At 47.4% G+C, this 42,067-nt stretch carries 35 protein-coding genes and 2 pseudogenes; 8 read left to right on the top strand and 29 right to left on the bottom strand.

The features are described 5' to 3' along the window. From T260_RS131155 to T260_RS131260, 22 genes are all read right to left on the bottom strand, one after another. Positions 1-1,023, bottom strand: a 1,023-nt coding sequence (locus tag T260_RS131155; RefSeq protein ID WP_173400013.1) for a glycoside hydrolase family 127 protein, incomplete at its 3' end; no start/stop codon positions are given. Then, positions 1,020-2,234 carry a sn-glycerol-1-phosphate dehydrogenase gene (locus T260_RS131160; RefSeq protein ID WP_023633864.1) on the bottom strand — a complete coding sequence of 405 codons (1,215 nt, stop codon included), beginning with the start codon at positions 2,232-2,234 and terminating at the stop codon, positions 1,020-1,022. The genes T260_RS131155 and T260_RS131160, both read right to left, overlap by 4 nt. Next, entirely contained in the window at positions 2,231-3,052 is an 822-nt protein-coding gene (locus T260_RS131165; RefSeq protein ID WP_050582929.1) for an HAD-IIA family hydrolase, read from the bottom strand. The genes T260_RS131160 and T260_RS131165 overlap by 4 nt, the downstream gene beginning before the upstream one ends. A 4-nt stretch (positions 3,053-3,056) precedes the next feature. Continuing rightward, positions 3,057-4,109: an aldose epimerase family protein gene (locus T260_RS131170; protein WP_023633862.1), complete on the bottom strand. Its 1,053-nt coding sequence runs from the start codon at positions 4,107-4,109 to the stop codon at positions 3,057-3,059. 16 nt (positions 4,110-4,125) lie between these two features. Next, positions 4,126-5,121 carry a Gfo/Idh/MocA family protein gene (locus tag T260_RS131175; RefSeq protein ID WP_023633861.1) on the bottom strand — a complete coding sequence of 332 codons (996 nt, stop codon included), beginning with the start codon at positions 5,119-5,121 and terminating at the stop codon, positions 4,126-4,128. 62 nt (positions 5,122-5,183) lie between these two features. Continuing rightward, positions 5,184-6,692, bottom strand: a complete 1,509-nt coding sequence (arfA, locus tag T260_RS131180; RefSeq protein WP_023633860.1) for an arabinosylfuranosidase ArfA — start codon at positions 6,690-6,692, stop codon at positions 5,184-5,186. 26 nt (positions 6,693-6,718) lie between these two features. Next, entirely contained in the window at positions 6,719-7,564 is an 846-nt protein-coding gene (locus T260_RS131185) for a carbohydrate ABC transporter permease (protein WP_020279025.1), read from the bottom strand. Positions 7,565-7,567: 3 nt separating this feature from the next. After that, complete coding sequence (locus T260_RS131190; protein ID WP_031212609.1) at positions 7,568-8,476, bottom strand: carbohydrate ABC transporter permease; 909 nt, start codon at positions 8,474-8,476, stop codon at positions 7,568-7,570. 147 nt (positions 8,477-8,623) lie between these two features. Then, complete coding sequence (locus tag T260_RS131195) at positions 8,624-9,934, bottom strand: ABC transporter substrate-binding protein (RefSeq protein WP_020279027.1); 1,311 nt, start codon at positions 9,932-9,934, stop codon at positions 8,624-8,626. Positions 9,935-10,396: 462 nt separating this feature from the next. Beyond that, complete coding sequence (gene araA, locus T260_RS131200) at positions 10,397-11,887, bottom strand: L-arabinose isomerase (RefSeq protein ID WP_023633859.1); 1,491 nt, start codon at positions 11,885-11,887, stop codon at positions 10,397-10,399. 16 nt (positions 11,888-11,903) lie between these two features. Continuing rightward, the gene (locus T260_RS131205) at positions 11,904-13,598 is read right to left on the bottom strand and encodes a ribulokinase (RefSeq protein WP_023633858.1); all 1,695 of its coding nucleotides are present in this window, start codon (positions 13,596-13,598) and stop codon (positions 11,904-11,906) included. A gap of 16 nt (positions 13,599-13,614) precedes the next feature. Next, on the bottom strand, positions 13,615-14,301 hold the full coding sequence (gene araD, locus T260_RS131210) for an L-ribulose-5-phosphate 4-epimerase (protein WP_020279030.1): 687 nt from the start codon (positions 14,299-14,301) through the stop codon (positions 13,615-13,617). 93 nt (positions 14,302-14,394) lie between these two features. Next, positions 14,395-15,489 carry a GntR family transcriptional regulator gene (locus tag T260_RS131215; RefSeq protein WP_011231396.1) on the bottom strand — a complete coding sequence of 365 codons (1,095 nt, stop codon included), beginning with the start codon at positions 15,487-15,489 and terminating at the stop codon, positions 14,395-14,397. Positions 15,490-15,822: 333 nt separating this feature from the next. Further along, positions 15,823-16,425 (bottom strand): pyroglutamyl-peptidase I, encoded by a 603-nt coding sequence (gene pcp / locus T260_RS131220; protein ID WP_023633857.1) that lies wholly within the window; start codon positions 16,423-16,425, stop codon positions 15,823-15,825. Between the two features lie 34 nt (positions 16,426-16,459). Continuing rightward, positions 16,460-16,831: a DUF3899 domain-containing protein gene (locus T260_RS131225; RefSeq protein WP_023633856.1), complete on the bottom strand. Its 372-nt coding sequence runs from the start codon at positions 16,829-16,831 to the stop codon at positions 16,460-16,462. 70 nt (positions 16,832-16,901) lie between these two features. Beyond that, a complete protein-coding gene (locus T260_RS131230) occupies positions 16,902-18,527 on the bottom strand; it encodes a peptide ABC transporter substrate-binding protein (RefSeq protein ID WP_023633855.1) in 1,626 nt (541 codons plus the stop codon). Positions 18,528-18,554: 27 nt separating this feature from the next. Next, on the bottom strand, positions 18,555-19,517 hold the full coding sequence (locus T260_RS131235; RefSeq protein ID WP_013523920.1) for an ABC transporter ATP-binding protein: 963 nt from the start codon (positions 19,515-19,517) through the stop codon (positions 18,555-18,557). Next, positions 19,518-20,528 carry an ABC transporter ATP-binding protein gene (locus tag T260_RS131240; protein ID WP_023633854.1) on the bottom strand — a complete coding sequence of 337 codons (1,011 nt, stop codon included), beginning with the start codon at positions 20,526-20,528 and terminating at the stop codon, positions 19,518-19,520. Between the two features lie 15 nt (positions 20,529-20,543). Then, positions 20,544-21,485 carry an ABC transporter permease gene (locus tag T260_RS131245; protein ID WP_033011492.1) on the bottom strand — a complete coding sequence of 314 codons (942 nt, stop codon included), beginning with the start codon at positions 21,483-21,485 and terminating at the stop codon, positions 20,544-20,546. A gap of 2 nt (positions 21,486-21,487) precedes the next feature. Then, on the bottom strand, positions 21,488-22,414 hold the full coding sequence (locus T260_RS131250) for an ABC transporter permease (RefSeq protein ID WP_031212605.1): 927 nt from the start codon (positions 22,412-22,414) through the stop codon (positions 21,488-21,490). Between the two features lie 20 nt (positions 22,415-22,434). Continuing rightward, positions 22,435-23,283, bottom strand: coding sequence for a M55 family metallopeptidase (locus T260_RS131255; protein ID WP_023633851.1), 849 nt, complete (start codon positions 23,281-23,283; stop codon positions 22,435-22,437). A 45-nt stretch (positions 23,284-23,328) separates the two neighbouring features. Next, positions 23,329-23,775 (bottom strand): Lrp/AsnC family transcriptional regulator, encoded by a 447-nt coding sequence (locus tag T260_RS131260; protein WP_023633850.1) that lies wholly within the window; start codon positions 23,773-23,775, stop codon positions 23,329-23,331. Positions 23,776-23,995: 220 nt separating this feature from the next. Between T260_RS131260 and T260_RS131265 the strand changes: the two genes are divergently transcribed. Beyond that, a complete protein-coding gene (locus T260_RS131265; RefSeq protein WP_013523926.1) occupies positions 23,996-25,150 on the top strand; it encodes an amidohydrolase in 1,155 nt (384 codons plus the stop codon). A 68-nt stretch (positions 25,151-25,218) separates the two neighbouring features. Here the strand turns inward: T260_RS131265 and T260_RS131270 are convergent, their stop codons facing one another. Next, the gene (locus tag T260_RS131270; protein ID WP_011231403.1) at positions 25,219-25,983 is read right to left on the bottom strand and encodes an enoyl-CoA hydratase; all 765 of its coding nucleotides are present in this window, start codon (positions 25,981-25,983) and stop codon (positions 25,219-25,221) included. 188 nt (positions 25,984-26,171) lie between these two features. On the opposite strand from T260_RS131270, the gene T260_RS131275 reads away from it, so the two are divergent. Beyond that, the gene (locus tag T260_RS131275) at positions 26,172-27,629 is read left to right on the top strand and encodes an ArnT family glycosyltransferase (RefSeq protein ID WP_023633848.1); all 1,458 of its coding nucleotides are present in this window, start codon (positions 26,172-26,174) and stop codon (positions 27,627-27,629) included. Positions 27,630-27,724: 95 nt separating this feature from the next. On the opposite strand, the pseudogene T260_RS0120060 reads toward T260_RS131275, so the two are convergent. The 5 genes and pseudogenes from T260_RS0120060 to gabT all read right to left on the bottom strand — a co-directional run. Beyond that, positions 27,725-28,486 (bottom strand): annotated as a pseudogene (locus T260_RS0120060) (aldehyde dehydrogenase family protein); the annotation flags it as partial. A 41-nt stretch (positions 28,487-28,527) separates the two neighbouring features. Then, positions 28,528-29,319: pseudogene (locus T260_RS0120055) on the bottom strand (aldehyde dehydrogenase family protein); the annotation flags it as partial. Positions 29,320-29,423: 104 nt separating this feature from the next. Further along, a complete protein-coding gene (locus T260_RS131280; RefSeq protein WP_023633847.1) occupies positions 29,424-30,842 on the bottom strand; it encodes a sodium:solute symporter family protein in 1,419 nt (472 codons plus the stop codon). Between the two features lie 146 nt (positions 30,843-30,988). Further along, a complete protein-coding gene (locus T260_RS131285; protein WP_128082646.1) occupies positions 30,989-32,308 on the bottom strand; it encodes an aspartate aminotransferase family protein in 1,320 nt (439 codons plus the stop codon). Positions 32,309-32,703: 395 nt separating this feature from the next. Next, positions 32,704-34,050, bottom strand: coding sequence for a 4-aminobutyrate--2-oxoglutarate transaminase (gene gabT, locus T260_RS131290; protein WP_023633845.1), 1,347 nt, complete (start codon positions 34,048-34,050; stop codon positions 32,704-32,706). A gap of 166 nt (positions 34,051-34,216) precedes the next feature. On the opposite strand from gabT, the gene T260_RS131295 reads away from it, so the two are divergent. The 6 genes from T260_RS131295 (at position 34,217) to T260_RS131320 (ending at position 41,223) form a co-directional block, all read left to right on the top strand. Next, positions 34,217-35,611: a sigma-54 interaction domain-containing protein gene (locus T260_RS131295; protein ID WP_023633844.1), complete on the top strand. Its 1,395-nt coding sequence runs from the start codon at positions 34,217-34,219 to the stop codon at positions 35,609-35,611. Positions 35,612-35,821: 210 nt separating this feature from the next. Then, complete coding sequence (gene speB / locus T260_RS131300) at positions 35,822-36,796, top strand: agmatinase (protein ID WP_023633843.1); 975 nt, start codon at positions 35,822-35,824, stop codon at positions 36,794-36,796. Positions 36,797-36,828: 32 nt separating this feature from the next. Continuing rightward, complete coding sequence (locus T260_RS131305) at positions 36,829-38,289, top strand: aldehyde dehydrogenase family protein (RefSeq protein WP_023633842.1); 1,461 nt, start codon at positions 36,829-36,831, stop codon at positions 38,287-38,289. Between the two features lie 78 nt (positions 38,290-38,367). Next, positions 38,368-39,741 (top strand): purine-cytosine permease family protein, encoded by a 1,374-nt coding sequence (locus T260_RS131310; protein ID WP_023633841.1) that lies wholly within the window; start codon positions 38,368-38,370, stop codon positions 39,739-39,741. Position 39,742: 1 nt separating this feature from the next. Then, positions 39,743-40,564, top strand: a complete 822-nt coding sequence (locus T260_RS131315) for a carbon-nitrogen hydrolase family protein (RefSeq protein ID WP_023633840.1) — start codon at positions 39,743-39,745, stop codon at positions 40,562-40,564. Between the two features lie 38 nt (positions 40,565-40,602). After that, positions 40,603-41,223 (top strand): cyclase family protein, encoded by a 621-nt coding sequence (locus tag T260_RS131320; protein ID WP_023633839.1) that lies wholly within the window; start codon positions 40,603-40,605, stop codon positions 41,221-41,223. Positions 41,224-41,648: 425 nt separating this feature from the next. Here T260_RS131320 and T260_RS131325 read toward each other — a convergent pair. Then, positions 41,649-42,067 (bottom strand): UPF0236 family transposase-like protein (locus T260_RS131325; protein WP_031212595.1); only part of this gene is annotated, 419 nt, incomplete at its 5' end.

Raw genomic sequence — 42,067 nt, 5'->3', positions numbered from 1 at the left:
CCAAAACACTAACGCAATTGACGCGCACGTCTCGGCATAGACCGTATCATTCGGCAAATCAAAATCAAACGTAAACGATTCGCCAAAAGCGCTCGAGCCGACGCCGCCCGTGATATACATTTGCCGTTTCGTCACGTTTTCCCATAACGTTTGGCATGCTTGTTTCAACGATTCGTCTCCCGTTTTCGCCGCCAGTCCAGCCATGGCGGTATACATATAGAGCGCCCGCACCGCATGCCCAACAGCTTGTTTTTGTTCCCTGACCGGAATGTGCGCCTGATGGTAACGATACCCGCCGTCATACCAAAATGGCTTCGTTTCCCCTCTTGCTTCTTTTTCCTGATCAAAGTAATGAGGTTGCTGCCCGCGCTGATCAATAAAATATTGGCTCAGTTTTAAATAGTTCTCGTTTCCAGTCGCCTCATACAATTTCAACAGCGCCAACTCAATTTCCTGATGTCCGTCGTATCCAGGAATTTGGCCTTCCCCGCGGCCGAATACCGTACCGATATAGTCGGCATATTTGCACATAATGTCTAAAAAGCGCCGTTTGCCTGTAGCCTGGAAATAAGCAACTGCCGCTTCGATCAAATGGCCGGCGCAATACAGTTCATGATTGTCCCGTAAGTTTGTCCATCGTTTTCCAGGCTCCTTGACCGTATAATACGTGTTGAGATAGCCGTCCGGCTGCTGAGCGCGGCCAAGCAGCTCAATCACGTCATCCGCGAGTGCTTCCAATTCCGAGTCGCGCTTTTCCTCGAGTAAATACGCCACCGCTTCGAGCCATTTCGCCACATCACTGTCTTGAAAGACCATCCCGTAAAATTCTCCATCTGATTCGCCAGCGGCGATGCGGAAATTTTCGATTGCATGGCTTGGTTCAGCATCAGGAATGCGGTCATTAAGCGCTTCCCACTGGTAAGGAACGACTTCGTTCCGGACGACATCGATATATCGTTTCCAAAACCGATCCTTGACATTTGCCCTTATTGTAGCTTTTTCCACTTTGATTCCCCCTATCATGTTCCTAAAACCCATTCATTTAAAAAGTAGAGAATCGTAAAGCGGTTCGGACGCAATCGATGAGCCTCCCGCAGACTCCGTTCAACCAACGGAAGATCGATGCCGAGTTGTTCCGGGAGAGCGGCCCCTCCTACTTTCTCTAACATAGTTCGAACGCGCCCTGGAGAGGGCAAGGATTCAAGCAGTTTCTGAATAGAAGCCGCATTGGCTTTGAGTCGTTTCCTTGCAGTTTCGTCTATTGATTTCGGTCGTTCTTCTAGTTTGTTCCATAACGGCCAAAAGACGCGTTGATAGTGTTCAATGATCATCGGAGTCGCTACGCCAACCTTCGCCCCGTGCAGCACTTGCCGTTTGTTCCGACGCAAAAATTCCATTTCCCAGTAGTGGGACAGATGATGTTCCGCCCCCGATGCCGAGTACGATTGCCCCATGAGCAACATCGCAATGCCCGACTGCAGCAGCGCATTCATTAATACACGAATCCCTTGTTCACCGCCATCGGCAATGTCATCAATATGGTCGACACATGCTTTGAGAGATTGTTCGGTAAGCTGGTGAACAAATGGACAATAGGGCTCATCGGCCATCCAGTGGGCAAACTGCCAGTCGACCAATGACGTATACTTCGCCACCATATCGCCAAATCCAGCGGCGATCATCTCTTTTGGAGCTTGGGACAACACACCTGTATGAGCAAATACAGCGACCGGCGCCTGTGCTTGAATGGTTTTTTTCACCCCACGAATGATGAGCGGAGCTCCCATTGACGTAAATCCGTCCACCGATGGAGCAGTAGGAACCGAAATAAACGGAACCTTCATTTTATGACTGCTAAAACGAGTAATGTCGTGAATCGTCCCCGCCCCTACGGCAACGAAAACATCAACATCGTTCGGCGTTTCCAACAGCACTTGCACAATCGAGCGCTCATCGGCAATGACATCTCCATTTTCGTCCGGTTGCACGAGGCATATTGTATAGCGGATTGATTGGTTTTCCAGTTCATCACACAATGACTTCCCTGCTGCCGCAAACGTCCGATCATCGGCCACCACGGCCACCTTCTCATATCGCTTATGGCGCAAATAAGCAACGAGCTGCTCAAACGCGTCGCATCCCACCGTCATCTGTTCAATTGGAATATCATAATGAAGATGGCCACAATCGCATTGCTTCACCAATGGCACGATCTCTTCTGTTATTGGGCTCACTGCACGATCTCCTTTCCAAGCCCCACGATGTCATAAATGGAATCCATCACATAATCCGGCCGTTCTTTTTCCCTCAATGCCTTCAATTCGTTGCGCTTCGTATTTCCCGTCAGCACAAGAGCGGTTTTCATGCCGTACATTCTCCCCATGCGAATATCGGATTCCACGCTGTCACCAATGACGAGACAGCGGTTAGGGGGCACCTTCAGCTGGCGCAAAGCCGCTTCGACCATAAAACAAGAAGGCTTCCCTAACACAAGTTCCACTTTTCGGCTCGCCGCCGCTTCAATCGCTCCTACCATCCCGGCGACATCAATGGCATTCCCATGTTCACTCGGAAACGTTTTATCGATGTTGGTCGCGATCATTCGCGCTCCATGATGGACCGCACGAAATGCCAAATCCAAATCGCGGTACGTCATCGTTTCATGCAGCGTGATGATGAGAAAATCCGCGTCTTCCGGAGCTGGCGCCAACGGCACCTGGTGATGCCGCAGCTCCTCACGCAATCCTTCGTCGCCTAACGTCCAAACTTGGCATAGCGGATAATGTTTCCGCAAAAATTGGGCTGTTACCGTCGAGGATAAAATAATGTCTTCCTCCTCCGCCGCAATTCCAAACCGTCCAAGCCGTTCATGGCACATGCGCCGCGACCAATTGCCGCGGTTGCTGACGAACACGATTCGTTTTCCAAGCGAACGGAGGTAGGCAACCGCCTTATCTGCATGCGAAATGAGTTCATTTCCCTTCCATATCGTCCCATCAAGATCAATCAACACCCCTTCAATTTCCTCTATCAAGAGCCATCCCCCTCCCATCCGCCTATGATGTCCGCCCGCCAAACCGATAGACCGTCGTTGATACTCGCTCCTTGTCAGCTGGCAATATGATCGACGGAAACTGCGGATGATGAATCGCATCCGGCAGCCCTTGCGTTTCGAGGCAAACACCGAGATATTTCCGCGACGGCACGCCGCCTAAATCCATTCCTTCCGGCAGCTGGTTCGATGTGTACACGACCACGCCGACTTCGTCCGTCTCCACCGTCAACGTTCGTCCGCTCTCTTGGTCGGAAAGAACAATTTCCTTGTCATGATGCCGATCAAGCCAAAACGGATGGTCATAGCCCCCGCCGACGAGTTCAATTTGCGGATGCCCCAATTCGACCGCCTCCCGGATCGTCTTTCCTTGCCGCAAGTCAAACGGCGTGCCAGCGACATCCAAGACGCGGCCCGTCGGAATCAGCTCCTCATTCAACTCGAGCACACGCGAGCTTTGGATTGTCAGCGTGTGATCCAATATATCGCGCTTGCCGTTGCCGCTTAGGTTGAAATACGTATGGTTCGTTAAATTGACGAGCGTCGTTTTGTCCGAACGAGCCCGGTGTGTGACGATCCATTCGTTGTCATTGTTCAGCCAATATTTCACTTGAACATGAACCGTTCCCGGGTACCCTTCCTCCCCGTCCGGACTCGTGTACGAAAAGACGACCCCCACCGCATCGTCGCGTTGAACGGGCTCGGCCTGCCACAGCACACGATGGAATCCGTTCGGTCCGCCGTGCAAGTGGTTGTTGTGTTCGTTTTTCGCCAACCGGTACGTGACGCCCTCAAGCTCAAAGCTCGCCCCGCGAATGCGCCCCGCCACCCGGCCGATCACCGCGCCAAAGTAAGGGGCGTTGGTCAAATACGGTTCAAATCGTCCAAACCCGAGCACGACATTTTCGATCTTGCCGTTCCGGTCGGGAACGCGGATGTCCGTCACGATGCATCCGTAGTTTGTCGCCGACAGTCCCATGCCGCGGTCGTTTGTCAAGGTGAATAAGAACACGTCGTTTCCATTCCATTCGGACCACTTTTCGTATGTAATGTTCATCTCGATTCTCCTTCCTTTATAACCGCACGATCGCTCCCGTTTTCATCGATGTGCGGCAAGCATCAAGCGTCCGTGCTTGTTGGATCATGCACTCCGGGGAATACAACAGCGGCGTTCCTTCGAGAACGGCGCGTGAAAAGTGCTCGATTTGCAGCGCGTATTGATCGCCTGACACTGTTTCCTCGCGCTCGCTTCCATCAGCTGTTACGATCGTAATCCGTCCCTCACCGCCATCGACATCCGGACGGTACGCCCGCGAGACAACGATTTTTCCCTTCGTGCCAACCACTTCATATTTATTTTGTGGAAACATATCAAAACTGCATGTGAACTGCGCAAGAATACCATTTTCCATCCTCATCCAACCATTCGTCGTTAAATCGACCGAACGGTGCGGATCAAAATGGGATTGAACGAATAGTTCAATTGGTTCGACGTCAAGGATGTGTCGCGCCGAGTGCACACAATAGCAGCCGACATCGAACAAGCTTCCTCCGCCAAGCTCAGGGTTCATGCGGATATTCGTTGCCCGGTCTTGCAGATAAAAAGAGAAATGAGTACGCATGTACTTGATGTCACCTATCTCACCGGCAGCCAGAAGCTGTTTGACCCGTTCATGCTGCGGATGAAACTGGTACATAAACGCTTCCATGAATAAAACACCGTTTTCCTCGCACGCCTCGATCATGCGCCGGACGTCCTCTTCACATAAGGCAGCCGGTTTTTCACAAAGCACATGTTTTTTCTTCTTTGCCGCTTTGATCGTCCATTCCGCGTGCAAGCTGTTCGGAAGCGGAATGTACACCGCGTCGATGTCCGGGTCATCAAGCAGCTGTCCGTAGTGGTCATATGCCTTCGGAATGCCGAGCTCCCGCGCTGCTTCGCTGGCTTTCCTGCTTTCACTGACGATCGCCACGACTTCGGCGTGATCCGTCCGGCGAATGGCGGGAATCATCACGTATTTGGCAATGGCCGCTGTACTCATAATACCAAAACGGACTTTACGCCCCACGTTTCGTCTCTCCTTTCCGTTTGCAAAGGGAGAGGCTGGCCATCAGACCAGCCTTCATTTCCTTATCGTTTTCCTAAACGAATAACGTTCCACGATAACTTCGGCAGCGTCGCCGACACTTTTCCAGCGGACAGCTGAGCATCGCCGTTGCGGTGCGGAACCACCGGGGAAGATTGCGCGGAATTCGTTTGTTTCACGTTTTCATGTTCCAATACGATATGTTCAATAACGCGATAATCCTCAAAATTGCGGACATCGCACTCAAGCAGTAACGAATCGTCCATATCACGGTTGACGGCGAAAATCGTTACTTCTTCTTTTTCTTCATTGTACACCGCGATCGCCTCTAAGTACGGCACGTCCGTAAAGTCTTTGCTGTCGTATTTCGGACTTGAAATGACTGGGTGCAGCGCCACCCCTCTGCCATAAACAGAAGCATGCATAAACGGATAGTAAATCGTTTGCTTCCATGCCGGACCGTTCTTTTCCGTCATGATCGGTGCAATGACATTCACTAATTGAGCCAAGCAGGCAATTTTCACCCGATCGGCATGTTTCATGAGCGTAATAAGCATGCAGCCGACAAGAAGCGCATCTTCAAAGTTATAAATATCCTCCAACAGAGGCGGCGCGACGGTCCATGGTTCAATTAACTTATCTGCCTCATTCGAGTGGTACCATACATTCCATTCGTCAAACGAAAGGTGGATCGTTTTTTTGCTTCGTTTTTTCGCCTTCACATAATCGGCGATGGCGACAACCGAACGGATAAAATCATCCATTTCCAGCGACAACGCCAAATAATTGGCCGTATCATTGTCCCGGTTTCCATAGTATTGATGGAGAGAAATATAGTCGACATGGTCATACGTATGGTCAAGAACCGTCGCTTCCCATTCCGCAAACGTTGGCATATTTCGGTTTGAGCTTCCACACACAACAAGTTCAATCGTCGGGTCGACCCACTTCATCACTTTGGCCGCTTCACAAGCGATTCGTCCGTACTCAACCGCCGTCTTATGGCCGATTTGCCACGGGCCATCCATTTCATTGCCTAAGCACCACGTTTTAATTTTATGGGGCTCTTTATAGCCGTGGGAAATACGCAAATCGCTGTAATACGAGCCCGATGGGTGGTTGCAGTATTCGACTAAGTTGCGTGCCGCATCAATGCCGCGCGTCCCTAAGTTGACAGCCATATTCACTTCAGCCCCGACCATATTGGCCCAGTCCATAAATTCATTGAGTCCGATTTCATTCGTTTCCACCGATCTCCACGCCAAGTCAAGCCGCCGTGGCCGCTTTTCTTTTGGCCCGACTCCGTCCTCCCAGTTGTAACCGGACACAAAATTCCCGCCCGGATAACGGATAATGGGCACTTGCAGTTCTTTGACCAGCTCGATGACATCTTGCCGGAACCCATTTTCGTCGGCTTGCGGATGGCCGGGCTCATAAATCCCTCCGTATACCGCGCGGCCGAGATGTTCGATAAACGAGCCATAGATGCGTTTGTCGATTTCGGCGATTTTGAAGTCTTTTTCGATGATCATGGTTGCTTTTTTCATACTCATATCACTCAACCCCCTTCTATAGTCGATTACCCTTTCACTCCTCCAACCGTTAAACCAGAAATAAAGTAACGTTGGAAGAACATGAATAATACAATAATCGGAAGAATCGTTAACAGAGATCCCGCAATTAAAATATCATAGTTATTGCCATAAGGAGTTAACAACCCAGATAAACCGATTGGCAAGGTGAACATATCCTCCGTTCGCAGAATAATTGTTGGCCATAGAAAGCTATTCCAGTAACCCATTGCCTGTAAAATAGCCATCGCTCCAAACGCGGGCTTCATCAACGGAACCATAATGCTGAAAAAAATTCTAAATTCCGAACACCCATCTATTCTAGCTGCATCAAGCAATTCCTTTGGCAAACCTAACGCGTATTGTCTAAAAAAGAAAATAGCGATAGGGGCTACCATGGTAGGAACAATAACTCCCCAGTATGTGTTAATCATTTTGAAGGACACCATCAACTTGTATAAAGGTAACATCAAAATTTCAGTCGGAATCATCATGACAGTCAAAACAAGAATAAAAATTACATTTCTGCCCTTGAAATTGTATACTGCCAACGCATACCCAACCATAGAGGAAAATAGTAAAGATAACACAGTTCCGACAGCAGTAATAATCAAACTATTTTTATACCAAGTCAGATATTTTGCCCCTTCTTGGAAGAGGTAAATGTAGTTCTTGAATGACAACAAATGTGCCTGTAATTTTAAATTTAACCCATATCTAAGCAGCTCCGTAGACGGCTTAAAGGATGCCAGTAATAACGCAAAAAACGGGAAGAGTGCGACAACAGCAAAAAGCGACAACATTAATACGACTACCGCCTTTGCAACTGGGTGAATTTTTGCTGTCTCTGTCATTCTCTATCCCTCCTTCCTGAAGGCTCCGGTAACCTTCAACTGAATAATATTAATAACAAATACGATGATTAGCAGCACAATCCCGACAGCAGAACCGAATCCCATATCATTGTTCATAAAGCCTTCTTGGTAAATATAACCTACTAAAGTAAGTCCAATATCACCAGGAGACTGATTTTGCCAAAACACAAAACTCTCCTCGTACATTCTAAAACCGCCAAAAATACTAATCGTTAACACATAAATTACCACTGGCTTTAAAAGTGGAAGTGTAATATAAAAAAACTTCCTAAATGCCCCAGCTCCGTCCATTTCTGCCGACTCATAAAGTTCCTTCGGGATATTTTGCAACCCCGAGAGAAAATACAAAATATTCACCCCTAGCCACTTCCAAGACGCTAAAAATACCATTAAAAACATTCCCGTTCCCCAATGCATTGTCCACTGCTGGGCTGGCAGCCCTAGCCATTTCAAGAGCGTATTCGCAGGAGCTGATTCCAACTCCCCGAAGATTAAGCGGAACACTACACCAACTACGATGGTAGAAGTTAAAGCCGGTATAAAATAGGCAGAGCGAAAAAAATTACGTCCCGGTATAGCCTTAGAATTCAAGATGACCGCTAGCACTAAAGGAAGCGGGATCAGAATAATTAGTGTCCAAATAGTGTAAATTGTTGTATTACGCAAGGCTGCATAAAAATGCGGATTGAGTAATTTTTTGTAATTTTCTACCCCAATAAATTTTGTTTCTCCAGGTAATACTTCTTGAAAACTCATTATGATCGTCGAAATGGAAGGATAAAGGAAAAATAGTAAAAAGGACAGGATAAACGGTGATACAAAAATATACGGAGCAGCCTTTTGAGAAAAAATAATCCCGTTTCCTGTTCGTTTCCGGGGTACTGTTTGCATTGAGCAGCCTGGTTTATTTTCCACCGCGATACCCCTCCTGATTTAATCGTTGTATCATCCCCGAGCCAAAAAACATAGAGTGGTGAGGGGAGACGTCGTGCCACGGCATCAATCAAATCTCCCCTCTATCATTCAAGCCACTCCTGTTTATTGTTTTCTCATTTCATCTGCCACTTTTTTCAGAGCTTGCTCTGGGGACATGCTCTTTTCTTTTAAAACCTTGTACAAAACCGTTTGGACCACTAACTCATTCATTTTTGGAGTGTTTTCAGTCACTGTCGGCGAATTGATTTCGTCTTTCACACTCATAAGAACATCGAAAATATAATCACCAAAGTATTCTGTATATTTATTCGGCTCTTTCAGCGCAGGATCACTCCAAACATCCCAACGAATCGGATCAAATCCAAGTTGTTTCCAAATTTGGATGTTAGCTTCCTTAGATAATTTAGCAAACGCTAAAAACTCCTTCGCCAGCTCTACATTCTTACATTGGTTAGTGATAGCGGTTCCAGTGCCGCCCATGCCTGCTGACCGCTTTCCATCTGCCGTCCATTTTGGCATCGGTTTAATGATTATTTTCCCTTTTAAATCTGGCATGTAGTCGGTAAACCGCACCATGTACCACATCGGCATCACAACAGATGCAGCCCCGCCTTTATTCATAAACCCATAATATTCTTCTGCATGATGGTTCCCACCCGGAGCAGCTATAGCAATTTTTTCATCTAACAGTTGTTTCAAAAATGTTAATGTTTTTATGTTGATATCGTTATCTAAAATTACCTTTCCGTCCTTATCGTAAAAATCAGATCCTTGTTGTACAACTAGGGGCCAGTAAGTCCATGGACCGTCTGTTTCAATTGTCATCATCGGCTTTCCTGTAGCGCTAACTACCTTCTTACCTGCCTCTCTAAAATCATCCCATGTAACGATTTCGTCAGGGTTTACCCCTGCTTTATCCAATAATTCTTTATTATAGTAAATGACGGTCGCACCGACGTGAAAATCAATTCCATAGTACTTTCCATCTTTAGAGTAGATATCGAATCTTGATTGAATAGCTTTGTCTTTTACGGGGTCTATAATGTCATTTAACTCTACTAACTGCGGTTTTCCTTTTAAATAGTTGGAGAAACGAGAAATCTCAATATCTACAATGTCCGGCGCTCCTACTCCGGATTGCAAAGATAAAAGCAGTTTGTTATGCATGTCATCATACGGATAAGTGGTAGTTTCTAGCTGAATCTTTTTGTCAGGGTGTGTTTTATTCCACTCATCAGCCATAAACTCGAAAAACTTTGCATGTTGCTCTCCAAATGTCCATAATGTCAGTTTAGTGGCACCATTTGCGCCTTTGCTCGATTGACCAGAATTGCTTGAGTCACCTGAACAACCAGCTAAAAACGTTGATACAGCCATAAATAAGACTAGTAGCAATAAAGACCACTTTTTCATCGGTTTACCTCCCCCCTGATTTCAAGCGCGGGTCAACTACTGTTTACGCCATGTTGCTACTATCGTTGAAAACGCTTTTAAAACTAACCACCTCTCCCCCTTTGTTTATTTCAAATCCTTTTTATAAGGATCTGAAAACAATTTGACCTTACAAATAGTATGTTTTATCCTAATACCGTTTTATATTGTACGTATAACTTTTAACTTCATTGTACCATTGTATATATTTTTTTCAATACAAAATTTAAAAAAATCAAGAAATAATTTTTATCCACCTTAAAATTGATACCGAAAGTTGTCCATATAACTTCCGTTACGTTGATGACTTTGCTTACACATTCGAAATTACCTCTCTTCTGTTAATGGCCAACTTTTATGTATGATAAAAACGAAGGACATGAGCCCTCCTTCCAGCCCATGTCCTTGGTGTTGTGCCGTATGGATTTGCACGCTGGCTTCACCTTACCGTCCCCGCCAGAATACTTCATTCCATCTTAGTTCGTTCTTGAATGAGGAGACGGACGTATGTTCATTGATCACGACGCATTCGATGCCGGCCATTTCCGCAAAATCCTGCAGTTGTTCTGTTGTAACTGCAAATGAGAAGCACGTATGGTGGGCGCCGCCAGCTAAAATCCATGCTTCAGCGGAGTCGCGGAGTGACGGGCGCGGTTTCCATAGAATGCGCGCAACAGGCAGTTTCGGCATCTCATGTTCTGGTTTCACTGCATCGACTTCATTGACAATGAGACGGAAACGGTGTCCTAAGTCAATCAACGAAGCATTGACCGCAGCACCCTCGCCGCCGTCAAACACGAGACGGGCTGGATCTTCTTTTCCACCGATCGAAAGCGGATGGACTTCGATGCGCGGCCGGGTTGCGGCAATCGTCGGGCATACTTCGAGCATATGCGCGCCAAGAATCAGTTCGTTGCCCGGCTCAAAGTGGTACGTGTAGTCTTCCATGAACGATGTTCCTTTGCCATCCGCCATGACTTTCATCAACCGAACGAGGGCGGCCGTTTTCCAGTCGCCTTCGCCGCCAAATCCATATCCCTCTGCCATAAGCCGTTGAACCGCTAGTCCTGGAAGTTGCTTCATGCCGTGCAAATCTTCAAACGTCGTCGTAAAGGCAGTGAAGTTCCCGTCTTGCAAAAAGGCTTTTAACCCAAGCTCAATCCGCGCCTGCTCACGGATCGACTCGCGAACCGGTCCATCTTGACGGCCAGCAGGTACAATGTCATACAGTTCGGCATATTCATCAAGCAGTTCGTTAACGCTTTGTTCAGAAACATCGCGAATAGATTGCACCAAATCCCCAATGCCATAACCGTTGATCGACCAGCCGAATTGAATTTGCGCTCCCACTTTGTCCCCTTCCGTTACCGCCACTTCACGCATGTTATCGCCGAAACGGGCAACTTTAAGATGTCGGCTTTCCGCAAAGGCGACGGCCGTCCGCATCCATTTCGCCAGCCGCTCGCGGACTTCTGGGTCTTCCCAATGACCAACGACCACTTTCCGGGCAACTCCCATTCTCGCACCGATAAATCCGTATTCTCGGTCACCGTGAGCTGATTGGTTTAAGTTCATAAAGTCCATATCGATGCTGTCCCACGGAATATCACGGTTAAACTGGGTGTGAAGATGCAATAACGGTTTTCTCAACTCCAAAAGGCCGCCAATCCACATTTTCGCTGGCGAGAACGTATGCATCCAAGTGATGACCCCAGCGCATTGTTCGCTCGCATTCGCCTCAAGGCAAACGCGCCGGATTTCCTCTGGCGTCGTCACGACTGATTTGAAAACGAATGGGAACGGAAACACCGAATCGCGATTCCATTCATTGACCATGATTCTTGAATGTTCTTCGACTTGTTTTAACGCTTCTTCTCCGTACAAGTGCTGACTTCCTGTCACAAACCAAAATTCATAAGGACGTAATGACAGCATCATTGCTCCTCCCCGTTCACGATAAAGTCACAGATTCTTTCGCCGCTCGTGCGGTTTCTTTCCAATGTTTAAGCCGTTTCATGACATCGTTTTCCCCACGGCCGAAGTAGTCATGCAACTTCGTATATTCTTGGTACAACTGCTCGTACATCGCGACATTCTCCGGAATCGGTTTGAACGTCTCTTCACGCACTTTTCCCATGTTTCGCGCCGCCTCAACGATTGATTCATAACCGCCGTTTTCTTTGCCGGCCGCAACCGCCGCAAACATGGCGGCTCCGACTGCAGGAGTTTGTTTAGATGCCGCAATTTTAATCTCGCGGTTGGTCACATCGGCATAAATTTGCATGAGCAGCTTATTTTTTTGCGGCAATCCGCCGCATGCGTACAATTCGTCAACCTTGACACCGTTTTCAACGAAAGCATCGATAATTTTGCGCGTGCCAAAGGCCGTTGCTTCAAGCAGCGCGCGGTAAATCTCCTCTGGTTTGGTCAGCAACGTATATCCAACGATGAGCCCGGTTAAATCGGTATCGACCAACACGGAGCGGTTGCCGTTCCACCAGTCCAACGCGAGCAGCCCGGTTTCCCCCGGCCGATAGGCAGCAGCGCGCTTTTCCAGCCACTCATGGACACTAACCCCTTCTTTTTCCGCCGCTTCTTTCACATAAGCCGGGACGCCTTGTTCAACATACCAAGCGAAAATGTCACCCACCGCTGACTGCCCGGCTTCATAGCCGAAATATCCTGGAATGATGCCATCCTCGACCACCCCGCACATTCCTTCCACATACTTTTCTTCCGTGCCAAGCAACATGTGGCAAATCGATGTTCCCATCGCCATCACCAGCTTGCCGGGCTCGACAACCCCGACGCCTGGTACGGCCGCATGGGCATCGACATTTCCGACGGCAACGGCTGTTCCCGGAAGGAGGCCCATCATAGCGGCCATTTCATTGGTCAGCACACCTGCTCTCGTACCAAGCGGAACGATCGGGCCGCGCAGTTTCGTTTCTGTTAAGTGTTCCAGCCGCGGGTCGAGCGCCCGGAAAAACTCCTTGCTTGGATAGCCGTCCTGTTTATGCCAAATGGACTTATAGCCCGCCGCACAGCTATTCCGGACGATATTGCCGGTCATTTTGAAAATGACCCAATCAGTCGCCTCGAGGAAAAGATCAGTTTGTTCGTAAATCTCCGAATCTTCGTTTAAAATCTGCCAAATTTTCGCAATCATCCATTCAGATGAAATTTTTCCGCCGTATCTCGGCAAAAACGCTTCGCCTCGTTTGGCCGCAATTTCATTGAGCAAGTTCGCCTCATCCTGGGCGGCATGGTGCTTCCACAATTTCACCCAGCTGTGCGGGTGATGCTTAAACTCCGGTTTCAAGCAAAGCGGCTCGCCAGAAGCATCGACCGGCAGCATCGTGCATGAAGTAAAATCAATGCCGACCCCGATCACATCAGCTGGGTTGACCCCAGACTTTTGCAATACCGTTGGAACAGCGGTCGCCAATACTTCAATATAATCAGCCGGGTGTTGCAGCGCCCAGTCTGGCTCGAGTTGTACGTTCGATTCCGGCAGCACTTCATCAATGACTCCATGAGGATACGGAGTGACATGGTCCGCAATTTCGTTTCCTTCTAGATCAACAAGAACCGCTCGCCCCGATTCGGTGCCATAGTCAATGCCAATGACATACTTTTTCCCCATCTCGATCTCCCTCCCTTTATTGCCCGTAGTAAGCGTTTGCGCCATGCTTGCGCAAATAGTGGCGGTCAAGTAGCGACTGGCTGATCGGTTGCACATTTGGATTGAGCATGAATGTTCTTGCCGCCATTTTCGCCACTTCTTCCAAGACAACGGCATTATGAACCGCGTTCGCTGGATCTTTCCCCCAAGCAAACGGTCCGTGGCCGTGCACCAAGACACCTGGCATTTGCAGCGGATCGAGAAAACGAAACGTTTCCGTAATGACCTTTCCGGTCTCTAGTTCATAAGCTCCTTGAATTTCTTCATTGGTCATCGGACGAGTGCATGGAATTTCCCCATAAAAATAGTCCGCGTGCGTCGTCCCTAATACTGGAATTCCTTTTCCAGCCTGCGCCCAAATCGTCGCCCAAGTCGAATGGGTGTGAACAACTCCACCGATACCAGAAAATTGTTTATACAACCAGAGGTGGGTCGGGGTGTCCGACGACGGTTTTAAGTCCCCTTCCACCACATTTCCAGTTAAATCCACGACCACCATATCATCAATGGTCAACTTGTCATACGCCACCCCGCTTGGTTTAATGACAACCAATCCGCGCTCCCGGTCAATCCCGCTCACGTTTCCCCAGGTAAATGTCACGAGGCGGTATTGCGGGAGCTGCAGGTTGGCCTCTAATACGGCTTGTTTCAACTCCTCAAGCATTGGCTCCCACTCCCTATGAAAAAACTCCTCACCTCCATTATACTATTGTACGTACAATTCTTCTATAACTTTTTTTGATCTCTCATACATTTTTTAAATTTCCTTTGTTGAGTTACGGACAATTAGCTCCGGTCGATAAATGATATCGCCAATTTTATCGACTGATCGTTGTTCGATCATTTGAATGAGCATCTCGGCCGCTTGGACGCCCATTTCTGTTTTCGGATGACGAATTGTCGTCAATTTCACCTCCGTCGCTGTCGCAAATGTAGAGTCATCAAAGCCAACGATCGAAATGTCATCGGGAACCGATAACCCTTGTTGGCGAATGACTTCAAGAAGCAAAATCGCCAGCTCATCGTTGTAGCAGACAAAGGCAGTCGGGCGCTCCTCTTTTGGCCGTTGCAAAAACTCTCGCGCCACCTCAAGCGGTTTTGTCCATTTCTCCTCTGTTGCGTAGGAAAGAAGATACTCCGTCGCCACAGGCACCTCGTGTTGCTGATGGGCGCGAATAAAGCCGCGCAAACGATCCACCCCTTGCAAATCGTCGGTTTTAAAGAAACCAGCAATCCGGCGGTGCCCTAAACGAATGAGATGGTCGGTCAATAAAAATCCTCCCTGCTCGTCGTCCATTTTGACGCATGGACAGCTCACTTCCAAATAGCGGGCATTGATCATCACGTACGGAATATGGAGGTTATTGAGCGACAAGTAGTAGCCCAGATTTGGATTTCCTTGCGCGCTTTTTGTCGGTTCGATGATCAGTCCGCTTAATGGCTCCCGAATCATCTCCTCAAGCTGCTCTTTCTCTCTCTGTTTATCATTATTCGTGCTGGCAAGCAAAAGACGGTATCCTTTCTCCCGCAGCGTCTCCTCCGCCCCTCGGACGATATGGGGAAAAATATAATCGGAAATATAGGTCGTCACGATCCCGATCGTTTTCGTATCCACCTGTTCTTTCGGCTTCGGCCGGGACACAAATGTGCCGCTCCCTTGGATTTTGTACAGCCATCCTTCCTTCTCGAGTTCCCCTAGCGCCTGCCGAACCGTATGTCGGCTTAGTTGAAACTGGTTGGCGATTTCGTGCTCGGTTGGAATTTTCTCATCCGGCTTCATTTGTCCGGAAATGATCCAAGATAAAATTTCTTGTTTTAATTGCAGATATTTAGGCAGCGTTTTCTCCTTCATAGTCCACCTCAACGATAAAATAATGAGATACAAATTAATTTTATTATAACAGTTTTTATTTGTCCGTATCTATTGTTATAATCTCAAGAAAGAAGCAAACATTTCATCCATTCCTTCTTCCATGGCCTTGCGGGGTCGTTTTCGTTAAGTTCATTGAATTGGATGGTAGAGTTCAACAATGCTCCCGTCTTTCTCTCAATCACGTCATAGGAGCACTTCGGAATTTGAAATGCAATGTTTTTCCAAATTTACGCACAAAAATCCCCTTTTCTCCACTAGGAATGAGAGAAAACCACCCAATGGAAAAAAGGGGATGAAAAACAAAATAACGAACTACTCCAACTCCTCAATCATCGACACAACCGCATTCCACAAATCCTTATGCGACCAACTCGGGAGAGTCGGACGCCGAACGGCAAGCTCGTGAGAGGCAGGGAGGTGGACAAAGCCAGCCTGCACGGACAAATTTTCACTGCTTATTTTATGCAAGACAGAATACATGACATGGTTGCACAAATACGTTCCTGCCGTATTAGAAATTTGCGCAGGGTATCCCCGCTCATTCAGGACATTGACAAACCGGCGGATCGGCAATGTAGAGAAATAAGCTGCTGGTCCGTCTTCGACAATGGGCTCATCTTGCACATGTATTCCACGGTTATCCGGCCCTCCGTCTTGACAATTGATTGCTACTCGTTCGGGGGTGATTTTTGTACGACCGGCAGCGAGACCGAGCGACATAACGACATCCGGTTGGATTTGTTCCAGGTGCTCTAAACAGCGCAAGGACGACTGCGAAAAGTCAACCGGAAGCACGCGGCCGTAAACCTGATACTTTCCAATCTCCATTCCGTCCAGTTCTGTCGCAATTCGTTCCGTTGGGTTAATAGGAAATTCCAAAAAAGGTTCAAACCCTGTTAATAACAGCTTTTTCATTAAGAATATCCCTCCCAACGCTAAACGTTTCAGTTTAATAGTAGAAAAATAAATAAGTCAGGGATATGAATAAACATCCTGTGCCCGTGCCAAGCAAAACAGTTTTGATGCGATCCGTCGTTCGATTTTTCCAATCCTTCAACCAAACATCATTTGCCCACTTTTCTTCTTCCCGAATCAACATCTTTGGTTTCGGCACTATCCATCGGTATAGTTGCTGAAAGCCTTGGAAAAAAGGGCGGAAAAAACCGGTTTGATGAACAAACAACGCCGCTCCCAGCGCCAATAACGTAAGGCCCAACAAAAAACACTCGTTAATGAAAACAAGTGCACTCATCTCATAAAATCGTTTTATGCATAACAAAACAGCGATCGTACAAAAACTAGCCACGAAGTACAGCGCCATGCTCCCCCTCCTTACGGAGAAAAAGAGGAAGAATTATCCATATTAGGAATAATTCTTCCCCTTATTTATCTTACTCCGCTACTTTTTTCGCCCAGCGCACATCCGGATAACGGTTGACAGGATAAACAATTCCTTTGAATTTGGACGACGTTAAATAATTTTGCGAATAGAAATAAACAGGGATAAACGGCAAATCCGTCATTAATACTTTTTCCGCTTCATGGAGGAGTTCATATCGTTTCTGGTCATCTTGTTCTACTTTCGCTTTGGCCATCAAATCATCAAATCGCTTGTTTACCCAGTTCGTGCGGTTGTTCGGGCTGTCACCTAAGTAGTAATCCAAAATCACTGTCGGGTCAACAAACACACCGACCCAACCCATGCGGGCCATTTGGAAATTGGACTGCTGTGTCGTTTCCAAGTATGTTTTCCATTCTTGGTTGGCCAGTTTCACTTTCACGCCAAGGTTCGTTTTCAACATTTCTTGAACAGCTTCAGCAATTTTTTTATGGTTCTCGGCGGTATTATACATTAGCGTGACTTCTGGAAGCTTTGTCCATCCTTCTTCCTTCATACCTTCTTCCAATAACTGTTTCGCTTCTTTGACGTTCTCTTCAAAATAAGAACCGCCCACTTCGCGGAAATCGCCTTTCGGAGTATTGACACCGTATGGTACGAAGGCATAAGCCGGTTTTTCACCAGATTTGGTAATATTTTTGACAATTGCCTCCCGATCAATGGCCATGGCAAAAGCGCGGCGAATTTTTGCGTTCGTAAACGGTGGTTTGTCTACATTCAGCATAAACATATACGTACCAAAGTATGGAGTGATTTTAAACTCCTTATTATTTTTTTCTTGGTCAATGACGTCAGTCGGCAAGGTGTCAATTAAGTCAAGCTCCCCTGTTTTATACATTTGATAGTATGTCGTCGCATCATTGACCATCTTCCATGTTACCTTTTGCATATTAATTTGATCTTTGTTCCAATAATGTTCATTCTTTTCGATGACAACTTCACTATTATGCTTCCATTCTGTCAAACGATAAGCCCCGTTGCTTACATATCCTTTTGCGTCCGCTGCCCATTTCGGGTTCGATTCAACGAGAGATTTTTTCACTGGATAAAATGTCCACATGGTCAGCAATTTATCAAAATATCCCAACGGTGCTTTTAATTCCACTTGGAATGTTTTGTCATCCAACGCCTTAATCCCTACCTGATCCGCGCTTCCCTTTCCTTTGTTATATTCTTCGGCCCCCTTGATGTAATACATATAAAAAGCGAACGGGCTCCCTGTCTTCGGATCAAGCACACGTTTCCAAGCGTATTCAAAGTCATAGGCCGTGACTGGATCACCGTCAGACCATTTTGCATCCTCACGAATCGTAAACGTATACGTTTTTCCATCTTCTGATATTTTTACATCACTTGCGGCTCCTAATACAGGCTCTCCTTTTTGATTTTTCGTATACAATCCTTCAAATAGGTGGTCGATCACCCATCCCGACGTCGTATCCGATGCGATAGCAGGGTCTAAGCTAGGCGGCTCGGTCTTTGCATTCAACGTAATTTCCTGCTTAATATTCTTGGTCGCCTCGCCTCCTTCATTTGACGGCGTTTCATTGCCGCAACCGGCGAGCGCCGTTGAAACGAATAGCAACAACACCAATACAGTTAGAAGACTTCTTTTCATCCTTGATTGATCCTCCCTTGAATATTTTTACTGATGATATAAATGACAAGCTGTCCAATGGTTTTTTCTGACTTCCTTCCAAGCTGGCTCCTCTTCCTTGCAAATATCCATGGCATATGGGCATCGCGTCCGAAATCTGCAGCCACTTGGCGGGTTGACGGGACTCGGCGGATCCCCGGATAGAACAATTCTTTCCCTTTTTCTCGCCAATCTTGGGCTAGGGATCGGTATAGCTGACAAAAGCGCCTGCGTGTAAGGATGCAACGGTTCTTCAAACAGCTCGGAACTCGTTGCAATTTCCATCATCTTGCCAAGGTACATCACCCCTATCCGATCGCTAATATGTTTGACCATCCCTAAATCATGGGCAATAAACAAATAGGTTAAATTTCCCTCTTGCTTTAAATCATCCAGCAAGTTCACGACTTGCGCTTGAATCGACACGTCCAAAGCCGAGATTGGCTCATCGGCAACAATAAATTTCGGTTTAACCGCCAACGCACGGGCAATGCCAATTCTTTGCCTCTGCCCCCCGCTAAACTCATGGGGGAACCGCTGTGCATGTTCCGGATGTAATCCTACTTTTTCAAGAAGAGCGTACACCATCTCCTGCCGTTCTTTTCCTTTCGCTAACTGATGGGCATCAATACCTTCCGCAATAATATCGCCAACCCTCATCCGCGGATTCAACGACGCATGAGGATCTTGGAAAATCATCTGCATTTCCCGGTTCAACCTTTTCCTTGTCGATCGGTCCAAATCACCCGCCAACTCATGGCCGTCAAAACGAATCGTGCCAGAAGTCGGAGCATGGAGGCCTACAATCATCTTCCCTAACGTCGATTTTCCACTTCCACTTTCTCCCACTAATCCAAATGTTTCCCCTTTGCGAATCGAAAACGAAATGTCATCGACCGATTTTACCGTTTGATTCGGGCCAATCCGAAAATATTTTTTTACGTTCTCCACCTGCAAAATCTCTTCGGACATTCACTGCTCCCTCCCCGTTGCAACCAGTGGTTCCACCTTTGGAGCTCTCGGATCATTCAGCCAGCATCTCGCTGTATGTCCTTCGGAAATAACGAACTCCTGAGGGCTTTTTTTAACACAAATTTCCATTGCATATTGGCAACGCGGAGCAAACGGACAGCCTTTTGGCGGTGAAAAAAGGTCGGGAGGTGCCCCTTCGATCGGCACTAAACGTCTTTTTTCCTTTTCGTGCAAATTCGGAATCGATTGCAACAGCCCCCATGTATACGGATGTTTGGAGTTTTCAAATATATCGAAAACATCCCCCGTTTCCACGACCGTCCCGCCATACATAACGATCACCCGTTGCGCCATTTCGGCCACTACTCCTAAATCATGGGTAATTAAAATGATCGACGTGCCCATCTTTTGCTGCAGCTCTTTCATTAAATGGAGAATTTGCGCTTGGATCGTTACGTCCAATGCCGTCGTCGGTTCATCAGCAATAAGTAGTTTGGGATTGCAGGCTAAAGCGATCGCAATCACTACTCTCTGCCTCATTCCGCCGCTGAACTCATGGGGATATTGGTGATATCTTTCTTCCGCGTTCGGAATCCCTACTAGCCTCAACAGATCGACTGCCTTTTGTTTCGCCTCGATCTTTGATAGTTTTTGATGCTTCCGCATCCCTTCTGCAATCTGTTTGCCGATCTTCATCGTTGGGTTTAATGAAGTCATTGGATCTTGGAAAACCATCCCAATTTCTGAACCTTTTAATTTTCGCATGTCTTTTTTGGATAAATGAGTGAGATCTCTTCCGTTGAAGAGAATTTTTCCTTCTTTAATATTTTTTCTTGGAATTAACCCCATAATAGTTTGCACGGTCACGGTCTTGCCGCTCCCGCTCTCCCCGACAATAGCAACCACTTCTCCTTGATCAATGTAAAACGAAACATCTCGAACCGCCTGCACTTCCCCACCGTAGATCGGGAATATCACTTTTAAATGTTCTACTTCCAATAGATGGCCCATTGAAATGATCACCCCCTACTTTCTTCTCGGATCTAATGCATCTTGCAAGCCATCTCCAAATACGTTAAAAGCGAACATGGTTAACGAGATCATGAGACCCGGAAAAAACAGTCTCCACCATTGGCCGCTTAAGATGACCCCCAAAGCATCATTCGCCATCGTCCCCCAGCTGGCAAATGGGGCTTGTACGCCTAATCCTAAAAAACTTAAAAATGATTCAGCAAAAATGGCCTGAGGAATCGTAAACGTTAAATTTACAATAATGATTCCTAACGTGTTGGGCAGCAAGTGTCGGAAAATAATTTTTGCATGAGACGTTCCCAGTTTCTGGGCCGCCATAACGTATTCTTGTTGCTTTAACTGAAGAATTTGGCCGCGAATAATTCGGGCCATCCCTACCCATCCAGTGATCGAGAGCGCGACAATGATCGTCCATAACCCCGGCTCCATCACAACCATGAGCAAGATCACAACTAATAGGTAAGGAATGCCATACAATACCTCGACAATTCTCATTAAAATGTTGTCGATTCGATCTCCTAGTTTTCCTCTTCCTGCCATATATCCTGAGACGCCGCCAATCAACACCCCGATAACCAAATCGATGAGAGCGGCCACAAAACCAACCGTCAACGATATGCGAGCGCCATACCATGTGCGCGACCACATATCTCGCCCTAAATCATCTGTTCCAAACCAATGTTTGCTGGAAGGCGGTTGATTTCCGTTCGTTAAACTTTGATCATCGTAACTATATGGAACTAAGTGAGGTCCAATAATGGCCATAATAACGATGCATAATAAGAGCAACGCCCCGAACATCGCCATTTTATTTTTGATGATTTTCAAACCGGCTTCCTTCCAAAAACTGAGACTCGGTCTTTGAATGGCATCTGACTGAAGCTTGCTACGGTCGATAGGACGAAATAAGTCGGCCTCTTCTTTCGCTGAAATCACGCTCATTCCCCCCTGCTCGTCAACTTAATTCTTGGGTCAATCAAGCGATATGACAGGTCGACAAGAAATAACGTAATGACAAGAATCGTGCTGAAGAAAACCGTCGTGCCTAAAATAACCGGATAGTCACGGTTAAAGATGCTGTCGACAAAATATTTTCCTAACCCTGGTATAGCGAAGATTTTCTCAATAACGAATGTTCCGGTAATTAAAACAGCAAATAACGGGCCGATAAATGTAATGACTGGTAAAATAGCATTTCGTATGCCATGCTTGATGACAATAGCGATCGGGGATAGCCCTTTTGCCTCTGCCATTTTGATATAGTTTTGTTGCATCACTTCCAACATGCTAGAACGCATAAAACGGGCGATCACTGCCATCGGGGTGGCAGCCAACGCGATCGACGGCAAGATGGAATGGGCCCATGTTCCCCAAGACGCTACAGGCAAAACTCCCCACTCAACAGCAAAATATTTGATTAACAATGGCGCTAAAATAAAACTTGGTACAGAAATGCCTACAATGGCAATAAACATCGCTATATGATCAAGCAGCTTATTATGGTTTAGCGCAGCGATAATGCCAAGCAACAATCCAAACACAACGGCAATCACCAACGCTTGCAATCCAAGAAGCGCGGAAACAGGGAATCCGTCTGCGATAAGGGTATTTACGTCCCTTGTTTCAGACTGAATCGATGGTCCTAAATCAAACGTTATTAAATTTTTCATATACAATGCATACTGGACTGGCAGTGGCTTGTCCAAGTTGTATTTCGCCCGAATGTTTTGCAATACTTCTTCAGGCAACACATTAGCGTCGGAAGCAAATGGATCACCGGGAATCGATTTCATGATGATAAAAGTTAATGTGGCGATGAGCCAAACGGTGACAACCATTGTCACCAGACGTTTCATGACGTACACGGTCATTCCCCTCCCTTGTTCTAAGCATTCACATGCCCTAGCACGCCGTTCGTCGCCGTCATGGCGATAATGACACATCCCCACATATGTTTATAGGCAGTGACGATATCATTGCATGTAAACGTGATCGTTTTCGGGCCGATTAATGTCACTGTCGGTAATGTCGTTGTCATCATCGCTTGGTTTGGTCCTTTAAATTCAATTTCAAAGGTAACCGGCCCTTCTAGTTTCAACGGAGGGCATTGTTTCGCTTTCTGTACGGCCTGTTTCGCTTTTTCTCTAATTAACTCATGCGCTTTTGTCGGGTGAAGCAACTCCGCCGCAAAGCGGTCAATCCCGCGCTTGACTACAGCCGCTTCAACGTGAGGCAACGTTTCAAGCACTTCTTTCACATAAGCATCATCACCCGAGATAAAAATGGCCGGTACGTTGTAATAACCTGCAACAAACGCATTCATCTCTGTTTCCCCAACAACACGGCCATTAATCTTGATCTCATTCACACAGATGCCGGCCAAACTATGACTGATTATGGTCCTTTCCGATCCACCTTCACGTCCATGATGGCCAACAAACATAATCCCGTCAAAGCTATCATCAAGCCCCTCGAGCTGACACATCACGCGATTGTTCCCAGAGACAAGGCGCGCCCGCGGATCCAATTCCTCGATCAGGATGTTGGACATATTGCCATGGCCATCAGCAACCACTACTTCCGTCGCTCCTCCTAAAAAAGCACCCTCAATCGCTGCATTGACGTCCTGAGTCATGAGCTTACGGAACCGCTGGTATTCACTGTTCGTTTTTAATTGTTGGTTGGTTGCCACACCAGAGATCCCTTCCATATCGGCTGAAATAAAAATTTTCATAGCAACAACACCCCTTCTTTTTCAATTTATAAACAGCTAACGATTTTAAATATAATCAAACGTGTTTTTATATACTTCGAGCTGTACGATCGTATCCATTTCAAGAATCCCGTGTACACCATTTAGCATTTTTACTACTTCAGTGATTTCATCTTGACTGGGCACTGCAATTTGGATTAAAAGTTGGTAGCTTCCAGAAGTTAACGTAATATAGCGAACTTCTTTTATTTTCTTCAGCTGTTCAATCACATCCATTAACTTGTTCGCTTCCGTTTTTAAACGAATGATCGCCCCTGCGCGAATCCCAAGAGCTATTGGATTCACGACTCCCACCACTTCGAGAATCCCATGATCGATTAAATTTTTGTACCTCATCCGCACTGTTTTTTCCGTAACATTCAAATGATTAGAAATTTCTGTAAAAGACATCCTACCATCCCGAGATAACAGTTTAATGATTTGTCGATCCAGATCATCGATTTCGTACTTCATAATTTCCCCTTTTCTATACCGTTATGGAATTTTAATAACGAAAATAGATACAAATAAGAAATAAAATTGGTTATTTACAGCACAAAAAACTTGTTTTAGTATCTTAATTAGGACTATTTGATTTTTTATTATAATCACAATTAACAAAATATTCAATAGCCCGTTTGTATTTTCCAAAATATTTTAAGAAGAAATATTTCCAGAGGGGGAGGAAATCCATATGGTGACTGTCATTTCCGGAGGAACAGTACTAGTAGGAAACGGACAAAGAATGGAATCGGCGCACATTGTCATTAAGAACGGAAAAATCAAAACTGTGGCAACCGAGCTGCCGGATGTCTCCTCCGATCAAGTGAACATGATCGATGCCTCAGGCAAATTCATTACACCTGGGTTGATTGACGTTCATACTCACCTTGGTATACACGAGGAAGGGATTGGTAAAGAGGGACACGATTTCAATGAAACGAGCAACCCAACGACCCCACACGTTCGGGCAATCGATGGAATTAACCCAAAAGATAAAGGATTTGAGGATGCGAGAAAAGCAGGAGTAACAACGGTGCAAGTCATGCCCGGAAGCGCCAACGTAATTGGCGGAGAAATGGCAGTCATCAAAACCGCTGGGCAAACCGTTGATGAAATGGTGGTCCGACATCCTTCAGGAATGAAAGCCGCTTTTGGAGAAAACCCGAAACGGGTGTATGGGGAAAAAGGAAAACTACCGACAACAAGAATGGGGATTGCCGCTTTATTCCGCGAGCAGTTCATTCAAGCGCAAACGTACTTGCAAAAAATCGAAAGCGGCAAAGAAGTCGAGCGGGATTTGAAACTGGAAAATTTAGCGAAAGTATTGAAAAGAGAAATTCCGCTGCGCGCTCATGCACATCGCGCCGATGACATCATGACAGTGATTCGCTTAGCGAAGGAGTTTGGTTTCCGCTATACGATCGAACATTGCACCGAGGGGCATCATATCGCCAATTATATTGCCGAGAATGGGGTCCGTGTCTCTGTCGGCCCAACCATGTCATCCCGATCAAAAGTGGAGCTCGCGGATAAAGGATGGCATACGCTCCTTGCTTTGCGGGACGCCGGCGTCTCTTTCTCGATTACGACCGACCACCCGGTTGTCGGCATTGAACATTTGATGACGAGCGCCATTCTCGCTGTGAAGCATGGGTTGGAGGAGTCTTTAGCTCTTCAAGCCATTACATTAAACGCGGCAAAACATTTAGGCATCGAAGACCGTGTAGGCTCGATCGAAGTTGGAAAAGACGCCGATATCGTCATTTGGAGCGGCGACCCCTTTGACTTGCGCGAAAGCGTGGAACTGACCATGATCAACGGGGAAATCGTATTTCAACGTAACTGACTCTTAAGTAACCATCAACCTTGCTTAAAACGGCTTCTACCCCCTATAGGCAGAAGCCGTTCTCTTCCCTACCTCCCCCGAAACACCGGCTTCCGCTTTTCTAAAAAGGCGCGGACGCCTTCGCGGTGGTCTTCGGTTTGCCGCATGCGCTGTTGGGCGTCGGTTTCGAGTTCGAGCACGCGAAGCAAATCTTCTTTTGTTTGTTCGACGTACAACATTTTCGTGGCGATCATGGCTTGAAGCGGTTTTTCTTGCAAGGAAGCGATTGCTTGTTCCGCCTGTTGTTCATCTTCGACGATGAAGTCAATCAGCCCGAGCTGCTGCGCTTCGTCCGCGCTCATCGGTTTTCCTTCCCAAATGATCTGTTTGGCTTTCGCCGTGCCGACCCGCTGGGCCAAGAAGAAATGCCCGCCGCCGTCTGGGATGAGGCCGATGCCAATGAAATTCATCGCCAAGCGCGCTTCTTTCGTGGCGATGAGGTAATCGCTCGCCAAGGCAAAGCTGAACCCAAGGCCGGCCGCTGGGCCATGGATGAGCGAAACGGTGATTTTCGGCATCGTATACAAGAGCATGATCATCTCCTGAATCGTTTTCATCACGGTTTGAAATTGGCTCGGGTCATCAACCGCCAGCATTGTCTTAATGTCGCCACCCGCAGAAAATCCTCTCCCTTTGCCGCGGATGACGACAACGGAAGCATCACTTTCCTTGATTTTCCGCAGCGCGTCGACGAGTTCCGTTAGCATTTGCACATCCATGGCATTTAACGCCTGCGGACGGTTCAGTTCCAATATCGCTTTGTTTTGGTCAAATGTCAGCACAACCGTTTCCATGGCTTTCCTCCTCTGAATGATGATCCATTTCTTTTCATTCGCCATGAAGATTGTTTTTTCCTTGTTGGCGGCAAAAATATCATGTTCTCCAACACATCCATGCTTGACATCTTCATCTACTTGTAATAGCTTCTATGTCGGTGTTGCTTTTTTTCGAAGCACAGCGTGCCGATAAAGGAGTGGATCGCATGAGAAATCCAAGTGTACGAAACATCTCGTTTTATCTAGCGGCGGCTTTGATCTTCTCGATGATGGTCTACAACGTCTTTTATCATCTAGGAACATTCCCGATTTCAAGCTGGGACGAAGCGCGTCATGGCGTCAATGCATACGAAATGCTGAGGCATGGAAACTTGATCGTCAACACATACCTTGGGCATCCTGATTACTGGAATTTAAAGCCTCCTGTTAGCTACTGGGCGATCATGATTGGCTATAAACTCGTTGGGATGAACGCGCTTGGTTTGCGGCTGATGTCTGGCATTTGCGCTACGCTCACGGCCGTTGCCATTGCGCTATTTGTGAAAAAACGGTTTGGAAGCATGGCCGCGATCGTCTCATTGCTTGCCTTGTCTACTAGCACCCAATATCTTCTCAACCATTGCGCTCGCACAGGAGATGCGGATTCGCTCTTTGTATTCTTCTTTACGTTATCCATCCTTTCTTTGCTGGCCGCCAGACGGCAGACGCGATGGTTGTATGCAGCGGGCCTTGCCTGTTCACTTGCTTTTTTAACGAAAAGTTGGCATGCGGGGAACATTCTGTTGATCATGGTCTTATATTTTCTCATCACTAGGCAGTGGGAGTCAGGACGCTGGCGCGCATGGTGGAGGGCAGCGCTCACCTTCGTTGTTCCTGTGCTCGCTTGGGCTTTTGCCCGCTATCACTATGATGGATTCAGTTTTTTTAAACAAATGATCGGATATGACTTGTTGTTGCGCTCCACTCGGCCCATTGAAGGTCATATCGGCGATGAAACCTACTACGGCATCATTCTTGTTCATTTTTTCTTTTGGTGGCTGGCGCTCTTGGTCGGAATCATGGTCATCAGTTACATGCAAGGCGTTCGTCTTTTAGCGTTTGAAGGAACAGACCATCGATTGAAAGAAGATGTGATCGGGATTTTGCTTTGGATTTGCGTCCCGCTTCTCATGTTTACCATAGCTAAGACGAAAATCAGATGGTACATCCTCCCTGTCTATCCGCCGCTTTGCCTATTGATTGGCATTTGCGCAAGTCAATTATGGAGAAAAGGAACGTGGGGAGCGCGGGGAGTGTTGCTGACTGGACTGTTGTTCGTCGCATCGTTTTACGAAACGAATATTCAACATTATATCCATCATCCCAAGCCAAATTTCGAACTGGCATTGCTTCAGCAGACCGCCCAAATGCCTGTTCATGGATACGAACTGTTTATGTACCATCCGTTGCACGAGAAAGGTCGCTGGCCGCAAAATGCGGTCTTGACAGCAGAGCTTGCGAATGACCTCAAACCTCGGCACGGAGGGCTGAAAACGTTCTTGCATACAAGCCGAAGCCTGCTTCTCGTGAAAAAAGCCTGGTTCAGCAAACAGCTCGAGCATCAATACCACCTGTCTGTTCTCGCCTCGAACCGTTGGGGATATATTCTGGAAAAGCACGCTTAAACATACAGCCTTGGAGTGCCACTCTCTCCAAGGCTGCGCAACTATTCTTCTAGAATTTTAGGAACAAACTTTACTCCAATCTCTTCTCATCCCGCTTAATTCTGGTTAAAAATAATCAATTTCAACTCCGTCATTTCCTCGATCGCATAGCGAATCCCTTCGCGGCCAAACCCGCTTTCTTTCACGCCGCCGTACGGCATATGGTCAACGCGGAACGTTGGGATGTCGTTAATCAACACGCCGCCAACGTGCAGTTGTTTCGCCGCTTTCCACGCGGTATGGACGTTGTCGGTGTAGATGCCCGCCTGCAAGCCGTAGCGCGAGTCATTGACAAGTTCAATGGCTTCATCGATCGAACGGACGCGGTTGATCAAGACGATCGGGGCGAACACTTCTTGGCAAGACACTTTCATCGTCGGTTCGGCGTCCACAATGACCGTCGGAAGCAAGATATTGCCGTCGCGCTCGCCGCCGAGGACGACGTTTGCGCCGCCTTGTTTTGCCTCTTCGATCCAAGAGAGCGCTCGGTCGACATCGTTTGGCGTAATCAAGGCGGATACATCGGTGGTTGGATCCAACGGGTCGCCTGTTTTCAACTGTTTCGCGGCGGCGACAAATTTTTCGACGAACTCGTCATAGCGCTTTTCATGGACATAGACGCGCTGGAGCGAAATACATACTTGTCCTTGGAACGTGAACGCGCCAAATACGCAGCGCGGGATGATGCGGTCAAGATCGACCTGCTCGTCGACGATCACGGCCGAGTTGGAGCCAAGCTCCAACGTCACCCGCTTTAAGCCTGCTTTATTGCGGATCGCGATGCCGACTTCCGGGCTGCCGGTGAAGGTGATCATGCTTTTCGGCAACGTTTTCTCTTTGCCTTNGGGATGATGCGGTCAAGATCGACCTGCTCGTCGACGATCACGGCCGAGTTGGAGCCAAGCTCCAACGTCACCCGCTTTAAGCCTGCTTTATTGCGGATCGCGATGCCGACTTCCGGGCTGCCGGTGAAGGTGATCATGCTGATGCGCGGGTCGGTGACGATTTTGTCGCCGACCGTGCGGCCGCTTCCCGTGACGACGTTGAGCGCCCCTTTCGGCAAACCGGCTTTTTCGAACAATTCGGCGATAAAATAGGCGGACAGCGGCGTTTGGCTGGCTGGTTTTAACACAACTGTGTTGCCCGAGGCGATGGCCGGGCCAAGTTTATGGGCGACCAAGTTCATCGGGAAGTTAAACGGCGTAATCGCCCCGATGACGCCGATCGGCTCGCGGACCGTCAAGGCGATGCGATTTTCCCCACCCGGCGCGGCGTCGAGCGGCAGTGTTTCCCCATGAATGCGTTTGGCTTCTTCGGCGGCGAATTTGTACGTTTGGATCGTGCGGGCGACTTCCCCTTTCGCCGTGGTGATCGGTTTGGCTGCTTCCAAGGCGATCAACTTCGCCGCTTCTTCCTGCCGCTCTTTCAGCTGCTCGACGACCCGCTCTAAAATGGCGGCTCGTTCATGCGCTGGCATGGCAGTCATCGTTTGCCGCGCGGCGTATGCCGCGGCAATGGCTTCATCGACTTCTTCTTCTGTCGCTGTCGGAATTTCGGCAATCGTCTCGCGTGAGTATGGCGATTTCAGCTCAGTGTACGACTTGGCTTCCCGCCATTCGCCGTTGATGTATAGTTTTTTTCTTTCCGCCATGTTCTCATCCTTTCCCTAACTAGTATTCGCAACCCAAACATTGCCTGTGTCAATACATTTTTTATTTCGCCACAAATTTGCTAGAATCCTCTTTTCTGATCCGTTTATAGGGCATGTTGCTGATCCTCTATCATTTTATTCCCCTCTTTCAAATTGGAGGATGGAAAGAGGTAAGAAAAAACCACAATAGAAACGATACTCACCCCAATTCCATACATAATCGGATTGGTCGAACTCAATCCCTCCACCGCTAAACCAGCCAGCACAACGACGGAACTAATCACGATGGAATAAAAACCAGCTTTCGCTGTTGCTCGCTTCCAAAAGAAACCGAGAACCACTGGTACGAAAATGGCGCCTGACAAAATGGCATAGGCTACATCCAATGCGACAAGAACATCCTGAATCCAAATAGCAAAGATAATGGCGACAATCCCAACCGCTAGCGTCATCATTCTGGACAAAAGGACAAACTGTCGATCGCTCATATTTTTGAGCCAATATTGCTTCAAAATATCATGCGATAACAGAGTAGACGAGGCAAGCAATGTTCCGGAGGCCGTTGACATGAGAGCAGAACATACGCTGGCCAAAATGAGCCCTAACAAGCCGTGTGGCAAAATCTCTAATGACATGTTGGCAAATACGTTTTGCGGATCGTTCATATTCGGAAAAACAATCACCCCGCACATGCCAATGACGCTTAACGCTACGGCATAAGCAACGCTGTAGAGACCAGCATATATTGCGCCGCCTCGGGCAATGTTCGGTGTTCTGGCCGTAAACACCCGTTGCCAAATATCTTGTGATACCACCATTCCTAACGTATAGAGCAAGAAGTATTGGAAAATATTTGCCCATCCCATGGACGTCAGATCAAAATGCGACGCTGGCAATCGCTCCAAAAGCGATGTCCATCCGCCGACATGGGACAAACTCATTGGCAACATTACGAAGAAAATGCCGACTGTCATGACGATAAACTGAATGATGTCCGTCATCGTAACGCTCCACATGCCCCCGAGAATCGTGTAAAACAGCACGATCCCCCCGCCGACTAACATCGAAACGGTCATGCTCCAACCTAAAACAGCATGAATGATTGTGCCCATCCCAATGACTTGTGTCACCGAAACCATCAGCGTATAAATCGCGGCAACCAACGCGCTGATCAAACGCGTTTTCTGATTGTAACGGCGGCCAAGCAGTTCGCTGATCGTGGTCACATGGGCGCCGTAAATTTGGTTTGTAAAAAACAGACCGAGCACAGCAATGCCCAAGCCAATCATAAAAACAAACCACATACCCGAAATCCCAAATTGATACCCTAACTTCGCCGTCCCAATCGTTGAAGCGCCGCCCAAAATCACAGCAGACAGACATCCAAGATAGACAAATAGTCCGAGATTTCGGCCTGCCAACGCAAAATCTTCGGCGGTTTTCGCCCGCTTCGCCCCCAAAATCCCTGCGACGATCAATACGAGAAAATAACATAAGAGAACCCCAGTATCCAGTGCGTTCATAACCATTCCCCCATCCTCTTATAATTCAGAAATCGATCTCCTTCGAGATCCTTTCATAAAGGCAGACATTCCTTCAACGAGACACGACATCGGTTCCTGAATACACCCAATTTCCAAATTGCAATCGACATGTGCCCCCTCTTTTTTCATTTTCCAGAAGCGAACGAATGCACACCGATTTCCGCTTCATATTCGGTCAACGCCTCGTCGAGCATGCTTAATCCTTCGTCAATCTGTTCTTTTGTCACGATCAGCGGTGGGATCATGCGAATCACTTCTCCTTGATTGCCGCATAGATAGAAAAGAACACCTTTTTGCAGGCAACGATTCAAAATATTCATCACTCCCTCCCCATTCGGTTCGCCAGTATGCGGATGGACGATCTCGATGCCGATCATCAGACCGATCGAACGCACGTCTCCAATGACGGGATGCTTCCTTTTTAAAACTTCCAGTTTTTTTCGCGCATATTCCCCAACTTCCCTGCAATTTTCCAACAATTTTTCTTCCCTAAATACTTCTAAAGTCGCCAGCGCCGCCTCGCATGCGATGGGGTTGCCGCCAAAGGTTGTCCCATGGCTGCCGAGCGGCCACTGTTTCATTAATTCTTTCGAAGCCACTGTTGCACTTAATGGAAGACCGGAAGCGATGCCCTTCGCAATTGCCATAATGTCTGGAGTGACACCGAATGTTTGAGCGGCAAACCACTCGCCAGTACGACCAAAACCTGTCTGTACTTCATCGAAAATAAGCAAAATTTCATAGCGATCACAAATTTCCCTCATCTTGTGAAGCCACCCTTTGGGAGGCACAATATATCCTCCTTCTCCCAACACCGGCTCTACAATCATGCATGCCACTTCTTCCGGAGTCACTTGATGGGCAAACAAAGAAGCCACGTCGTTTTCAAGCTTATTGGCAAAGTACACATCTGGATCCTCCTCAGCCGGACAATCCTTTGGATTGGCATATGGAAGTTGATACGTCAACCCGTTTGGCTGCAGGTACTTCCGATATTTGCTTTTCGATGTGCTGACACTAAGCGCCCCTAATGAACGGCCATGAAAGCATCCGGTAAATGAAATGACGTATGGCCTTCGCGTCACGTGTTTCGCTAATTTGATCGCACCTTCGATCGCTTCTGTTCCACTGTTGGCAAAAAAGAAGCAGTCAAGTCCTTCCGGCAAAATTTTCATCAGCTCTTCGGCCAAACGCAGAATTGATTCATACATGATGACGCCGCTCGGCCCGTGCATCAGGCGGTCTGCGGCCTCTTTGATGGCCTGCACGACTTTTGGATGGCGATGACCCGTATTGGCCACGGCAATACCGGAAGTAAAATCAAGGTATTTTTTTCCATCTAATCCGTAATAGTAGCATCCTTCTTCCTTGACAACCGGCAGATTCGGATGGTCTTTCGCCATCGTTGGCGCGAGCAGGTCGGGCATTTTGTGAAAGAGAGGCATCCAGTTGCTCTGTGTCACGCACAACTCCTCCTTTGGTTCAGACATGTTTGTTCATCGAAAACACAAAGACGCAATTTTTGTGCCATCATTTAAACTATTCTATATTTTTAGCCAATACCTCGCATTAACCTCCAACTTATTCTTCTGTTTTAGACTCCTATCATGACTTTGTTTACCATCCCCGATATCATTCATTTTTGAATCAAAAAATTCATTCTTGAATTAACACAGATGGTTCTTCTTCCAAGAAACATTTCCTCGTAGCAAAGAGATGGTTTTCAAATTAAAAAACCGCACCACAAAAAGGTGGCACGGTCCAAAAAACAGGATGTCGCCATCACCTTTTTCGACTGCATCGCGAAGTTTTCATGAGTAGTTTGGTCAGGAATCACTTATCATGCCAATTCAGCAATGACCTCTTCGATGACATCCAATGCTTCCTCCAGCTGTTCGTCTGTGATGACAAGCGGCGTTAATAGACGAATGACATTGCTGTATAGGCCCGCACTCATGACGATGACACCACGTTGATGGCATTCTCGCAAAATGGCGGCCGTTAATTCCTTATTCGGCGCTTTTGTCTTTGCATCGGTGACAAATTCGATGGCCACCATGGCCCCAAGCCCCCGTACATCCCCGACCGTCTCATATTTCTCCTGCAGCCGTCTGAACCGATTGATGGCTATTTGTCCAATGACATTGGCCCGTTCAACCAACTGTTCTTGTTGCAACATACGAATCACTTCCAAAGCAGCCACGCAACCAAGCGGGCTGCCCCCGTATGTCCCGCCGATTTCTCCTGGGTTGGGTGCATCCATGACTTCCGCTCTTCCCGTCACCGCACTGATCGGCACACCTGCCCCGATGGACTTCGACATGGTCATTAAATCGGGCACAACGTCAAAATGTTCAATGGCGAACATCTTCCCCGTTCGTCCAAACCCGGTCTGGATCTCATCGGCGATAAACAAAATCCCGTATTTTTCACAAATTTGTTTGACCCCTTGAACAAATGTTTTCGACGGAACAATAAACCCGCCCTCCCCTTGCACAGGCTCCATAATGATTGCGGCTACTTCTTCTGCCGGAACTTCCGAGAGAAAAAAGTCCTCAAGCCGCCGCAAAAGCTCGGCGTCCAATTCCTCGTTGGTCATGCCCGCTGGCTTTCGGTAATAATAGGGATACGGCATTTTGTACGTATCTGGCGCAAAGGGGCCGAATCCGAATTTATATGGCTTCACTTTGCTCGTGAGCGACATCGCCAGCAAGGTCCGTCCGTGAAACCCTCTTTCAAAAGAGAGAATGGCTTTTCTCCCTGTATACTTTCGAGCAATTTTGACGGCATTTTCGACCGCTTCTGCCCCGCTGTTCAAGAAAAAGGTCTTTTTATGATGAGCGCCTGGCGTGATGTGGTTTAATGTCTCGGCCAACTCAATATATGGCTCATACATCATGACATGGAAACACGGATGAATATACTGCTCCGCTTGTTTTTGGATCGCTTCCACCACTTTCGGCGGGCAATGGCCGACATTGAGGCTTCCAATCGCCCCGGCCAAGTCGATAAACGTATTTCCATCCACATCGGTTAAGAGCGCTCCCTCTCCTTTTACCGCAAACGTCGGTACGGTGTTAAACGGCCCCCGCGGAACATTCTGTTCTTTTTTTCTTAATAGCTCCTTTGCTTTTGGTCCCGGAATCGCTGTTTTTACTTGGATACATTTCTTTGTTTCTGTCTTCATCTTTTTCTCCCTCCGTCCCATTGTGCATCGTGATCCATCTTTTTAGAGATGCAAAAAACATGCCAAAAACTTCATGGAAAATCATATGACAAGGAAAGAGGATTTTTTCACTTCTTTGATAAAGTTAGTAATAGAAGCGCTGACAGACTACTAGGAGGGAAAAGCCATGCAGCGTGCAACCGACGTCTTGGAATTCGAGTTAGACGCGATATTGAAATCATCGCATGACAATATTGTGATTGCAGACGAAAACGGCATTGTTCTTCGCGCCAGCCCGAATTGCTTGTCCATTTATGGGAAAGATGTTTCTTATTTAGTCGGAAAATCGGTCTATCAATTAGAAAAAGAAAACGTCTTTTGCCCTTCGGTTACAGCTAGAGTATTACGGGAGAAAAAAGAGGTCCAATTGATGCAGCAAACCGCAACCGGACGGGTTGTCATGGCAACAGGCGTGCCTGTATTTGACCAACAGAACCACCTTGTTCGGGTCATCAGTTTTTCCCATGATTTAACAGAGTTGGAACGCTTGAAAGAAGACTATGAAAAGCTGAGAAAGCAGATGGAACATTATCAAATCGAAATAGGGGAATTGAAACCAGAAAATATTGTCATTCAAAGCAAGGAGATGGAACGAATTTGGAAGCTCGTGCACCGCGTGGCCCAATCGGATGCGACTGTTCTTTTCCTCGGCGAGTCTGGAGTCGGAAAAAACGTATTCGCCCGTTCACTTCACCTCAATAGCCCGCGGCGAAATGAACCGTTTATCGAAGTAAACTGCAGCGCCATTCCTGAATCGTTGTTTGAATCGGAAATGTTCGGCTATGAAAAGGGATCCTTTACCGGTGCGCAAAAAACAGGAAAACCGGGGCTGATCGAACTGGCCGACAAAGGAACTCTCTTCCTTGATGAAATTGGCGAGCTTCCCTTTTCGATGCAAGCGAAACTGCTAAAAGTTTTACAAGAGAAAAAAGTCACACGCGTTGGGGGCATTAAAGAACGAACGGTCGATTTTCGCCTGATCGCCTCGACGAATCAGAATCTAGAAGAGATGGTGAAGCAAGGGAAGTTCCGCCAAGATTTATTTTATCGTTTGCATGTGATCCCGATTTATGTTCCTTCTTTACGCGAGAGAAAAGAAGATATTTTTATGTTAGCGCAATACTTTTTAGAAAAGTTTAATAAAAAATACCATATGGATAAATATCTCCATCCATCCATTGTGGACCATCTCGTCCATTATGACTGGCCTGGCAACGTGCGAGAGTTGGAAAATATGATCGAACGATTGGTCATTACTTCCGAAACAAAAGCCATTTATCCGGAATATCTCCCTTTTTCGATCCAGAAACATCCAGAGGTGATCACAACCCATCAATCGTTGGAAAAACGGAACGAACCGTCGACATTAAAAGAAGCCATTGAACAAGTGGAACGGCAATGGCTCCTGCGTGCAGCCAAACAGTGCAAAACAACATACGAGATGGCTGATTATCTTGGCATCAGCCAGCCGACGGTCGTACGAAAGCTAAAAAAGTATCGCATTAATTCAAAAATGGATTAAAATCCATTTTTGAATTATTTTTTTATATTCAATTCATTTTTGCATCAATCAACGAGAAATAGAAGATGGCAAAACAATTCATTTTACGAACAGAGAAGGAAGCAGTCCTATTCACAAATGTTTTCTTTGCCCAACATCTCCTCTTTTTTGGCACGCTTTTTGCATCTAAATCTATTCAGAACATTTTCATTTCTTAAGGGGGTTTTTGGCATGTATCAACCAAAAGATTCATCTCAGTCTCCCCGCTTTTGCGGAGTTCGAACCTTTATGCGGTTAGAACAGATCAAAACGACAGATAACGTTGATTTTGTCGTGCTCGGTGTTCCATTCGACACTGCAGCCTCGAATCGCATCGGACAACGGTACGGTCCGCAACACATTCGCAATTTTTCTGTCCTGCTTCGCCCTTACAACCCGGACATGGATATTGATATTTTTGCCTATTGTTCGGGTGTCGATTACGGGGATATTGATGTCATTCCCGGAAATGCGTTGCGCACGTATGATCGTATCGTCGAAGAGCTGCGACCATTGTTGAAGAAAGATATCGTTCCGATTCTGATGGGCGGCGATCACTCCATTACATTGGGACACTTGCGGGCTTTTTGCGAACGCTTTGGACCAGTCGCACTCGTTCATTTTGACTCTCACAGCGACACTTGGGACCATTACTATGGAGAAAAATATATGCATGGCACGCCGTTCCGCCGCGCTGTCGAGGAAGGGCTGCTCGATGTAGATCATTCCATTCAAATCGGGATGCGCGGACCGCTTTACAGTGCCGATGATATCGAGGACGCACGACGGCTTGGTTTTGAAGTCATTCCGATGAAAGAGGTCCGGCAAATGGGCTTTTCGGAAGTAATGCGCCGCATCCATCAACGCGTCGGGGACAAACCCGTTTTCATTTCCTACGATATAGACTTTGTCGATCCTGCTTTTGCCCCGGGTACTGGCACACCGGAAGTAGGCGGACCGACCAGCTATGAAGCACTCGAATACGTAAGGGGGCTTGACGGGTTAAATATTGTCGGATTTGACCTTGTCGAAGTGTTGCCTGCTTACGACAGCGGAGAAATTACCGCTGTACTGGCTTCCTCCATTATCTATGAGATGATCACACTCGTTGCGTTAAAGAAAAAACGATTGCAGCTGAAAAACCTGTCGGCAACGACAACACCCTAAAAACACTCACAAACAAAAAGGAGCGGCTTTCGATGTCTCGGGACCATGTGTATATCAACGGAAAATGGTGCAAAGGAGAAGGAGAAAAAAGAGCAATGATCAATCCCTCGAATGAGGAAGTCATCATAGAAATCAATGAAGCATCCCAACAACAAGCCGTAGAAGCGATCCAAGCAGCCCGTCATGCCTTTCGATACACCGATTGGCCATCCGATCCGGCAAGAAGAACTGCCGCACTTCGGCAACTGGCTGATCTGTTGGAAAAAAGCGCCGAAACATTCGCTTCGATCGAGACGTTGAATACGGGGAAACCGATTCGCGAGTCGCGCCTCGATGTCAGCGATTCAATCCACTGTCTTCGTTACTATGCCGATTTCGTTGAGCAACGAACCGTTCAGGAAAAGAGAAGAGCCGATGGCACCACAAGTAAAGTGATCGAGGAGCCAATCGGGGTATGCGCGCTGATTGTTCCTTGGAATTTTCCTCTATTATTAGGAATATGGAAGATCGCCCCTGCACTTGCGGCGGGGAATACAATTGTGTTCAAACCATCAGAATTAACGCCATTATCTTTGCTAGAACTCACAAAGCTGATCGATTCCATCGGTCTCCCGCCGGGCGTGTTTAATCTTGTTCCTGGAGGCGGTTCGCCCGTTGGAGAAACATTGGTGACACATCCTGATGTGGAAAAAATATCGTTTACCGGCGGAACGGAAACCGGGCGATGGATTTACGAACAATGCGCTCGTCGTTTGAAGCGAGTGTCTTTGGAACTCGGTGGAAAATCCCCACTGCTCATTTTTGACGATGCGGATCTTACGAGCACCATCGAGTGGGCACTGTTTGCTTCCTTTCTCAATCAAGGAGAAGTGTGTGTGGCTGCTTCGCGAATTCTTGTTCAACGACGCGTTTATGATTCGTTTATCGATCAGTTGATCAAAAGGCTGGCTTCCCTCCATATTGGAGATCCTTTCGAGGAAAACACTGAGATGGGACCATTAATCAGCTCCTCACATTTAGAAAAAGTGGAAACGTATATCCAGATCGGCTTGCAGGAGGGGGCAGTGCTGCTACAGGGAGGAGAACGAATCAAAGAACGGGGGTATTATCTCACCCCTGCCGTTTTCGCCCATGTCCGTCAAGACATGCGCATCGTACAAGAAGAAATCTTTGGTCCTGTCATTACCGTACAACCGTTTGAACATGACGAAGAAGCCATCGGCCTGGCGAACGATACGATATACGGACTAGCAGCTGGCATATTCAGCCGAGATCTCGAACGGGCGGAACAAATCGCCGGAAAATTGAGAGCAGGAACGATTTGGATTAACAGCTATCACACTCCTTATGTCGATGCCCCTTGGGGAGGATTTAAACAAAGCGGAATCGGCCGGGAGCTTGGGCCGCAAGGATTCGCCGCTTTTACCGAAACAAAACATGTCAACATCAGCCAACATGGCAAACAACTCGGATGGTATTCGTCGTACTCCTGATTTCGTCCTTAGGACGAAATCAGTGTAAGTGAATTGTTCTGAATATTTAAAATAAAAAATCAAGGAGGAATGATCCTCATGAAATGGACAGAACGGTTGGGTCATGATGATATTCGGCCGACCCCGATGAACGAACGGAGCATGAACTTCTTTAGCACGTTTACTCTTTGGATTGCGGCAAATGTTGTGATTACTACAGTAATGACGGGAATGATGTTTGTTCCTGACATTTCCTTCTCCAACGCCATGCTGGCGATTATTGTCGGTTCGGCGATCGGCGCCATTCCGCTCGCCCTTACCGGAAACATCGGCATCCGCACCGGGCTCCCTACAATGGTGATAACAAGAGCGGCCTTTGGACAAAAAGGAGCCATCCTTCCCGCCCTTGTCAACACCATCATTTTAATCGGCTGGAGCTGGATTCAAGCCTATATGGCTGGCCTTAGTCTGAATTATGCCGTCCATTACACCACTGGATACAGCAATATTAATCTATTTGTGATCTTGACGGAACTTCTTGTTGTGATCATTACGATTTTTGGCCACCGAGGGGTGGAACGAATTGAAAAATATATATCGATCGCCATGTTGATTTTATCTTTCCTTGTTTTTTACAAAATTTTTACGACTTACGACATTTCTACACTAGTAGAAATGAAATTGAGCGAGCATCCATCCATCAGTACGATCCTTGCCTTTGATATCGTCGTCGCCACCGCTTTTTCTTGGATGTCGACGGTTTGCGATTTCAACCGCAACTGCCGCTCAGAAACAAGCGGGTTTTGGGGAACGTATTTTGGCTATCTTGTCGCTTCCATTGTCGCGATGGGACTTGGGGCCGTCGTCAGCGGCTTTAGCATTGCCTCGGACATGGAACGGACTTATGATCCCACCATTCTCCTTGCGGCTTACGGGTTTGGATTGATCGCATCCATCGTCGTTTTCTTTTCTGTACTCTCGACCAATGTCATGGCATTATATAGCGCCACGATGTCGTTTATGAACGTCTTCCCGCGCGCAGGCTTTTGGAAACCGACATTGATCATGGGAGTGATTTGCACGCTTGGCGCCTTGCTGAAAGAAGTACTGATGTCCCACTTCTTTAACTTCATTATGCTGATTGCCACGTTGTTCATTCCTGTGTTTGCGATTGTGCTCGTTGATTACTTTTTTATCAAAAAAGGGGTATACGACGCGGAAGATATTTTGTACGATACAAAAGGTCAATATCGTTATCAAAAAGGAGTCAACATCGCCGCCTACATCACCTATATCGTTGGAGCTGTCTTCGCCTATTATTTTACGTACATTCATCCGCTTGCCGTCGGCTCCACCATGCTAACGTTTCTTTTATCGGGAGCTGTTTATTGGGGGTTGATGAAATGGACAAAACAAATATCTGCGAGCACGAATACGGTCGAGCTTGAATCTCCCACTCACTTGGAGGGATGATATGAACAGATCGTTTGACATCGCGTTGGCGCAGATGACGCCGGCGAACGGCGACATTGGCGCCAACTTGGCCAAAATGGAAGCTATCATCAATGAGTGCAAACGAAAGTTCCCTAATGTCCGCCTTCTTCTGTTCCCAGAACTTTGCACCACTGGTTACGTACTGTCAGAAATGCTAAAAGAGGCGGCCCAGACATGGGACGGCTCTACGTTCCAACACATGAGCCAACTTGCTCAAAAATTTCAATTGTATATTGCCTACGGGTACGTCGAAAAAGATCGTACAGAAAATATATACAACTCTCTTATGTTGATTCATCCCAATGGACAATGTATCGGAAATTACCGAAAAATCCATTTGACTCCTTTTGAAAAAGCCTGGTTTTCTTCGGGAGCCGAGCCGGTGCTGGTGGATACCGACCTTGGCCGCATCGGTCTGATGATTTGTTGGGACTTAGCTTTTCCGGAACTAGCAAGATACCTAGCCGTCCATGGAGCCGAGCTTCTTCTCGTTCCATGTGCTTGGGAATCTCCATTTCATGCACCGTTTCAAAAATTCGCCATGGCACGAGCGATCGATAACACGGTTTATGTTGCTGCATGCAATCAAATTGGATGGTCTTCTTCTTTCCATTTCTTTGGTTTATCCTCTATTTACGGGCCGGACGGAAGGAAAATAGCCGCAGCCAACATGAACGGACGGGAAGAGCTCGTACACGCCATGATCGATCAAAACCAACGCCAAGCGTTAAAGAAACACTTTTACACCATGATGGACGAACGACGAATCGACCTTTACCGAGAATGGACTTGGAAGGAATGACGAGAAAATGATCATCAAAAAAAATCATCGACCTCTCCATGCCGATCACGGCCCAAACTCCGGTGTACCCGGGGGATCCGAAGCCGCACATCGAACCGGCGGCGACATTCGCCCAAGACGGCTACCACGTCAGCCGCCTTGTGCTCGGTTCGCACAGCGGCACGCACATCGATGCGCCGTTCCATTTTTGCGAGCATGGCTGGCGGTTGGATGACGTGCCGCTCACCTATTTTCTTGGCCGCGGCATCGTGATCGATGCCACCGGGAAAGCGGAAGGCGAAGCGGTGACGATGGCCGATGCCGCTCCGTATATCCCGAAGCTGTCGCCGGGAACCATTGTGTTGTTTCATACCGGCTGGTCGCAATACGCCGGAACAAAGCGGTATTTCCATCATCCGTACGTCGCGCCGGATGTGATTGAAGCGATGCTGGAGCGGGGCGTGCGGACGTTTTTCATTGACGCGCTCAACATCGACCCGCCCGACGGCTCTTCGTTCCGCGCTCACAAGCTCATTCTTGGCGCCAACGGGGTGATCGGGGAAAATTTCGCAAACTTTGATCAAATCGATTTTGATGACCCGTATATTATTGCCCTCCCTCTTTCCTTGCCTGGCTGCGACGGTTCGCCCGTTCGGGCGGTGGCGGTGCAGTGGGCGTAACGAAGAAGGGGGATACAGCCCCATACCCGTCAAGTTTAGCGGTATAAGATTTTTAAGACGATACTCGTGTTCATCCCCGCAGTGAATGATAGGGATCACCTCCATTATTGGGCATACCAAATACCCCTCCAGAAGAGGGGTGTTTGGTATTTATATCCATATCTAATTCTACCATATCTCTAATTTCGTTACGATATCTGATGCCGTTTCTGAGTCAGTCAAGACTTTGTGGAGAACTTTTTTTCGGTTCACTACGGGCGTTGTCAATCACTAGTTAGCGAACCATTTTCAGGAATTAATATCGTAAGCGCTTTCGGACCCTCATCCCTCATCCCTCATCCCTCATCCCTCATCCCTCATCCCTCATCCCTCATCCCTCATCCCTCATCCCTCATCTTGAGGTGATGATACGGAATTCCATTTTTTTACATCCAACCACCATCCCGGAGCGCCGACAACGCTTGATGGATCGGCGTCCCGGATGACCGCTGCAGACACGGTAGATTCTGACGCACCACATCTGCCCACAACCGTCCGGCCTTCCGTTTGGCCTGTTCAACCCGCTTGGACTTCCTCGAGGCCGTGGTTGCCCTCCGGGGCTCTTCCTTCTCCAACCGCCCCTTTCTCCACAACATCCCGTCGATTCGGGCTGCCATCGCCCTCAGAAACACCCGAAGCCCTTGGTCTTTCCAGCTGCGGCGGGATTTCACCCGATGCGCAAATCGGCTCATCACACTCTCCGCATGGCCCATCGGACGCATGCCGGTCGTCTCCACCCCTTGCTCCGACAGCCACCCCCGATAGTCCCGGATGCATCCCGGCATCGACTCGATCCGGCGGATCA

The sequence above is a fragment of the Geobacillus thermopakistaniensis genome (genome assembly GCF_000498995.1).
GTDB classification, from domain to species: Bacteria; Bacillota; Bacilli; order Bacillales; family Anoxybacillaceae; genus Geobacillus; species Geobacillus thermoleovorans.
The sequence above is the reverse complement of the archived record's forward strand: the minus strand, read 5'-3'. Positions and strand labels throughout refer to the sequence as shown.

Bases quoted from the DNA above. Each gene is read 5' to 3' on its own strand.
- T260_RS131215 (WP_011231396.1), bottom strand. From the start codon at position 15,489: ATGAAGGAGAAAACGCTGCCTAAATATCTGCAATTAAAACAAGAAATT.
- T260_RS131240 (WP_023633854.1), bottom strand. From the start codon at position 20,528: ATGGGCCATCTATTGGAAGTAGAACATTTAAAAGTGATATTCCCGATC.
- araA (WP_023633859.1), bottom strand. From the start codon at position 11,887: ATGCTGTCATTACGTCCTTATGAATTTTGGTTTGTGACAGGAAGTCAG.
- T260_RS131305 (WP_023633842.1), top strand. From the start codon at position 36,829: ATGTCTCGGGACCATGTGTATATCAACGGAAAATGGTGCAAAGGAGAA.
- T260_RS131275 (WP_023633848.1), top strand. From the start codon at position 26,172: ATGAGAAATCCAAGTGTACGAAACATCTCGTTTTATCTAGCGGCGGCT.
- T260_RS131265 (WP_013523926.1), top strand. From the start codon at position 23,996: ATGGTGACTGTCATTTCCGGAGGAACAGTACTAGTAGGAAACGGACAA.
- T260_RS131170 (WP_023633862.1), bottom strand. From the start codon at position 4,109: ATGAACATTACATACGAAAAGTGGTCCGAATGGAATGGAAACGACGTG.
- T260_RS131260 (WP_023633850.1), bottom strand. From the start codon at position 23,775: ATGAAGTACGAAATCGATGATCTGGATCGACAAATCATTAAACTGTTA.
- araD (WP_020279030.1), bottom strand. From the start codon at position 14,301: ATGCTTGAGGAGTTGAAACAAGCCGTATTAGAGGCCAACCTGCAGCTC.
- T260_RS131235 (WP_013523920.1), bottom strand. From the start codon at position 19,517: ATGTCCGAAGAGATTTTGCAGGTGGAGAACGTAAAAAAATATTTTCGG.
- gabT (WP_023633845.1), bottom strand. From the start codon at position 34,050: ATGAAGACAGAAACAAAGAAATGTATCCAAGTAAAAACAGCGATTCCG.
- T260_RS131195 (WP_020279027.1), bottom strand. From the start codon at position 9,934: ATGAAAAAGTGGTCTTTATTGCTACTAGTCTTATTTATGGCTGTATCA.
- T260_RS131185 (WP_020279025.1), bottom strand. From the start codon at position 7,564: ATGACAGAGACAGCAAAAATTCACCCAGTTGCAAAGGCGGTAGTCGTA.
- T260_RS131190 (WP_031212609.1), bottom strand. From the start codon at position 8,476: ATGCAAACAGTACCCCGGAAACGAACAGGAAACGGGATTATTTTTTCT.
- T260_RS131255 (WP_023633851.1), bottom strand. From the start codon at position 23,283: ATGAAAATTTTTATTTCAGCCGATATGGAAGGGATCTCTGGTGTGGCA.
- T260_RS131280 (WP_023633847.1), bottom strand. From the start codon at position 30,842: ATGAACGCACTGGATACTGGGGTTCTCTTATGTTATTTTCTCGTATTG.
- T260_RS131315 (WP_023633840.1), top strand. From the start codon at position 39,743: ATGAACAGATCGTTTGACATCGCGTTGGCGCAGATGACGCCGGCGAAC.
- speB (WP_023633843.1), top strand. From the start codon at position 35,822: ATGTATCAACCAAAAGATTCATCTCAGTCTCCCCGCTTTTGCGGAGTT.
- T260_RS131205 (WP_023633858.1), bottom strand. From the start codon at position 13,598: ATGGGGAAAAAGTATGTCATTGGCATTGACTATGGCACCGAATCGGGG.
- T260_RS131165 (WP_050582929.1), bottom strand. From the start codon at position 3,052: ATGGGAGGGGGATGGCTCTTGATAGAGGAAATTGAAGGGGTGTTGATT.
- T260_RS131270 (WP_011231403.1), bottom strand. From the start codon at position 25,983: ATGGAAACGGTTGTGCTGACATTTGACCAAAACAAAGCGATATTGGAA.
- T260_RS131230 (WP_023633855.1), bottom strand. From the start codon at position 18,527: ATGAAAAGAAGTCTTCTAACTGTATTGGTGTTGTTGCTATTCGTTTCA.
- T260_RS131225 (WP_023633856.1), bottom strand. From the start codon at position 16,831: ATGGCGCTGTACTTCGTGGCTAGTTTTTGTACGATCGCTGTTTTGTTA.
- T260_RS131320 (WP_023633839.1), top strand. From the start codon at position 40,603: ATGCCGATCACGGCCCAAACTCCGGTGTACCCGGGGGATCCGAAGCCG.
- T260_RS131310 (WP_023633841.1), top strand. From the start codon at position 38,368: ATGAAATGGACAGAACGGTTGGGTCATGATGATATTCGGCCGACCCCG.
- T260_RS131285 (WP_128082646.1), bottom strand. From the start codon at position 32,308: ATGCCTCTCTTTCACAAAATGCCCGACCTGCTCGCGCCAACGATGGCG.
- T260_RS131295 (WP_023633844.1), top strand. From the start codon at position 34,217: ATGCAGCGTGCAACCGACGTCTTGGAATTCGAGTTAGACGCGATATTG.
- arfA (WP_023633860.1), bottom strand. From the start codon at position 6,692: ATGAGTATGAAAAAAGCAACCATGATCATCGAAAAAGACTTCAAAATC.
- pcp (WP_023633857.1), bottom strand. From the start codon at position 16,425: ATGAAAAAGCTGTTATTAACAGGGTTTGAACCTTTTTTGGAATTTCCT.